Source organism: Vicinamibacterales bacterium (assembly GCA_036496585.1).
GTDB lineage: Bacteria > Acidobacteriota > Vicinamibacteria > Vicinamibacterales > 2-12-FULL-66-21 > JAICSD01.
This window is the reverse complement of record DASXLB010000060.1, coordinates 1-56,931: the sequence shown is the minus strand read 5'-3', so window position 1 is coordinate 56,931 and position 56,931 is coordinate 1. Positions and strand designations below refer to the sequence as shown.

The following is a 56,931-nucleotide window of genomic DNA, read 5'->3' as shown; positions in this document are numbered from 1 at the left end:
TGCTCCACGACAGCATCGCCTACGCGCTATCGCACCGGCAGGAAGCCGTGGAGTACGCGCAGCAGTTCGGCCGCGGCCTCGACAAGGACCGGACCGACACGTTCGTCGGCATGTACGTGAACGATCTGACGCTCGGCTACGGCGAGCGCGGGCGGCAGGGAGTCGAGCGGCTGATGCAGGAGGCCTTCGAGAAGGGCCTGATCCCGAAGCGCGTGCCGGTGGAGTTCGCCGTCTGAGCGTGGCGTTCGCGGCGCGGGCTGATCAGGCTGTCGGCTTCGCGCCGCGCGCCCTGGCCTGACGATCCTCGGCCGGCCCGCCGCGGCCGCTCCACACGTTGCGCGCCGCGTTCACCAGCGACACGTGCGAGAACGCCTGCGGGAAGTTGCCGATCAGGCGGCGTGCGCCGGTGTCGTATTCCTCGGCCAGCAGCCCGACATCGTTCGCCAGGCGCGCCACCCGCTCGAAGGTACGGCGGGCCTCGTCGAACCTCCCCTGGAGCGCGTAGGTGTCGGCGAGCCAGAACGTGCACGCCAGGAACGCGCCTTCGCCCGGCGGCAGTCCGTCGACCTGCCGGCTGTTCTCGTGGTGCGGGTAACGCAGGACCAGGCCGTCGTGCAGCAGGTCGCGCTCGATCGCGGCGACCGTCGCCTGCACCCGCCCGTCGTCGGCCGGCAGGAAACCGACGAGCGGCACCATCAGCAGACTGGCGTCCATGTCACGCGATCCGTAGTACTGCGTGAACACGCCCAGCTCGTGGTTGAACCCGTGCTCGCACACCTGGGCATGAATGCGGTCGCGGACCGCCCGCCAGCGCTCGAGCGGCGCCTGCTCGCCGAACTGTTCCGCGATCTTGATCGCCCGATCGAAGGCGACCCAGGCCATGACCTTGGAATGCGTGAAGTGGCGGCGCGGCCCGCGCACTTCCCAGATACCCTCGTCGGGCTGCTCCCAGATCTGCTCGAGGTGCTCGATCAGCATCCGTTCCAGCTCCCACGCCGCCGGGTCCGGTTCCACACCCGACTGCAGCGCCAGGTGCATCGCGTCCATGATCTCGCCGTAGACGTCGAACTGCAGCTGTCCCGACGCCGCGTTGCCGATGCGGACCGGCTTCGATCCCTCGTAGCCGGGCAGCCACGGCAGCTCGGTCTCGGTCAGCCGCCGCTCGCCCGCCGGACCGTACATGATCTGGATGTCGGCCGGATCGCCCGCCACGGTGCGGAGCAGCCAATCCCGCCAGGCGACGGCCTCCTCGGTGTAGCCGCCGACGAGCAGCGAGTAGAGCGTAAACGTCGCGTCGCGCAGCCAGCAGTAGCGATAGTCCCAGTTCCGCACGCCGCCGATCCGCTCGGGCAGCGAAGTGGTCGGCGCCGCGACGATACCGCCGGTCGGTTCGAAGGTGAGCGCCTTCAGGGTGATGAGCGAGCGCACCACGAGGTCGCGCCACTCGCCTTCATAGCGGCAGTGGCTCGACCACTCCTCCCACCACCGCGCCGTGTCGGCGACCGCCTGTTCGGGATCGGTCCAGCGCGGAGACTCGTGCGACGGGTGCCAGACGATCAGGAACGGGTGCCGCTCTCCGGCGCGCACCGTGAACGACGCCTGCGTCGTGAGATCGACCCCGCGGAGCTCGGCCGGCGACCACAGCGACAGCGCGTCGGGGCCGCCGATCGCGCGCCAGACTCCGTCGATGCGCCGCACCCACGGCACGATCGATCCGTAATCGAAGCGGACGATGAGCTCGAGCTCCATCCGCACGTCTCCCTCGATCCCTTCGACGATCCGCACGAGATTCGGCGACTGGTCTCGCGGCGGCATGCAGTCGATGAGGCGGACGGCCCCGTCGGCCGTCCGGAACTCGGTCTCGAGCACAAGCGTGTGCCCGCGATAGCGGCGTGTCGAGCTGACGACCGGATCCGCCGGACCGATGCGCCAGCGGCCGTGCGCCGGCTCGCCGAGCAGCGCCGCGAAACAGGCCGGCGAATCGAAACGCGGCATGCACAGCCAGTCGATCGAGCCGTCGCGGCCGACCAGCGCCGCCGTCTGCGTGTCACCGATGAGCGCATAGTCTTCGAGGGGGAGGGCCATAGGATCCGTCTGGCGGGGCCGCCGACGCCTCAGTATACGCAGCCGACCGGCTGCTTGTTATCGCCCGCGCTCGGCCGCCGCCGTGAACGCATCGGGATGCAACGCTTTCGCCAACTCGCGGGTGCCATCCGCCACGCGTGGGCCAGGCACGACGATGCGATCGTCGAACAGGAAGATGACGCGGCCGTTCTTCACCGCCGGCACCGACCCGAGCCCGTTCCAGGCGCGCCGCTCGGCATCGCGATCGCCGCTGGGAAACGCCTCGTTCTGGGCGCGCACTTCGATAATGGCGTCGGGATGGCGGCTGATGATCTGCTCGGTGTCCGCCTGTACCGATTCGCTCTTGACGTCGGCGAAGACGTTGTCGGCGCCAGCGGCGGTCAGCATGTCCTGCAGGAAGCCGACTCCGCCGCTGACGTAGATGCCGCGCAGCGCCAGGCGCTCGCGTCCGAACACCAGCAGCGTGCGCACGCGGGGCCGTCCCGCGACGCGCCGGTGTACCTCGTCGATCTCTGCGGTAATCCGTCCCGCCACCACGCCAGCCTCGGCGGCTGTGCCAAGTCTTTCCCCGAGTTCCCGGATGGTCGCCGTCACCGCGTCCAATCCGCCGTGCCGGTAGCCGAAGGTGTCGATGCCCGCCCGGGCGAGCTGCGCCTTGAGGTCGTTCTGGCTGCCGTAGACGATGACGAGATCGGGCCGCAGCGTCAGGATCCGCTCGAGATCAGGATCGAGCAGCGCGCCGACCTTCGGGAGCGACCGGACTTCGGGCGGATAGTCGTCGTAGCTGCTGACGGCGACCACGCGGCTGCCGGCGCCGATCGCGTAGATCATCTCGGTGACGTTCGGCACCAGGGAGACGATCCGCCTGGGCGGCGCCACCGCCAGTGCGACGGCAAGAGAGCCACAGATGCACGCGGCTGAGCACAGCGACGTGAGCCACCACGTGCGTCCGCGCCCGGCGGGGTTCATCCCTGCCGTCGGATGAGCAGCCATAGGAAAAACGGTCCTCCAATCATGGCGGTGACGATGCCGACCGGAAGTTCGATCGGCGCCAATAGGGTGCGCGCGACCAGATCGCAGGCGACCAGAAATGCCGCGCCGAAGAGCGCCGCGGCCGGCAGGACGAGCCGATGGTCAGGCCCGACCATCAACCGGACCAGGTGCGGGATGACGATGCCGACGAAGCCGATGGGACCGCCGATCGAGACGGCGGCGCCGGTCGCGAGCGACGCGCTGAAGAAGGCGACGCGCTGCGCCCGGGCCACGTCGAGGCCGCGCGATTCCGCGCCGTCGGCGCCGAGCGCCAGCAGGTTGAGGGGACGCGCCAGCCAGGCGAAACCGGCAAACGAGGCAATCATCGCCGGCAGCGCCGCCAGAATCGGCTGGTAGCTGCTGACGTCGAGATCGCCCATCAGCCAGCGCAGCGTGCGATAGGTGTCGGCGAAGCTGGCGAAGTACTGCACGAACAGGATGATCGCCGAGAAGAACGCGTTCATCGTGACGCCGGCCAGCAGCAGCACGGTGGTCGACAGTCCGCGGTGCCGCGCCTGCGCGAGGACGTAGACGATCGCGACGGCGACGAGCGAGCCTGCGAACGCCGCCACCGGCACCCCCGAGATCCCGGCGATCGCAATCGTCCAGTTGAAGGCGATCGCGATCACGGCGCCGAGCGCGGCGCCGGTCGAGACGCCGAGGGTGAACGGCGTGGCGAGCGGATTGCGCAGCAGGCCTTGAAAGACGACGCCCGCTGCGGCGAACAGCGCGCCGACGCAGGCGCCGGCCAGCGTGCGCGGCAGCCGCGCGATGAAGAAGATCTGCGCGTCGGGGTTGTCGGCAAACGGGATCGCGAAATCGAAGGCGCGCCGCAGGCTGATGCTGGTCGAGCCGACGAGCGGTGCGGCGACGATCGCGGCGACGGCGAGCGCACCGAAGCCGAGCACCGTCCGCAGGAAGCGTCGCTGCAGCGTCATCGCGCGCGCCTGGACGATCCGCGCCCTTTCATGCCTGGCCGCGGCGAATCGGAATGACGACCCGGGCGGTGACGTCGGGACGGACGATCACCGCCTCGACGCCGTAGACGGCGCGGATGTTCTCGGTGGTCAGGATGTCGTCGGTCGGCCCCGACGCCATCACCGAACCGTCGCGGATCAGCACGAGACGATCACAGAGGGCCCCGGCGAGCGCGAGGTCGTGCGTCGACACGACGATCGAGACACCGCGCCGGCGGTGCAGATCGCGCAGCAGATCGGCGATCTCGATCTGGTAGCGCAGGTCGAGCGAGGCGGTCGGCTCGTCGAGCAGGAGCACGCCGTCCCCCTCGAGCTGCGCGAGCGCCGACGCGATGATCACGCGCTGCTTCTCGCCGCCGCTGAGCGTGGCGAAGAGCCGATCCTTCAGGCGTCTGGTCCCGGTGGACTCGAGCGCCCGGTCGATCGCCGCCATATCGGCCGGCCCTTCGATTTCGAACGCGCCCAGGTGCGCGTAGCGCCCCATCATCGCCACGTCGCCGGCGGTGTAGTCGAAGGCCAGCTGCGTTTCCTGCGGCACGACCGCCATCCGGCGCGCGAGCGCGGCGCGCGAGAAGGTCGCCAGCGGCATACCGTCGAACGCCACGCCCCCGCGCTGCGGCTGTCGCGTGCCGGCCATCAGTCTCAGCAGCGTGGTCTTGCCCGAGCCGTTCGGCCCGAGGATCCCGACAATCGCGTCCTGCGGGACGTCAAGGGTGATGCCCCGCAGGACCGTCTGCGTGCGGTCGTAGCCGAACCAGGCGTCTTTCACCTCGAGCATACCGGCGCCCCGTTTCGGCCTGGCCTGCACAGCCGCGTCAATCAGAAGTGCAGCCGCAACCCGCCCCTGAACGCCCGCGGCAGCACGGGGTATCCGAGCGGCTCCATGTAATGGCTGTCGGTGAGATTGTCGATCGCGCCGGTCAGCGACACGTTGCGGGTCACGGCGAACGACGCGCGCGCCCCCCACGTCGCGTATCCCTCGTTGAAAAGCAGCGGCGGTTCGAGCGCCGAGAGATCGCTGTCGGAGCGTTGACCGACGAAGACGCCGTTGAGGCTGGCCGCGGCGCGGCCTCCCGTCCAGGCGAGTTCGACGGAGCCGGCGTGACGCGGACGCCGGAAGGCCGAACGTCCCTCGGCGAAGGCCGGGCTGCTCGAGGTGCTCTCGAGGATCTCCGAGTCGGTCAGCGTGTAGGCGGCGCCGGCGCGCAGCCCTCTGGCGAGCACCACGTCGCCGCTCAACTCGGCGCCGCGCGCGCGGGTCAGGCCGATGTTGAAATACTGCGAGGCGAACGTCACGGGATCCGGATCGCCGAGCGAGATGATGTCGCGATAGCGGTTGTCGAACCAGGTGGCGTCGACCCTTACCCGATCGCCCGCGAAACGCTGCTCGACGCCGAAATCAACGGTGCGCGCGCGCTCGGGTTCCAGGTTCGGATTGCCCATGAAGTAGGGATTCGGGCTGAACGATTGCAGCACCGTCGGCTCCTTGATGCCCGTACCGGCCGTGCCGTGGATTCGCGTCACGCCGACGGCGCCGTTGCCGGCGTGCGCGTACCAGGCGGCGGCGATGCGCGGCACGGTCGCGTCGCCGAAGCTCGCGTTGTGCTCGAACCGCACGCCGGCGGTGACGAACACCCGCGACCACAGCGCCTGATGCTGGAACGAGAGGCCGACGTTGTTGCGCGACACGGCCTGCGAGGTGCCGGCCATCGCGTCTGCGAGCGTCGCCCGCTCGCCATCCCAGTCGACGAGCGCGGTCTCGACGTGTGTGCCGGCGCGCGCCGTCGCGATCGTGCCGTCGATCTGATAGCTGGCGCGGTGGCGAGTCAGGTCGGTCCGGCTGTCATAGGTGAAGTCCGAGAACGGGAACGGCGCGGTGTGTCCCTGGTACGACGGCGTGTAGTCCGGATCGACGATCAAGTCCGTCGATGCCTGGTGCGAGACCGCCAGGCCGTAGTTGGCGCTCTGGTGCAGAGCGCCGCGCGTCTGATCGAAGCTGACCCCCCATTGCCCGTCGTGCCGCTCGAACAAGGCATCGAGGTCGGGGCGGCCGAACGCGGTCTGCCCCGGCGTGCCGGTCGTGCCGCGCTCGAGCCGGAAGACGCTGCGCAGCGTCGTTCCCGGCGCCAGGGTGGCGCCTCCGGAGGCGGAGACCGTCAGATTGTCGAACGCACTGTTCGGCACCTCGTTGTCGGTCGTCAAGCCCGCGACGGCGACCGAGTAATCGGCGCGGGGAGTTCCTCCGGAAACCGTCGCGGAGACGCGTCCTGTCGAGAAGGTACCCCCTTCGGCGCCGATCTGCACATCGGGTTTCGCCGTGGAGCCGCGCCGTGTGAAGAGCTGCACGACGCCGGTCATCGCGTCCGATCCGTAAAGTGCGGAATTGGCGCCGCGCACCATCTCGACCCGATCCAGGTTGTCGGTGGTGACGTTGCTCAGGTTGAAGGCGCCGCCAGGCTCGTTGAGCGGGATGCCGTCGAGCAGCACCTTCGTATAGTTGCTCTCGCCGCCCCGCACGAACATCGAGGTGACCGATCCCGGCGATCCCGTCGTGACCACCATCGTGCCTGGGGCGTCGCGTAGCAGATCGGCGAGCAGCGGCTGCTGCCGCCGCGCGATGTCGGCGGCGTCGAATACGGTGATCGCGGCGGCGACCTGTCCGGCTGGGGCTTCCGTCCGCGTCGCCGACACGACGATGTTGTCGGCGATCGGCGCGAGCTGCAGGGTCAGCCGCAGCGGTGCGCTGGTGTCGCAGGCGGCGGTCGCACTGGTGAAGCCAGGCAGCGAGGCTTCGACCTGACACTGCGCGGGCGCGCTGGCGACGTGAAACGTACCGTCGACCGCCGTGAGGGTGTCGGCGTACACGACGCCGGCGTCGACGACGGTCACGTGGGCGCGCGGCACAGGGCGCCCCGACGCGTCGACTACGCTGCCGGTGATGTCGGGAGAGTTGGACACGGCGACGAACAGGGAGAGAACGGAGACGAGGACTGGCAACACTGCGGGCTCCTTCCGGCGTGCTAACGCGCCGTGGAAGTAGGGCGGCCACCGTCGCGCACGGGCGCGCTGGATGGTCGCCGTTCATCGGCCCGGGCGGCCAGGTATCCTGGCTCGCGGATCGCTGCGTGTTTCTCGCCTTCCCGCGGCGGGTCTGAAGACCCGCCCTACGTGTATCGACTGACAGATCCGACGACCTGCCCTTCGTTCGTCGACCGGCGGATCCGACGACCCGCCCTTCGTTCGACGACCGGCGGATCCGATGACCCGCGTTGTCGATTCCCGATCAATCGTAGGCCGGGCCTTCAGGCCCGGCGTCGCAGTGGCTGCCTTGCGGCTTTGAAAAAAACGCTCCCCGCTTACAGTGGCGGCACCGCGTGGGCATCGCACCCACTTCGCGTGACCGCCCGGAGTCCGGCCGTACCAACACGGCCGCGACGGGCGAATTATACTAGAAGGTCAGTGCAGCAGCGACTGACGGCCGCCGGCCTCGACGACATCGCGGCGAAGCTCGACGCCGGCGCCCGGCTGACGTTCGAGGATGGCGTCCAGCTGTTCGCCTGCCCGGACACGCTCGCGCTCGGCTGGCTGGCCAACCGCGAGCGCGAGAAACGGCACGGCGCGCGCACCTACTACAACTTCAACATCCGCCTCGAGGCGACCAACGTCTGCGTGGCGAGTTGTCTCTTCTGCTCGTTCGCGCGCCTGCGTCCCGGCGACGAGGGCTCCTACACGATGTCGCTCGAGCAGGCCTGGGAGAAGCTGCGACAGCGCGAAGGGCAGCCGCTCACCGAAATCCACGTCGTCAACGGACTGCACCCGGAGCTGCCGTTCTCCTACTACACGGATCTGCTGCGCGGCTTCAAGCGCCTTCGTCCAGACGTCCACCTGAAATGTTTTACCGCTGTGGAGATCGCCTTCTTCGCCGATCTCTACGGCAAGACCGATGACCAGGTGCTTCGCGAGCTGCAAGAGGCGGGTCTGGACTCTCTGCCGGGCGGCGGCGCCGAGATCTTCGCCGAGCGGGTGCGCCAAAAAATCTGCCACGACAAGTGCGGTGCCGATCGCTATCTCGCCATCCACCAGCTCGCGCACGGGCTCGGCATGCGCACCAACGTGACGATGCTCTACGGGCATATCGAGACGACGGAAGAGCGGGTCGATCACCTGCTGCGCACGCGCCGCCTGCAGGACGAGAGCGGCGGGCTGCAGGCGTTCATCCCGCTGGCCTTCCACCCCGACAACAACCAGATGCGCAAGCTGCCGGCGCCGGGCGCCGTCGAGACGCTGCGCGTGCACGCCGTGGCGCGGCTGATGCTCGACAACGTCCCGCACATCAAGGCCTTCTGGATCGCCAGCGGCGTCGAGACGGCGCAGCTCGCCCTGTGGTTCGGCGCCGACGATCTCGACGGCACCGTGCAGGAAGAGCACATCTATCACATGGCGGGATCGCGCACGCCGGAAGGCATGACGACGGCGGCGATCCGGCGGCTCATCCGCGCGGCCGGCCGTGAGCCGTACGAGCGCGACACGCTCTACAACGTGATCACCGGCCCCGACGCGTCCGACGACCTCCGCACGCGCGTCCTGACCCGCCAGTAGCCGCTGAGGTTCGGGGAGGGCGGTCGGACGTACAATTGCAGGCTGCGTCTGCAGCCATGGACGCAGGCTTGACATTCACTGAGGAGACCGCAGATGCCGCACTCACTTCCGCCACTGCCGTACGACTACAACGCGCTGGAGCCGCACATCGACGAACAGACGATGCGCATCCACCACGACAAGCATCACGCGGCCTACGTCAATAACCTCAACGCCGCGCTCGAGAAGCACCCGGAGCTCCAGAACAAGAGCATCGACGACCTGATCAAGGGGATCAACACCGTCCCCGAAGACATCCGGACCGCGGTGCGCAACAACGGCGGCGGCCACATCAACCACACGATGTTCTGGGAGATCATGGGCCCGGGCGGCGGCGGCGCGCCGAGCGGCGCGGTGGCCGAGGCGATCACCTCCACCTTCGGCGACTTCGAGAAGTTCAAGACGCAGATCAACGACGCCGGCGCGAAGCGCTTCGGCTCCGGCTGGGCGTGGCTGCTCGAGGCCGGCGGCAAGCTGGTGGTCGAGAGCACCGCGAACCAGGACTCGCCGCTCATGGAAGGCAAGAAGCCTATCCTCGGCGTCGACGTCTGGGAACACGCCTACTACCTGAAATATCAGAACCGCCGCCCCGACTACCTCGCGGCGTGGTGGAGCGTCGTCAACTGGGGCGCGGTCAACAAGCGCTTCAAATAGATCGCAGACCGACGAAGGCCGAAGGATGAATGGCATGCCCTTCGGCCTTCCTCTGCCACACGCATCAATCCACCCGTAACTACGAAGGGACTACTTGCCGGTCGCGGCGAGAATCTCGTCGCGGCTGGGAAACTGCGCCTGGTGTGATCCAATCCACGATGCCCGGATCGAGGCATCCGGGTCGATCAGGAACGCCGCCGGCCGCGCCACGCTGCGGACGATGAAGCCGAAGCGGTGCCGGACGCCGTAGGCGCGGATCGTGTCCTGGCGCTCGTCGATGAGGACGTCGAACGGCAGGCCGGTCTCCTCGATATAGCGGCGGATCTTGTCGCGACGGTCGGCGATGATCGCCGTGACCTGCAGGCCGCGGTCCCGGTAGGCGGGAAAATCCGATGCGAGCTCACCGAACCGGTGGCGGCAGTTCGGTCAGGTGGTGCCGCGGTGAAAGGCCAGCAGCAGCGGGCCGCGCGACAGGAACTCGACGAGCGACCGCGCGCGCCCCTTCTGATCCGGCAGCAGGAAACCCGGCGCGCGCGTGAGAGTCGATTCCCGCATTACCGCTCGATCAAAACAGCTTCACTTCCACGAGCTGCCCTGCCTCGACGATGTCGACCTGTGCCGGGATCTCGATGTAGCCGTCGGCGTGCGCCATGCTGGTGATGTCGCCCGAGGCCTTGAACGCGGGCGTGGCCGCGCCGTCGACGATCCGCACCGTGTAGAACTGGTGCCGTCCGGTGGTGGACACGACGCGCCGCGACAGCGGCGCCGTCACGGTGCGCGGCTGATGAACGGGCAGCCGCGCCATCCGCCGGAGCATCGGGATGAGGAGCATGTAGCCATTCGACAGGCATGACGTCGGGTATCCCGGCATGCCGAGCACCGGCATCGCGCCGATGCGGCCGAACACCGTGGGCTTGCCAGGCTTCACGGCAACGCCGTGGAACAGCACCTCGCCGCGCGCCGCGATCACGTCGAGAATCAGGTCGCGCTCGCCGACCGAACTGCCGCCGGAGAAGACGAGCACGTCCTCGCCGAGAGCCGCATCCACCGCCGCCGACAGCGCCTCGATCGTGTCGGGAGTGAGCGGCCGCGGCACGGCGGCGCCGCCGTGCGCTTCGATGATCGACGCGAGGGTGAAGCGGTTGATGTCGTAGACCTGCCCCGGCCCGAGCGGCACGCCCGGCTCGACGATCTCGTTGCCGGTCGAGAGGATGGCGACGCGCGGCCTCGCGACAACCTCGACGTCGACCGCGCCGGTCGCCGCGAGCGCGCCAATCCGTCCTGGCGTCAGCACATCGCCAGGTGCGAGGACTGCCTGGTTGGCCTTGATATCGGCGCCGCGCCGGCCGACGTGCTGTCCGGGATAGACCGGCGTCAGGATCCGGATCTCGCGCGTGCCGGCCACGCGCTCGGTCTCCTCGACCATGACGACGGCGCTGGCACCGACGGGCATGGGCGCGCCGGTCGCGATCTCGATGCACTCGCCGGCGCCGAGCTGGCGCGCCGGCAGGTCTCCGGTGAAGATCTTGTCGGTGCACGTGAGGACCTTTGGACTCTGGCGGCCGGCGCCGAACGTATCCTCGGCGCGTACCGCAAAGCCGTCCATGGCGGCGCGATCGAACCCCGGCACGTCGACGCTCGACGCGACCGCCGCGGCGACGACGCGTCCGCTCGCCTGCTCGAGGCGAATCCGCTCGGTGCGAGCGATTGGCGTCGATGCCTCGAGGATGATCGCGCGCGCCTCGTCCAGCGCGATCGTCTCGCGAATCGGCCGCATCGTCTGGCTCACACCTGCATGATAATGCGGATGACATGGCTGCCCTGACCGGCTCGACGCTCGGCCCGTGCCGGGTCCTCGAGCTGAACATGCGCAGGCCGTATGCTCCGCAATCATGCGGCGCGCCACAGATGCGAGGAACCCTATGACTGGACGAGTACCACCGCGGCGGTCGTTTCTCACACATCTGGGTGTCTCCGCCGCCGGTATCGGCGCGATGACCGCGCTCGTCGAGGCCCAGACGCCGGCCGCCGCCGCGCCGTTCCAGGCCGCGCGGCACCAGGCGGACGACTGGATGGACCGGATCCCGGGCAAGCACCGCGTCGTGCTCGATGCGGTGTCGGCCGATGGCGCCGGCAGCGCGCTGCTCTACGCCAACAACCTCTACGACGCCAGCCAGAAAAGCTACGCGCTCGGCGACGGCGACCTCGCCATCATCGTCGTGCTGCGCCACTTCGCCACCGCGTTCGCCTTCACCGACGCGATCTGGGCGAAGTACGGCAAGGCGATGGGCGAGCTGCTGAAGTTCAACGATCCGAACACCAAGCAGCCGCCTGTCGTGAACGTCTTCAACGGGACCGGCTACGGGATGGCGCTCACGAATTTCGGCACGACGATCGACGCGCTCGTGAAGCATGGGACCCGGTTCGCCATCTGCGACGCCGCCACTCACTTCGTCGCCGGTCAGCTGGCCGGCCAGGCGGGCAACGCCGACGCCATCTACAAGGAACTCGTCGCGAGTGCGATTCCCAACAGCACGTTCGTCTCAGCCGGCGTCGTCGGCGTGACCCATGCCCAGGAACGCGGCTACGCGCTGATCTACGCCGGCTGACGCGACGCCGCGCGCGAGACTCGGACGTGTGAGCGGTGCCGTTGCGGAGCAGCGGGCGCGCATGCGTTGGGATGCGGCGCCGCCGGCGGGTCTGCCGGCCCCGCCTCAGCGCCGCAGCTCGCGGACGACGTGACCCAACTCGGGAAGAATGAGCTTCGTCATGCCGAGTCGCACCGCGTTCTCGGCGCCCGGCAGGATGAAGATCGCCGTCCCGCGGGCCACGCCGGCGGTGGCGCGCGACAGCATCGCGGCGCTCCCGATCTCCTGGTAGCTCAGCGCCCGGAACAGCTCGCCGAAGCCGTCGAGGCGCTTGTCGAACAGGCCGACGATCGCTTCGTAGGTGCTGTCGCGCGACGTGATGCCGGTGCCGCCGGTCGTGATCATCGCCTCGACGTCGCCCAGATGCGCCACGACCGCGTCGTGCACCTCGCTCGGGTCGTCGCGCAGGATCTGCCGCCGGGCGACAACGTGGCCCGCGTCTTCCAGCATTTCGACGATGGCGCGGCCGCTGACGTCTGTTTCGAGCGCCCGCGTATCGCTGACCGTGAGCACGGCGCAGCGCACGCCGGTCGCCGCCGTATTGCGGTGTTCAGAGACGCTCACAGCAGCATTATATGGAGGACGGAGGACGCCGGGCGGAACCGGGAAGGGACCGGGAGGGCGGCGGTAGACCGGGCGCGCGGAGTTGATATAATCGGAGTTTCGCCGCGCCCTTAGCTCAGTTGGATAGAGCGTCTGGCTACGAACCAGGAGGTCGCAAGTTCGAGTCTTGCAGGGCGCACCATTTTTCTCAGAAGATCGGTCGATTTTGGGTCGCGCGGCGCCGAGGCTCCGCGCCGACTGACAAATGACCGACAATTCGTAGCGGCCTGAGGCGGCCGGCGGTGGTCCCTGGTTGACCGCCTCGAGCTGCCGGCGTTCCCAGCCCCCGGTCAGCACCTTTCGCAACTCCACGTCGTGATGTCGAGGCAGCGCTGCGTCGCCTTGATGGATCACGACGTTCCCGCCGAGATGATCTTCGAGCCATCGAGACAGGCGCGCCGATCGCCCTGAACAGATCCGCCGGACCTTTCAACCCCAGGCCGCTCCTGGTTGTTGCGATCGATGAACGTGTCGAGTCGGGCCCGCTCACTGGTGTGAAACGGGTAAGACGTGCCCACGCCACGGGCTAATACTGATTCCACTCGATCACTGCCGGTTACAGGTACGTGAGTAATCTTGACAGTATCAAGACTGAAAGACTAAACGCTACCCTCAGGCAACGTCTGCGGTAGAGCGGACGCGCCGGATGGCGCGCGTCGTTGCGCATCAGGATGAATCAGTAGTTGGTATCAACCTACGCCGCAATGCGCGGTGTGAAGGGAGTCTCTATGGGATGTTCATGTTCGAGCCACGTCGGACACCTGCAGAGTCGGGACACTCTGAAGGCTCAGGAGCTTGTTGCCTCGCTGGGGCTTCACGCGATTGTCGAGCAAGGCAGAGAGGCCATTCTGGAGGCGGGGCGGGCGCTCGACGAATTGAATCGGGCCGACCGAGCGACCGCGCTTGGTTTTGAACGTGCTGTCGCTGACGTGTACCGTGACTCTGCCAAGCGCTTCAACCAACGCGCACAGGAGCAGGTACGGACCGTCCTGGCTCGTATGGACAATCGAGTCACCGAAGCAGACTGGAAAGGCACCGTCGACAGAGTTCGCAATGCCTTCAATGAGCGCGGGGGCGCGGCGAAACTCGCCGATCTGAGAGCCGACGTACGGCGCCATCTGCTCGACGCTGAGGCCGGCGTCAGCGCAGCGACTGCGCGGCTCGTGCTGACGACGCTTGACGGTGCGATCAAGGCGGCGTCCAAGGGAGACCTCAATGAGATTGTGGCGTACGCGCGCGGGATCATGGCGCACGGTCTCAAGGGCTTTCAATCGGCGGAAATGGGACGCCAGCCAGTTGGCCTGAGCTTGCTTCCCGACCCTAAGACAGGGAAGACCAAGCGGCCGCGAGTGCGCGGCGGTGCAAATGAGGGCTGGTGCATCGCAGCCGCCGTGTGCACGGGCTGGAACGTTTCGTCGGTGATCTTCTGCCTGATTGCGTGCTTCGTCACCCCCTTCTGCTGGTGCTGCTACTTCATGGCGTGTCTCGGGACGTTCGCACTCGTCAATCTCGGGTGCGCCGGGCTCATTCAGAAGTGCGCGTTTGGTTAGGCGCCGGTCGCCGTGGTGTTGAGTCGTCGCTCGCGTTCGTGATCGAAAGCAGATAGGTGGGTGCTCGGCATGAATCGACTGCCGCACGGAGTCTCGTTCGCTGTCATCGTGCTGAGCGCCTACAACGTGACCGGCTGACCATGGGTATTCAGATGTAGGTGCGGACCTCTGTGTAGGTTCGCTGCCTGGCGTCCCACGCGAATTGCTTTGCGCTGCACATTCCGTCGGCTCTGACGTCGACGACGACATACTCAACGGGGAATGAAGGCTCTCCCTCGAACAAGGCGCCTTCCTGGTCGGCGACGCTGAAATAGGCGCCTTCTTCGATGTGTGAGTGGTAGAGGATCTTGGCCGGCGTCTCCCCGCGCAAGCTCTTCCCGAAGGCTCGCATCGCCCGATCGTCGAAGCTATAGGCTCGACGCGCGTCGCGCAAGTATCGTGCAGGATCCGCGGCATGCAGGCGATTCTGGATATTCTTGCAACGGACTGCGCGATTCGCCACCCGCTGACGCCGGGGTCCGTACACGATTCCGCAACACTCGTTCGGATAATCCCGCCGCGCGTGAGCGTATATCGCGTCGAGTGCAATCCCCGACAAGACCGGGTGAGGAGCGGATCGCCTTGGCATGCTCGATGTTGTCCGTGACCTTCATGCAGTAATCTGACTAGATAGTACCGCGGTCGAGGCTGATCGCCGGCGACACGATCCGCTTCGGCCAAACGGCGCCGCTGCATAGAATGAACTGGTGACCGACGAGCAGTGGATGCGCTATGCCCTGAACCGCGCCAGGCAGGCCGGTGAGCAGGGCGAAGTGCCGGTCGGCGCCGTCGTCGTCATCAACGGCGACATCGTCGCCGAAGGGCTCAACGAGCCGATCGGCACCGGCGATCCCACCGCGCACGCGGAGATCGTCGCGCTGCGAAGGGCCGCCACCCAGATTGGCAACTACCGCGTCGCGGGCGCGTCGCTCTACGTGACGATCGAGCCCTGCCTGATGTGCGTCGGCGCAATGGTGCACGCCCGGATCGCGCGGCTCGTCTACGGCGCGGTCGAGCCGAAGGCTGGCGCCATTGAGTCCGCCTTCCGCGCCCTCGAACACCCGACGCTCAACCACCGCTTCGAGGTCACCGGCGGCCTCCTTGCCGACGAGGCGCGCGCGGTGATGCAGGCGTTCTTCCGACGCCGCCGCGCGATCGAGCCCGCGCCGTGACGGAGCGGCAGGCGCCTCGGCTCTTCGCGTGGCTGCTGTGGCTGGCGCTGGCGGGTCTCTGCGTCGCGGCGCTCGGTCCGTCCTACATCAACCACGATGCGGCGTGGTACCTCTACATGGTCGAGCGCTGGCGCGACGGGGCGACGCTCTATCGGGACGTCATCGACACCAATCCCCCTCTCATCATCTGGCTGTCGGCTCCGCCGGTGCTTGCCGCGCGCGCCCTTGGCGTTCCGCATCCCGCGCTGTTCAAGGTGTACGTGCTGCTGCTCGCGGCGTGGAGCTGCGCGATCGCCCTCCGCGCCATCCGCCGGTCATGGCCGGCGCTGACCTTCCCCGTATTCAGCGCGGTCGTGTTCGCGGCGCTGCCGTTCGTCAAGCAGGATTTCGGCCAGCGCGAGCACCTGGCGCTGCTGCTGACGCTGCCGTATCTGTTCATGGCAGCGAGCGACGCCCGTGCGCCCGCATGGGAGCGACTGACGACGGGCGTTGGCGCCGGTCTTGGCTTCGCCATCAAGCCGCACTTCCTCGCGGCGTGGCTGGTGGTGGAAGTGGCCGCGCTGGTTGCCAGAGGCGCGCGCAGCTGGATCAGGATGGAACTCGTCGCTGCGGCGGCGACGATCGCTGCGTATGGCGTTGCGGTGCTGGTGTTCGTGCCGCAGTATCTCCCTGTCCTGGCCGAGGTCCGCGAGGTGTACGGAGGTCTGAATGCACCGGTGTCGGCGCTCATCCGGCTCCCGGAAGTGCAGATCTGGATCGGCGCCGCGGCGCTCGCGGCGAGCTTCCGGTGGGGGCGGGACGGCCGGCTGCCCTTGATGCTGTTCGCCGCGGCGACCGGGTTCGTGCTGGCCGCGCTGCTGCAGATGAAGGGGTGGAGCTACCACCTGTATCCGGCGCGCGCGCTGCTGCTGCTCTTCTTCGTGGCGGCGACCTCGGTGATCCTGGATCGTGCGCCGCAGTTCGTCGCCCTGCTGAGGGGAGGCCTGACCGGCCTGGCGACGGTGTTCGCCGCCGTGCTCGCCGTGTCGTCGGCGCGCTACGTCCTCGAGGCGCGGCATCCGGCGGCGCCCGATCTGGTGACGCCGCTCGTCGACGCGATCCGGCGAGACGCGCCGGAAGGGCCGCTCGCCGTGCTCAGTACCGCGACCTTTGTCTATCCGGCGTTTCCCGCGGTGAACTACACGCACGCGAGATGGGGACTCCGCCAGAACTCCGTGCTGTTTCTGGAAGCACTCTACGCCGGAGAAGAGGGTCCGGGCGGCGTCGCGCCGCCGCATCCCGTCGCCGCGATGCGCCCGACGGAGCGGGCGCTCTTCCATGAGCTGACCGACGACCTGTGCCGGACGCCGCCGCGCCTGCTGCTCGTCGATGCCGTCGATCCCCGTTCGCGATCGACGCGGCGCACCTTTGACGTCGTGGCCTACGTGCGCCAGGACGCGCGCGTCGCTGCGCTGCTCGAGCACTATCGCGCCCAGGAGACCATCGGCCGGTTCAGCGTGCTCGTGCCCGACGGACCGCTGGAGTGCCGGTGAAATCACGTGCCGCGCTGGCGGTCGCCCTCCTCGTCGCCTGGCTGAACTTCCTGCTGACGATGAAGTGGGCCGCGTATGACGGCGCGCTAAACGGGTGGAAGCGGCCCTGGTACGCCGCCGCGCTTCTGGCCGCCACCGTGCTGGTTGCGATCGGCAAGGACATGGGTCGGGCGGTGCGCGCGCCGTGGGCCCGCTGGCTGTTCGCCGGCGGCTGGGTCTGGCTGACCGTCGTGCTCTTCGTGACGCTCCCGCCGGCCACATGGCGGCTGATTCCGTTTGCCGACGACTGGGTGCCGCGCTTTCAGGGAACGGCCGACGGCGTGGCATTGCTCCGCCATGGCGCCGTGGTTGGCTGGCAATGGGCGTTCCTGGGCGGCTACTGGACGTCGGGCGACCTGGGGCAGACGCTGACGCTGATCGGTGCGATCCCGATGACGCTGTTCGGTGATCGAGTCGGGTATCACCTGCTGCACGCCCTGCTCGTCTTCGGCATCCCGTTGATCGTCTATCTCGACATCCGGGCCGACGGCCGCCGCGATGTCGCATGGCTGGCCGGCTTCTTCACGCTGCTGTGCGTGGTCGGCATGTTCGGCACGCTGATGCCGAACGGCGACACGAACTCGATCGCCGGCGTGTTCTGCGCGATGGTGGCGCTTGGCGGCCGCCGCCTGGCGCGGCTCGGCTGGCGCGGCGGCGACGCGGTGACGCTCGTTGGCCTTACCCTCGCGCTCTACACGCACACGGCGTTCTTCGGCTACGCGCTGGTGTATCTGGCCGTCGACGCCGCGTTCTACCGCGACTGGCGGAGCGGCGTCCGGATCGCGGTGATTGCCGCAGTGGCGCTGATCGCGGCGGCGCCGCAATTCGTCGAGCTGGTCCTCTACCCGCGGTTCTACCTGACCAACAACGTCATCTACGCGCCAGGACCGATCGGCTTGTCGAGCGTCGCGCACCAGGTCTATTACAACGTCGAGATCCTGCTGCACCCGCACCGCTGGTTCAACGACTACATGTCGCTGACCAACGTATTCCTCGTCGTGATCGCGTGGACGGCCTTCCGCGGCGACGGCTCCAGGCCGCATTTCTACGCGTGGGCGGCGCTCGCCACCATGGCGATGCTGCGCCTGAACGTGCGCGAAGCCGGATACCTCTTCGCGCGCGAGATGCACATGCTCGCGGCGCTGACGCCGGCGCCGCTCGCCTGGTTCGTGTGCACGCAGTCCGGCTCGCGGCGCCTGGCGCTCGCTCTCACCGCCATTGTCGGCTTGTATCCGCAGACGACGCTGGCGCCGCTGGCCCACGTCGACAGCATCCGTGAGTTCGACGCAGCGCTGGTCGATCGCCTGTCGGCGCTCGACGGCCACCTGGTACTGCTCGAGGCCAGCCCGCACCTCGATCTCAACGCGGAGCCTGGACGGCAGTCGGAGCGTACGCCCTTCGCCGCTCACTTCGAAGCGCTCCTGCCCGCCGCGACCGGCCGCCGCTTCTACGGCCAGCAGTGGGACACCTGGCACTGGACGCCGCTTCGGGGGCAGGTGATCGCGGCGGGTGCATTCCGCGGGACCTTCCTGTCACGGACGCCGCCCGAGGCGCTCCAGGCCGAACTACGACGCTGGGGCGTGCGGCATCTCGTGGTGTGGTCGGTGGCGACGAAGGCCTACCTCGATGCCGCGCCGCTCGTGTTCACCAGGAAGTGGAGCAGCGGACGCTGGATCCAGTACGAGCTCGCCGACGCCGACGAGCGGTCGGTCGCCGTCGAAACGGGAGCGGGCCGCCTCGTCAGCTCGACTCCGCTCGACGCGCGCGTCGCCCTGTCGGGGGTGCGGCGCGACGAAACCGTGGTGGTTCGCACGAACTATTTTCCGGCCTGGCGGGCGGACGCGGCGGGGGCGGATGTGTCGCTGTTCCCGCTAGACGGTCAGCTCGCATTCCGGGCGCCGCGGGACGGCGACTATGCCGTCGACTTCCACTACCCGCGCCGCACCGGCCTCCTGCTCTTCGCGATGGGAACGTTCGTCGCTGGTGCGGTGCTGCTGTCGGTGGGGAAGTCGCAGCGACGGCACCCGGCGGCGGCTTGAGGCGTTCATCCGGCTCTCACCGCCACGCGTGGCGGGCCCTCTATTCCATCTGCATGCCGTTCGATCCGTACCCCTGATAGTCGCCGCGCCGCTTCCACGGCGGCACCCACGCCGTGGCCTTCGCCAGCTTCGGCATGTGTGGAATTTCGAATCGGGATTCGGCGATCAGGCGCCGCGAGATTCCGATCACCGGCTGGATCCGCTTCGTCAGCTTCTCGACGCTGTCCATCCAGGAATCCGTGCCGATGTCGTACACCATCCTGTTCACGACATCCGAGGTGTCCACGCAGACGAGGTAGTAGCAGCCGAGGAGCGCATACTCGTCGAACACCGTGTAGGTGATCGGCTCCGTGCCGGCCATCACGTCGTTGGCGTGGGCCTTTTCCTGAAAGTCGCGGCCGATGACGTACACCTGATACGTGAGCTTGGCGATGCCCATCAGGCCCGCCGCGATCGTCTCGGCGGCCGGACCGGCGGCGGCGGTCGCGGCGCCGCGGGCAATCGCCTCGAATGCCGACATCGTGCCCTGGGTGGCGCGCCTGGCGACGTCGCGCGACAGGACTTGCTCGATCGCCAGCACGGCGTTGTACGGGTCGCCCATGCGGACCGCCGTCCGGCAGGCCTTCACGACCGAGCGCCCGTAATAGGCCTGCGCCAGCTTGCCGAACTGAAAGACCGCGTTGACTCCCGAGGTGAGGATGCCGGCGTATGGCGCCATGTTCTTCACCAGGTCCCCGAGAACCTCCGTGCCGAGATAGTTGGCGACCTCGACCTCGAGACTGACGTGGGCGGAGCCCGCGCCGAAGAAGCCGCGGAACAGCGAGGTGATCGTGCCCTGGAACGCGGGGCTCGGCGCCCCGAGCGCCGCGGCGCCGCGGCGGATGTTCTCGAGACTGCCGGCCGCGCTCACCCCGGGAATGATCATCTTCGACCGCCGGGTCACCAGGGTGCGTCCGCGGAACATCGTGTCGATGAGGCGTTGCCGCTGCTCGATCATGTAGTCCATCGGCGTCAGGTCGGCCGACGGACCGCGCAGCATCGTGTCGAGATCGGTGACGCCCCCCTTGTGATTGCGGTCGCTCTTCGCCCAGTCGGCCTTCTGGCTTTTCCACTGAGAGAACGCGCCGCTGAGCTTGCGCAGGTGGGCAGCGGTGGGGAAGGCGTCGTAGTTCTTCATCGCGGCGTCGACGCCCTTGAGCGACTGGCTTCGCACCGACAGCATCCCGAGATTGGTCCGCTGCATCCACTGGTCGTAGGTCATGTGCACGCCGGCACTCCTCTCGCAGTTCGGGGATTTCAGGCAGAGCTTACTCGAAACGGCCAGAGCCCCGTCACGCGAAACGCGACCGACCGCCCGAGTCAAACTGCTGAATCGACTGCGCGGTGGGCAGGCGCGTGAAGGAATGGCGGAGAGGGAGGGATTCGAACCCCCGTGCCGGTTACCCGGCAAGACGCTTTCGAGGCGCCCCCGTTACGACCACTTCGGTACCTCTCCGCGAACTCCGTATTTTACTACGATTGCCCTCGCCTCGAGTCCGCCAGCCAGTTCTTCGGGAAGTGCGGGGCTGGTTCACGCGGCGAGTACACTGACGCGCGTGCCTCAGCTCACCGGACAGCAGGAGCGGCTGCGCCAGGACCTCGGCCTCGGCGGCCGCATGTCGGAGCGGGCGCGCGCCCGGCTCCTCAATCACGACGGCAGCTTCAACATCCGTCGCAACGAGCTGAGCCCGTTGCATCCCTACAACGCGTACCACACGGTGCTGTCGCTGACCATCCCGCGCCTACTCGGATTGCTGTGCGCGGGCTACGCGGTGACGAACGGGTTCTTCGCGGTTCTCTACTGGCTCTGCGGCGCCGGCGCGCTCGATGGCGCGCCACGAACCCCGCTCGGCCGGTTCGAAGCCTGCCTGTTCTTCAGTGTGCAGACGCTCGCCACGATCGGCTACGGGCGAATCGTCCCGGTGACGCGCGCCGCCAACGTGCTCGTCGCCTTCGAGGCGCTCTTCGGCCTCCTCGGCTTCGCCATCGTCAGCGGTCTGCTGTTCGCGCGCTTCACGCGGCCCACCGCGAAGATCAGCTTCAGCAACAACGCGCTCATCGCCCCCTACGAAGGCGGGTGGGCGTTGATGTTCCGGCTCGTCAATCTGCGCAACCACGATCTGACCGACGTCCACACCGTGGTGTCGTTCGCGCGGTGGGAAACCGGACCGGACGGCGAGCGGACCCGCGAGTTCGATCAGCTCCGGCTCGAGCGCGACTCGATCATCTTCATGCCGCTGCACTGGGTGATCGTCCATCCGATCGATGAGGCCAGCCCGATGCGCGGCCTGACGCAGGAATCGTTCGCCGCGGCCGCCCCCGAGATCGTGTGCCTGATCACGGCAGACGACGAGACGTTCGCGCAGACGGTCCACGCGCGCACGAGCTATGCCGCCGAAGACCTGATCTGGGGAGCCCGCTTCGGGGACATGTACCTGGCCGACTCCAGTCGAGTGGCGATCGACATGGGACGCCTGCACGACCACGCGCGCCTGGAGAAGCCGCCCACCCGGCTCTGAGCACTTCGGCGTCGGCTGGTCGTGGTGACGACGCGACGGCTGGCGCCGCCGCTGCGGGCTCGAAAATCGCGTTCCGATACCAAAAACGCAATCGGTGTGCTGTTTCTGTACGCGTCCCTGGAGCACGCTATTGGGCCTGTCGTGACGATCTTCGCAGGGGCGTGCAGCGGCCGGCCAAACGATGCAGCTCGCCCATGGCACGCCTCGTGCCATGAGGCAGGTCACTCCATGTCAGCGCCCTTCGATCGTACTGGCCGTTCGGAATCAGCGTCATCGGCTTTTCTCGTTTCGGTCCCGTCTGATATCCGCCCCTCTGGTCTCACTTACGAGCCGTTCTACGGCCTCAAGGAAAAGCCCTTCAGTCTGACCTCGGACTCGCGCTTCTTCTATCAGAGCCGAGCGCACGCGCCGGCGTTCGACGATCTGCTGAATGCGATCCGCCGCCGCGAGAGCCTGAACGCGCTGACCGGCGACGTCGGCACCGGCAAGACGACGCTGTGCCGGGCGGTGCTCGAGAGCCTCGATCGAAAGACGTTCAGCGCGTTCGTCCGCGACCCGTTTGCGTCGCGCGAAGAGCTGCTCAAGGTGCTGCTCGCCGATTTCGGCGTCGCGTCGACCGAGGACATCGCCAGCGGCCGGCTGCGTGGCGCCACACGCACCGAGCTGCACTATGTGCTGCAGGAGTTCCTGGCCACGCTGGCGCCGCTACAGGCCTTCGCGGTCGTGATCATCGACGAGGCGCAGAACCTGTCGCCGCAGCTCCTCGAGGAAGTGCGCATCCTCTCCGACGCGGAAGGGCTGCTCCAGGTGGTGCTGGTCGGGCAGCTCGAGCTGCGCGGGCAGCTGGCCCGGGCCGAGATGCGCCAGCTCGATCAGCGCGTCTCCGTGCACTGCCAGCTGCAGGCGCTGGATGTGGCGGGCGTCGCCGGCTACATCTCGCACCGGCTGCACGTGGCCGGCGGCAGCTCCGACCGCGTGCGGTTCACCGGCGACGCGGTCGAGGCGATCTACGCCCGCTCGGGCGGCGTGCCGCGTGTGATCAACCGGCTCTGCGATCGTGCGCTGCATTGCGGCTATTCGCGGCGCGACGCGTCCATCGACGCCGAGATCGTGGCGCAGGCGAACCCGTTGTCTGCCGACGGCGCCCGTGCGGCCGCCGCGCTATTGACGGCGGCTGCACCGATCGCTGTAGCGCCGCTACCGGCGCCGCCTTTGGCGGCCGCACCGATCCAGACGCCGCCGCCTCCGGCCGTCATCGCAGCGCTGGCGCCGTTTGCGCCGGATCCGCCGCCGCCTCATGCCGCCGTCCTGTCGTTGGCACCCTCTGCGCCGGCCCAGCCCCAGGCGGCAGCGGCCGTCGCGGCGCCGCGGGCGACGTCGATGCCAGCCGATGTTCCGCCGCCGCTCGAAGCGCTCGCGTCGATCGCGGCGCAGCCGGCGGCGACAGCTACCGCGCCAGCGACGGATGCCGCGGTCGATTCCGGAGCCGCACGACAGGCGCTGCCGGCGCAGCTCGAGTCGTGGCTGGCCGAGCTCGATGGCCAGCCAGCGATCGAGTCCGGTTGGAGCGAGCACTCGACGCCGAGAACGCCCGTCGCGCCGCAACCGGTCGGACGCCGCGCGGGCCTCAAGGTTCGCATTCCCGCCGGCACGAATCCATATCGTCACACGCACGCCGATCGGATGCGGCGCCGCTGGACGCGGCGGTTCGTCGGCAGCGCAGTCGCCCTGATCCTGCTGCTCGCCGCCATCGTCGCCGGACCGGCCGCGGTCGCGGCGTCGGTCGACATCCTGTCGTCGGTGGAGGAGCAGTTCACGCCGCCGGCGTATCCGTTGCTGCCGGTCTCGCCCGCGACGCCGGTGGGCGCTCCCGCCCGAATCGCCACGGCCGCCGGTCCCCTCGACTCGATCGAGCCGGGCCAGTAACCCGTCTGTCCGCCGTGTTACGCGCACAGTGGATCGGGCCGGAGCGCAGGAAACGGCTCACCTTGCCCTGGCCTCCACAGCGACGGTAAGGTGGGCGCGACGATGCCTGTGCGCATTCTTTGTCCGCAGCTCATCGACGCCACTGCGCGCGCGCGGCTGCATGCAGCGGTGGAATCGGCCATCCGCCGCTGGCGTCCAGGCTTCGAGCGGTGGCAACTGAGCCTGTTCCGCTCGCAAACCGGCGATGGATGGGATCTCGCCATTCGCGGGCCCAGGTTTCGCAAGGTCCTCACCCTGTACGGTCCGCTCGACGACCTGCCGGGCTTGGTCACCGCCTACGTCGACGCCGTCCTGGCGAACGCCTGAGACGGTTCGAGGACATAATCTGACCGTGCATGTCAGCGAGGCATACGGCGCCCTGGCCGCGGCGCGTCACGCCGATCCGTTTTCGATTCTCGGCCCGCACCTCACCGACGGCGGGCTGACGATCCGCGCCTTTCACCCGTCACGCCAGGCGATCGACGTGGTCCACGCGCAGGGAACGACGCCGATGACCCGCGTCGACGAAAGCGGCGTGTTCGAAGCGGTGTTTCGCGGCGCCGGCGCCGCGTTCGACTACCGGCTGCGGCTGCGCGACGCCGGCGGGCACGCCGCCGAGATCGACGATCCCTACCGCTTCGGGCGCGTCATCACCGAATACGATCTCTACCTGTTCGCACAGGGAAAACACACCCGCATCTACGAGAGGCTCGGCGCGCACCCGATGACCCTGGAAGGCGCCGCCGGCGTCCACTTCGCCGTGTGGGCGCCCAACGCCGAGCGGGTCAGCATCGTCGGCGACTTCAACGCGTGGGACGGCCGCCTGCATCCGATGCGGCGGCTCGGCGCGAGCGGCGTCTGGGAGATCTTCATCCCCGCGATCGGCGAAGGGCAGCGCTACAAGTTTGAGATCCGGTCGAGGCGCCACGGCGAGATTCTGCTCAAGACCGATCCGTTTGGCTTCCGGTTCGAGCAGCCGCCGATGACGGCGTCGATCGTCGCGCGCCGCGGGCATGACTGGAACGACGCGCAGTGGTTCGTGGATCGTGCGGGACGCAACGCCTGGTTCAACCGCCCGATGACGATCTACGAGGTGCACCTCGGCTCGTGGGCCTGCGTCCCCGAGGAGCACGGCCGGCCGCTGACCTACCGGGAGCTCGCGGAACGGCTGATCCCCTACGTGCAGGAGATGGGCTACACACACATCGAGCTGCTGCCGGTGATGGAGCACCCCTACGCGCCGTCGTGGGGCTACCAGGTGACCGGCTTCTTCGCGCCGACCAGCCGCTTCGGCAGCGCGGAGGACTTCAAGGGCTTCGTCGAGCGCTGCCACCAGGCCGGCATCGGCGTGATCCTCGACTGGGTGCCTGGACACTTCCCGAAGGACGCGCACGGGCTGGCCCGCTTCGACGGCACTGCGCTCTACGAGCACGCCGATCCGCGGCAGGGCGAGCACCGCGAGTGGGGAACGTTGATCTTCAACTACGGCCGCAACGAAGTGCGCAACTTCCTGTTGGCCAACGCGCTCTTCTGGCTCGAGGAATATCACGTCGACGGCCTTCGCGTCGACGCCGTCGCGTCGATGCTCTACCTGGATTACTCGCGTCCGGAAGGCCAGTGGGTGCCCAACCGGTTCGGCGGCCGCGAAAATCTCGACGCGATCGAGTTCCTGCGCGAGCTGAACGCTCTGACGCACGGCGAGCACCCCGGATCGATCACCGTGGCGGAGGAGTCGACGGCCTTTCCGTCGGTATCCCGGCCGACCTACCTGGGGGGCCTCGGTTTCACCTACAAGTGGAACATGGGCTGGATGAACGACACGCTCGAGTACCTCAAGAAGGATCCGGTGCACCGGCGCTATCACCAGCAGCTGCTCACCTTCTCGCTGCTCTACGCGTTCTCCGAGAATTTCATCCTGCCGTTCTCGCACGACGAGGTCGTGCACATGAAGGGCTCGATGTGGGCCAAGGCGCCGGGCGACGACTGGCAGAAGGCCGCCAGCCTGCGCACCCTTTACGGCTACATGTACGCGCACCCCGGCAAGAAGCTGATGTTCATGGGGTGCGAGTTCGGCCAGACCCGCGAATGGAGCCACGACCGCAGCCTCGACTGGCATCTGCTCGAGCAGCCGCTGCATGCCGGGCTGCGCGCGTTCGTTCGCGATCTGAACCGCATCTACGCGGCGGAGCCGGCGCTGCACCAGTGCGACTTCGAATCGTCAGGCTTCCAGTGGCTCGACTGCAACGACACCGACAACTCGGTCGTGTCGCTCGTCCGGCGTGGGACGAACCCCGACGACTTCCTCGTCGCCGTCTTCAATTTCACGCCGGTGTCGCGGCAGGGCTACACCGTCGGCGTGCCCGCCGCGGCGAGCTACGACGAGCTGCTCAACAGCGATGCGGCCACCTTCGGCGGCAGCAACACCGGCAACGGCGGCACGGTTGTCCCCGACGCGACTCCGTCGCACGGCTTCGCTCAGTCGCTGCGTCTGACGCTGCCGCCTCTGGGATTCCTGCTGCTGAAGCCACGGCCCGCCGCCGGCCGTCAGGGATGACCGCGGGTCGCGCCGTGTTCGTCCGCCGCTATCCTTGACTCATCTTGACGATCGCATCCCAGGTCTCGGGCGGTACCGGCATCACCGACAGGCGTGGCAGGCGGGTGAGCTCGAACGACGCGAAGCGCCGGTCGGCCTTGATCGCCGCCAGGGTCACCGGCGACGCCAGCTTCTTCACCGGCTCCATGTCTACCGCGTAGAGCTTGCCGGTCTTGTCTTTCGGATCGGCGTAGGCGTCGCCGGCCGCGCGGCAGATCCCGATCACCGCCTTCTCGTTACCCGTGTGATAGAAGAAGACCCGGTCGCCCTTCTTCACGCCGCGCAGGTGCCGCTGCGCCACCGGATTTTTCACGCCGGTCCACGAGGTGCCGCCGTCGCGCATGAGATCGTCGAAGCTGTAATTGGCGGGCTCTTCCTTGAACAGGTAGTTCATGATCGGACAGGATACCCGAGTGACGGACTGGGACGCGCCCAGGACTCTCGTGCGCCTCGAGCACCTGCGCTGACTGCCGATGGCGAAGCGTAAAACGCCCGACTACGAGCACCTCCGTCTGACCGACGCCATCGAACCCGGCGTGCGGGTCATCCTGGTCGGCATCAATCCCGGCGTCCTGTCGGCGTTGAGCGGTCACCATTTCGCGGGACCGACCAACCGCTTCTGGGGTCTGCTCTACGAGGCAGGGATCGTGCCCGAGCCGGTGACGCACGAAGACGACGTGCGTCTGCCGCAATGGGGCATCGGCATGACCAATCTGATCGCGCGGCCGAGTCCTGGCATCGACGTGCTCACGCCTCAGGAGTACGTGGAGGGCTGGCGCATCCTCGAAGCCAAGATCGCACGCTATCGCCCGCGCATCGTCGCGTTCGTCGGCGTGACGATGTACCGGGCGCTGTGGAGGGTGCTCGGGCACGCCAGGGCGCCGGCGGTCGAACCGGGATTCCAGCGCGCGACCGCGCACGGCGCGCGGATCTTCGTGCTGCCGAACCCGAGCGGACGCAACGCGCACTTCAGCTACGACGAGATGCTGGCGTCGTTCACGGCGCTGGCGCGCGCGTTGGCGCGCCTGCCGGGAAAGCCGCCACGAAGAAAACGCGTGGCCGTGTAGGGGAGTCCGAGGGCGGCGCCCTCGGATATCAATGTGCGCCGATCGAGCCGCCGCCGCCGCGCGGACGTTGCATGAGCAGGATGAGCGGCAGCAGCGCCAGGAACATCACGCCGAGGATCCGGAAGAGCAGCACGAACGACACCATGTAGGCCTGCTGCTGCACCATGCCGAACAGCGCCGCGTAGGCGCGCTGGGTTGCGGTCGTGATGTCGGCGCCAGCCGCGATGAAACCGGCGCGGGCCGCCTCGAACGCACGCTGCGTCTGCGGCGAATACGCGTCGACGTTGGCGCCGAACACGTTGATATACGCCTGCTGCTGCCGCAACAGCATCGTGCCGGTGACGGCGATGCCGATGCTGCCGCCGAGGTTGCGCATCAGGTTGAAGAGCGAGGTCGCGTTACCCATCCGCTCGCGCGGAATCAGGTCCATGCTGATCGTCGTGAGCGGCACGAACACCGCCGACAGTCCGAGTCCCTGGAAGAACTGCGGCCAGAAGATGTCCCAGTAGCCGGCGCTCATATTCAGCTCGCCCAGCCAGAACAGCGTCACCGCGCCAAGCAGCAGCCCGACCCCGACCATCTTGCGCGCATCGATCTTGCCGATCAGCAGGCCGACCATCGGCATGCCGATCAGCGATCCCATGCCGCGCGGCGCCATCGCGATGCCGGCCTGCATCGACGGATAGCCGAGCAGCGTCTGCAGCATGATCGGCAGCAGCACCGTACTCCCGTAGAGCACGAAGCCGAGCGTCGTCATCAGCGTGACCCCGGCGCTGTAGGTGCGGTTCTTGAACACGTGGAGATCGACGATCGGCTCCTTCGCCATCCACTCGCGGATCACGAACGCGATGACGCCGCCGATCGCGACGTAGACCAGCCCCGAGATGAACGGCGACGTCATCCAGTCGTGTTCTTGTCCGAGATCGAGCGCAACCTGTAGGGACCCGATCCACAGCGCCAGCAGGCCGATGCCCCAATAGTCGATCTTCGACGCCTCCTGCCGGAGGTACGAGGGATCGAAGATGTAGAGCTGCGTCATGACGAGCGACGCGATACCGACCGGCAGGTTGATGTAGAACACCCACCGCCAGCTGTAGGTGTCGGTCAGCCAGCCGCCGAGCACCGGCCCCAGAATCGGCGCGACGACGATGCCGAGGCCCCAGAAGCCCATCGCCTTGCCGCGCTGGTCGGGCGGAAAGGCCTCGAGCAGGATCGCCTGCGACAGCGGTTGCATGGCGCCGCCGGTGGCCCCCTGGATCAGCCGGAAGGCGACAAGCAGCGGCAGGTTCGGGGCGAGGCCGCAGAGCAGCGACGCCAGCGTGAAGCCGGACACCGACATCATCAGCAGGCGCTTGCGCCCGAAGTTGCGGGCCAGCCAGCCGGTCATCGGCAGGATGATGGCGTTGGCGACGAGATACGACGTCAGCACCCATGTCGATTCGTCGATCGTCGCGGACAGGTTGCCGGCGATGTGCGGCAGCGACACGTTGACGACGGTGGTGTCGAGCACCTCCATGAACGTCGCGAACATGACCGCGATCGCCACGATCCATGGGTTGACGTGCTTGTGTTCGCTCACAACGATCCTTCTCGGGTCCTTCGACGTCCTTCGCGTCTACCGGACGAACACGGTCGGCGTGACGCTCATGCCAGGACGGAGCAGGTGGTTCGGATCTTCGCCAGGCTCGAGATACAGCTTCACCGGAATCCGCTGCACGACTTTCACGAAGTTGCCGGTCGCGTTCTCCGGCGGCAGCAGGCTGAACTTGGCGCCGGTCGCGGCGGCGATGCTGTCGACGTGCGCCTTGAAGGTGCGTCCGCCGAGCCCGTCGACGTCGATCTCCGCCTTCTGCCCCGGCCGCATGTCCCTGAGCTGCGTCTCCTTGAAGTTGGCGGTGATCCACGTGTCGGTGAGATTCACCAGTGCCATCAAGGGCTGTCCAGGCTGGATGACCTGTCCGATTTCCACGGCCTTGCGGCTGACGACGCCCGCGGTGGGCGCTTTGATCGTCGTGTACTGCAGGTTCAGTTCCGCCTGCGCGAGCGTCGCCTGTGCCTGCTTCACCCTGGCCTCTGCCGAGGCGGCCTTGGCCTGCGACACCTGCAGTTGCTGTGGCGCGGTCCGCGCCGTGTCGAGGTTGGCCTGTGCCTGCGCCGCGCCGGCCCGGGCCTGCGCGACCCGCTGCTGCGACACGGTGATGCCCCCTTGCGCGGCGATGACGTCCGACTTGGCGGCATCAGCCGCGGCCCGCGACGAATCAGCCTGCGCGACCGCGGCGTCGAGCTGCTGCTGGGGGATCTCGTCCTTCTGGGCGAGCGGCCTCAGGCGATCGACGTCGCGGGCTGCCTTCACCGCCGACGCCTCGCGCTCACGCTGGTGCGCCTGCGCGGCGGCGAGATTCGCCTCGGCGACCTGCACCTGGTGCTCGGTCTCGGAGACCGAGGCTTGCGCCGACTGCACACCGCCCGACGCGGTCGTCACCCCGGCGCCGGTCTCGATGCGCGCGATCGGCACGCTCGTCGTCGCCGCGATGGCGTTGGCCTGCGCGTCGGCGAGCTCGGCGCGGGCGCGATCGACGGCGACCTGGTAGTCGCTCGGATCGATCTGCACCAGCAGGACGCCGGCCTCGACCGCCAGGTTGTTGTCGACCGCGACCTTGATCACCGTGCCGCCGACCCGCGGCGCGATCTGCGTGATCCGTCCATCCACCTGCGCGTCGTCGGTCGATTCGCGCCCGCGCGAACGCCACCAGAAGATTGTGGCCACCGCGAGCAACACGACCAGAACGAGTGCGCCAATCCGCCACCGAGCCATTACTGCCGTCCTCCTTCACGAGGGCTACGGAGGACAGGTCCTCCGAGATATTGAGTCACCGCTGCTTCGCCGATGCCGAGCGCCTCCGCCAGCGACGCTTTCGCGACGTTGTGCGCGTAGAGCGCGGAGATGTAGGCGTCCGACGCGGCCGCCACCGCTTCCTGGGCCTGCGTCAGTTCGAGGTTGTCCGCCACGCCCGCCCCGAAGCGATCGCGCGCCTGCTGCAGCTGCTGCCCGGCCAGATCCGTGTTGGTGCGGGCCGCCTGCACCTGCTGGTCGGCGGCGGTCAAGTCGAGCAGCGCGCTGCGCACCTCGTACTCGATGCGGCCGTGCATGTCGGCGAGCTCCGCTTCACGCTGTCGCAGCGCCGAGTCCGATTCGATCCGGCGGGCGGTGATCCGCCCGGAGTCGAAGATTGGCACGCGCACGGTGGCCGCGATCGAGTAGGTATTGGCGGCGGCGGCCACGGTCTGACCGATGGCCCCCCAGTCGCCGTCGAGCCGGAGCGAGGGGAGCAGCGCCATGCGCGCCGCCTGGCGCGTTGCCTGTGCCGCCTCGAGCTGGCTCTTCGCCGCGAGGTAGTCGGGACGCTGATCCAGGGCGCTCTGCACGGCCGCCTCGAGCGCCGGCGGCGGCAGCGGCGCGTAGGGCATCGCATCGGTCAGCGTAATCGTCTGGCCGACCGGAATGCCGACCGCGCGCTTCAGCTGCAGCTTCAGCTTCTCGTATTCGTTCTCGGCCGCGATGGCGCGCTGCCGCTGCGTCTGGGTCTGCACCTGCGCCCGCAGCACGTCGATGCCGGCGACCAGACCGGCGCTCTTCAGATCCTGCGCCTGCGTCAGCAGCGTCTCCGACGTCTGCTGCTGGGCGTGCACCGACTCGACGCGGCTGGCCGCCGAGACCGTCTCGAGATACAGGTTGACCGCGACGAGCACGACCAGATCGCGCGCCGAGCGCACGCCGTACTTGGCGGCCTGCTGCCGTGCGTCGGCAGCGCGCTTCTCGTTGAGCGCCGACAGGTCGATGACCGGCTGCGACACCGCGATGCGCGCGTCGAAGACGTTGAAAGGGCCGACGATCGGGTCGGCCGCGGGGAACCCGTAGGCCTCGAGGTTGATCACCTGCCGGCTCCCGCGCATCGAAGCGGCGACGTTGGGCAGCAGATCGGCCAGCGCCCGCCAGCGCGCCCCATGCGCGCCGGCCTCAGTTTCTTCCTGCAGCAGCAGGCCGAGGTTCGCCTGCAGCGCGCGCTGCACCGCATCGGCCGCCGACAGGTTGAGGGCCTCGGCCGTCACCGTACCTTTGGGCACGCTCCCGAAAAACGGGTTCGACGATTGCTGCAGCGGCTGCGCCTGCTGCGCGAGAAGGCCTGCCACGAGCGTGGCAGCCACCATGCCGGCGATCATTGTCCGAAACGTCCTTTCATTCTCACCTGGCGGCTTCGCCCCGCCGGACCCCCGTCTCGCGTCGCTCGCTCGCTGGGGTCACGCCGAGCGGGTAGATCGACGCGGACAATTCCGCGGGATCCCGATACGCGGAACGGCGCCGGGAAGCCGGCGCCGTCGGGCATCCGCATCCGTGTGAATCTTCCGGTCCTCTATGTGGAGTCCCGCTTCATGCAGGACACGCTGCCACGCCAGCGTGTGTCCGTAGACCGTGTCGACGAGCGTGCCGTCAAGGTCGAAGATGACCGCTCGCCCTCGCCGGCCGCCGGACGGCCCGGCACCGATGCCGGCTGCCGAATCACCAATGTCAATTGGGCCTTTCTACCGCCGGCCGCGCGACGCGACGGCACCCGCCTGCCGCGGCGACGCCTTCGTCACATGGTCCTCGCCGCCCGGGGGCGCATCGACCCATCGCTCGGCCCACCGGCCAACCGCGCACAGGGCCTGCTCGAGCGCGCGTCCTTTCTCGGTGAGCTGGTACTCGACGCGGACCGGCGTCTCCGGGACGACAATGCGCGCCACGATCCCCTCGCTTTCCAGCTCGCGCAGACGCTCCGAGAGCATGCGGTCGCTGATGTCGGGGATGGAACTGCGCAGCTCCGCGAACCGCATCCGGTCGGTCAGAAGCAAACGGATGACCGCGCCCGTCCAGCGGCCGCCGATGAGCTCGACGGCCCGATGAAACTTTGCGCAGAGATGCGGTTTCACGCCCACAGCCGACAGTCTATCAGAAAGAAACTACTTGACACAATCTACTTACAAAAATATAGTAACGGAACTGTTGATTAGTTGTGAACATTGCGTAAGCATGGAGGAACGATGAGCACCGCCGCCGCCACCACTCCCGTCACGTCCACCTGGAAGATCGACCCGGCGCACAGCCACGTCGAGTTCGCCGTCAAACACCTCATGATTTCGACGGTGCGCGGCCGCTTCGCCGGAGTCGAGGGCACCGTGCGTCTCGACGACAGCACCCCGGCCGCGGCCGGCGTCGACGTCACGATCGACGTCGCCTCGATCGACACCCGCGAGCCGAGGCGCGACGAGCACCTGCGCTCGTCCGACTTCTTCGACGCCGAGCGCTTTCCGCGCATCACCTTCAGCGCGCAGCGCATCGCCGATCGCCACGCCGAGACGTTCAAGTTGCCGGGCGACCTGACGATCCACGGCGTCACCAGGCCGATCGTACTCGACGTGGTCGGGGCCGGAAGCGTCAAGGATCCGTGGGGCGGCGAGCGCCGCGGGTTCAGCGCCACCGCAGCCGTCCGGCGCAGCGACTTCGGGTTGACCTGGAACCAGGCGCTCGAGGCCGGCGGCGTCCTGGTCGGCGACGAGGTGAAGATCCTGCTGGAATTGGAGCTGCTGCGCGGCTGAGCGGCGCGGGCAGCGCACCCGGAGCGGTTCGGCGCCCTGCCTCAGGGGCGCTTCGCCGCCGGGTAGTCGGTCGTGATCGCGTCGGTGGCGATCCAGACAGGCCCGTTCTGCACGTTGTGGCAGGCGCGCTTTTCCGCCCATCGCCACATCGCGTCGAGTACGACCACTTCGCTCATTGCACCGGCGCGCCGAAGCTCGTTCACCGGCGTGCCGGCACGCATCACGTCTTTGACGCCGCACGCTTCCGTCGCGCGCTGCGGGTCGACGTAGATCTGGACATCTGATTGCGCGACGACGGGCCGGTAGAACGCCCGGTCGTCGTCGATGGCGCTGAAGAAGTCCGTGGCATAGCGGCGCGCCAGGCCGCGCCCTTCTTCGTCCACCGGCGCGTCGCGGATCGCCGCCTCGATTTCCGGTCGGCGCCCGAGGAAGTGGCGCCGCAGCCCGTCGAGCTCGTCCCTGGGCAACAGCGATCGCGTGCGCTGCACCTGGCTCAGGACCTCGATCTCGATCGGCGACTTCGCCGGCACGAACCCCCGGTTCCACACCGTGTCGAACCAGGCGTGACGGCCGACGACCGCGCCGGCGAGATCGAAGTCCTTCATCACCAGAGCGGTGCCGTTGCCGCGGGCGAACGCCAGGAGATTCCAGAGCGGCTTGGAATCGTCGCAGCGATAGGTGTCGTCCGCCGCGTACTTCAGGCACCAGTCGAAGTTGCCGATCATCGCTTCGCCGAAGGCGATCAGTCCGGCGTCGGCGCCGGCATGGCGGGAGGCGACGTTGCCAAACTGCTCCATCGTGATCTCGGAGCCGCCCGTCCGTGTCATTACGTCGCCGTCGTCCTCGATGAGCAGCGCGTTGCGGGTGAGCGGGGCCCGGCCGGCAACGTCGTCGCGATAGGTGATTCGCGCCGGACGCGTCCGCATTGTGGGCACGCCGGCCGCCTGCAGCATGCGGTAGACGAGCGCTTCGCGGAGCGGGGATTTCTCGTTGGCGAGCCGGCCATACTTGGCGGAGAGCTGGTTGTCGGGGGCGTCGCCGCAGTGTGTGCCGATACGGATGCTGCCGCCCCCCCGGAGCTTCAGCTTGAGCTTCGGGAACGTGCACTCGGTCTCGCGCCGGCTCGTGTGCCCGCGAACCGACACGGCCAGATCGCGAAAGACAACCGTGTCGCCGCCGCCTGAATCCCCGTAACTGAGCGTCCCGGTTACGGTTGCATCCTGGTCTCCGCTGCCCGCTTCGAACAGGTGCTTCAGAGGCGCTTCGAGTTCGAGCTCTGCCACGCCGGCGCCGTCAAGGAGCGCCGGCAGCCGCGGCGCCGGCTGAGCTCGCACGAGCGCCGTCGCGAACACGGCGCTGAGAACGGCGGCACCGACAGCACGAGCGGGCATTCCGCCGCGGGACTATGCGAGCGGGATGCCAGCGCCGGCGTGCCTACTGGGCGCGCAGCGCAACCATTGGGTCCACCGTCGCGGCGCGCCGCGCCGGCAGCGCGCACGCCGCCAGTGCGACCAGGATCAGCGTCGCTCCGACTCCGATATAGGTGACCATGTCGGTCGGCGGGATTCCGACCAGCAGCGGGCCGTTCGCCTGCGGGTTCGCGGTGACGAGGACCTGTCCGACGAACCGTGTCAGGATGCCGGCGGCCGCCGCCCCGAGGCCCAGGCCGGTCACGACGAGGAGCAGCCCTTCGCGCAACACCAGCGAGAGCAGGCCGCCGCGTTGCGCCCCGAGCGCCATCCGGATCCCGAATTCCTGCGTGCGCTGGTTGACCGAGAATGCCACCACGCCGGCGATGCCGGCTGCCGTGATCACCAGTGCCAGCAAGCCGAACATCCCGATCAGCGCGACGACGACTCGCCGAGGCGTCAGCGTGGTTGAGCGGACGTCCTCGAGCATGCGGAAACTCGAGACCGGCAGATCGGCGTCGTGGGCGTGAGCCGCCGCGCGGATCGACTGCTCCAGCTCGCGCGCCGGCAGATCGGTCTTCAGGATCCAGGTCGACTGGAGCAGCGGCGACTGGAAGAGCGGCAGATAGACCTCGGCGCCCGGCGCGCGATCGAGCTGCTGCCGCACGTCGGCGACGACGCCGACGATGGTGATGAGTGTGTCGTTGCCGGAGTCGATGCGCGTGCCGACCGGATTTTCGCCGGGCCAGTACATCCTGGCTGCCGTCCGGTTGACGATCGCCACCTCCGGGCCGGCGGCGCTGTCGGCGGCGCGGAAGACGCGGCCGGCAAGCAGCGGCTGTCCGAGGGTAGTGAAATAGCCGGGGGTTGCGATGCGCACGCTGATCGCCGGCGGCTGCACGCCCGGCGGCAATGGACGCGCCTCGCGCACGATCCTGCCGTTGAACGGCGGCGCTTCGTTGAGCGGGAACGTGCCGGCGGCGCCGACCGTGGCGACTCCCGGCAGCGCCCGCAGCCGCTCCTCCAGCGCCCGCCAGTATTCGCTCTGCTTGGCGCGGCGATCGGCGGCCTTGAGCGTCAGCGGAAAACGGTCGAAGGCCATGTCGGCGCTGAAGGTGAGCAGCTGCTCGGTGCGGAAGCCGGGATCGAGATTCTGCACTTGCATCAGGCTGCGCAGCGTCAGGCCGGCGGCGATGAGCAGCATGAACGAGGCGCCGATCTGCGCGACGATCAGCACGCGCCGCAGCCGCTGGCCCGCCGGGCTCGTCCGGCGGCCGTCGCGGAGCGCCGGTGCGGCGCTGATCCGCTGAGAAAAAGCCGGAATCGAGCCGAAGACGAGCCCGGTCAGCACCGACAGCCCGAACGTGAACGCCAGGACGGTGAGATCAATCGTGATCTCGCCGGCGCGCGGCGTGAAGCGTCCGGCGAACGCCACGAGGAGCCGCATCGCCAGGGCCGAGAGTCCGAGCCCGATCAGACCGCCGGCGAAGGCGAGCAGCAGGCTTTCGGTCAGCAGCTGCCGCAGAAGACGGGCGCGGGTCGCCCCGAGCGCGGCGCGCACCGACAGCTCCTGCTCGCGCCGCGCCATGCGTGCGAGCAGCAGGTTGGCGATCGAGGCGCAGACGATCAGCAGCACGAAACCGGCCGTGCCGAGCAGCGTCCACAGCGTCGGCTTGAAGCTGTCGATCATCTCGTCCTTCAGCGGCAGGCCGACGGCGCGGAAGTCGCGCTGGGGATAGTCCTTCGGGTAGTCCTTCGTGAGCCGGGCGGCCGTGATGTCGAGATCCGCCGCCGACTTCAGCAGCGTCGCCTCGGGGCGCACCCGCGCGACCACGCTCATCATCCGAGCCGAGCGGCTGTCGACGAAGCTCTGGCGCGAACGGAATGGACAGGCCGACGTCGGCATGAAGACGTCCACGGCGGCGCTCCCCTGCGGGTTGTAGAGCGGCACCGGCGGGAGCACGCCGACCACGGTGTGCGGCCGGTCGTTCAGCCGGAACACCTTGCCGACGATCAGCGGGTCCTCGTCGAACTGCCGGACCCACGAGTCGTAGGTCAGCACCAGCACCGCCGGCGCGCCGGGCCGATCGTCCGCCTCGACGAACGTCCGCCCGTGCAACGCCTGGACGCCGAGGACGTCGAAATAGTTGGCTGAGACGACGCCGGTCGAGACGCGCAGCGGCTCGGCTCGCCCGAGCAGCGTGAAGAGCATGCTGTGGAACTCGACCACGTCGCTGAACGAGCGCGACAGGCGGTAGTCGGCGATGTCCTTCACCGAGAAGCCGAGGTCGTTGGCCGGGTCGGTTGGATCCCCCGCCCCCTGGTGCAGTTCGACCAGCCGCTCGCCGCCCTTGTAGGGCAGCGGGCGCAGCAGCACGCCGTTGACGACGCTGAAGATTGCGGTGTTGGCGCCGATGCCGAGCGCCATCGTCAGGATGACGACCAACGAGAGGCCCGGGCTGCGGCGCAGGCTGCGCAACCCGTAGCGCACATCCTGCGCGGCAACCTCGAGGAAGCGCGACAGCCAGGTGTCGCGAACGTCGTCTTTCACCGTCTCGATCGGACCGAAGAGGCGCATCGCTTCGCGGCGGGCCAGCTCGCGCGGCATGCCCCGCTGCACGTGCTGCTCGGTGAGCATGTCGATGTGGTAGCGGAGCTCGGCGTCGAGCTCGCGCTCCTGCTGTTCGCGTCCGAACAGCGATCCCAGTCGGACGGCCAGATTGCGGATCATTTGCGGCGCCTCCAGATGTCCTGCCGTGGGTCAGGCGGACATCACAGTCCGGCAAGTACGCGCGCGACCGCGGTCGAGAGACGCTCCCAGCTCTTCGTCTCTTCCGCGAGCTGCTTCCGCCCGTCGCGCGTCAGCTGGTAGAACTTGGCCTGCCGGTTGTTTTCCGAGTTGCCCCACTCCGCCTCGATCAGCCCCTGCTGCTCGAGCCGGTGCAGCGCGGGATAGAGCGATCCCTGGTTCACCTGCAGCACGTCCCGCGACAGCTGCTGGATGCGTTGCGAGATTCCCCACCCGTGCATCGTCCCTTCCGAGAGCGTGCGAAGAATGAGCAGATCCAGGGTTCCCTGCAGCAGGTCCGACTTCGGCGCCATCCGTCCCCCCACGTCGCGTGTTCCTGTCGTTTATCGACAAGAGCGTAGACCGGTCTCTTGTAGATTGTCAAGGGGAGAGGACGGCCGCGTTGAGGTCGTCACGGTTTCGTCTCGACCGGTCGTCCGGGCGGCGAACCGCTGTCAGGAATGCGTTCCGCGCCGGCTCGACGAGTGGTACGCTCGCTCGAACCGCTGCCGCATGCCCGAGAACCCGTTCGATAGCGCAGATCCCTCGTTGCTCGACGTGGCGAGCCAGGCGGAGGGTCCCTCCGGCTCGCTGCCGTTCACGCCGGAGATGCTGCTGACGCGCCCCTCGGGCGATTTGTTTGGCTGGAGCCAGAACGCCGGGATGGGGTGGAATCCGGCGGCGCTGGGCGGCGGCGATTTCCTGATTCTCTCGACGCATGGCGGCGTGCGCGCGCCCGACGGTACGCCGATCGCGCTCGGCTACCACACCGGCCATTGGGAAGTCGGCCTGCTCGTCGAGGAAGCGGCGAAGACGCTGAAGGCCGGCGGTGCCGTGCCGTTCGCCGGCGCCTGCACCGATCCCTGCGACGGACGGTCGCAGGGCACGGCGGCGATGTTCGACAGCCTGCCTTTCCGGAACGACGCCGCGATGATCTTCGGCCGGCTGATTCGATCGCTGCCGACCGGGCGCGGCGTGCTCGGCATCGCGACCTGCGACAAGGGCTTGCCGGCGATGATGATGGCGCTGGCCGCGGCGCGCGATCTGGCCACGGTACTCGTGCCCGGCGGCGTCACGCTGCCACCGGCCAACGGGGAAGACGCCGCGCGCATCCAGTCGATCGGCGCGCGTTACGCGCACGGCGAGCTGACGCTCGAAGCCGCCGCCGATCTCGGATGCCGTACCTGCGCGTCTCCAGGCGGCGGCTGCCAGTTTCTCGGCACTGCCGCGACGTCGCAGGTCGTCGGCGAAGCCCTCGGCCTGTCGCTCGGCCACACCGCGCTCGCCCCCTCGGGTCAGCCGATCTGGCTCGACATGGCGCGCCGTTCGGCGCTGGCGTTGCAGGCGCTCGAGCGGCGCGGACTTGCGACGAGGAGCATCCTGACCGATCGCGCCCTGAGAAACGCGATGATCACCCACGCGGCGTTCGGAGGCTCCACCAACCTGTTGCTGCACGTGCCGGCGATCGCGCACGCCGCCGGGTTGACGCGGCCGAGCGCGCGCGACTGGAGCGAGGTCAACCGCCTGGTGCCGCGGCTCGTCGACGCGCTCCCTAACGGACCCCGCAATCATCCGACCGTGCAGGTGTTCATGGCCGGCGGTGTGCCGGAGGTGATGCTGCACCTGCGGCGCGCGCAGCTGCTCGATACCGGCGTGACGACCGCCGGCGGCGGCACGCTCGACGCGCAGCTCGACGCCTGGGAGGATTCCGCGCGGCGCCATCGGCTTCGTGCGCTGCTCCGCGAGCGCGACGGCGTCGATCCGGATGACGTGATCGCGTCGCCGGACGTGGCGAAGCGGCGAGGTATGGTCTCCACGATCTGCTTCCCGCACGGTAACCTCGCGCCGCAGGGCTCGGTGATCAAGAGCACCGCCATCGATCCCTCGGTGGTTGGCGCCGACGGCGTCTTCCGGATGACCGGGCCCGCCAAGGTCTTCGTCACCGAGCCCGCGGCCATCGCCGCGATCAAGGAAAGGCGCATCGCGGCGGGCGACGTGCTGGTGCTGATGGGCCGCGGTCCGATGGGGGCCGGGATGGAAGAGACCTATCAGCTGACCGGCGCGCTCAAGTACCTGCCGCACGGCAAGCACGTCGCCGTCGTTACCGACGCGCGGTTCAGCGGCGTGTCGACCGGCGCCTGTATCGGGCACGTCTCGCCCGAGGCGCTCGCCGGCGGTCCGCTCGGCCGGCTCCGCGACGGCGATCCCGTCGAGATCGTCGTCGACCGCAACGCGCTCACCGGCACCCTGAACTACGTCGGCGGCGACGACCTGGCCGCGCGTCTGCCGCACCCGGACCTCGCTCCCGATCCACGCCTGCCCGATCACACCCGGCTGTGGGCCGCGCTGCAGGACGTCAGCGGCGGCACGTGGGGCGGCGCTGTCTACGATGTCGACGCCATTCTAAGAACGCTGGACGCTGGCCGCCGGAAGCCGGAAGCGGGGAGCTGACGATGCGAGCAGAGCTGGTGGTGGACGCGCGATGCGAGCTCGGTGAAGGTCCGGTGTGGGATCCGGGAGCCCGGTGCCTGTGGTGGACCGACATCGACGGCCGCGCCATCTGGCGCTTCGATCCTTTGTCGGAAGGGACCGAGCGGTTCACGCCCCCGGATCGCGTCGGTTTCATCGCGGTTGCGACGGGCGGGCGGCTGTTGCTCGGCGGCGCGAAGGCGCTCTACATGGCCGTCCCAGGCTTGGGCGGCGCACTGGCCGCGACGAAGCTCGTCGACGTCGAAGCCGATCTCGCGACCACGCGTGCCAACGACGGACGCGCCGATCGTGTCGGCAACGTCGTGTTCGGCACGTTGGACGAACAGAAGCCGCGCCAGACGATCGCGAGCTTCTATCAGTATTCGTCGGCGCACGGCCTGCGCCGCCTCGACGATCTTCCGCACTGCGCCGTCTCGAACAGCCTGGCCTTCAGCCCCGACGGCCGCGCACTCTACTTCACAGACACGCCGACTGGCGTGATCCGCTGCGGCGACTACGACGCCGACAGCGCGCGGGTGACCAACATCCGCGCGTTCGCGACGCTCGGTCCTGGCGAAGGACATCCCGACGGCGCCATCGTCGATGCCGACGGCTGCCTGTGGAGCTCCGCGTGGGGCGGCGCCGTCGTCCGGCGGTTCACGCCCGACGGGCGCGTTGATCGCGTGCTCGAGATTCCGACGAAGAACCCGACGTGCCCGGCGTTTGGCGGGGCTCAGCTCGCGACGATCTTCGTGACGTCATCGCGGCAGCAGCACACGGCGGAAGAGCTATCCGGCGCCCCGCAGGCCGGCGGCGTATTCGCGTTGCGGATGCCCGGCATCGCCGGCATTGCGGACACCGCATTCATCCAGCGTTCATCTTAGAGCCACAATTTTACGTTCTCCGTCCGCCGCGGATGACCACAGTTGTCCTGTCGAGATGACCCATCAAGCCGATCGTGCACGGATCGCGGGAATTCGCGTGGCAGCCCATTTGCTTCCCGAATAGAGATGCGCACAGTGCTTGCCATAGCGGTCGCGTGCCTGATCGTTCCCGCACACCGCGCGGCCGCGCAGGCGGACGGTCCGCTCCACGCCGCGATCGCGGTCACCGCGGCGGAGGCACCGCTGGCCGACGACGACCCGCAGTCGCCGGCGCCGCGGAAGATCGCCTTCGAGTACAGCGACGGCTACAAGACACGGGCGAAGATCCACAAATACGCGGCTTTCGCCACGCTGCCGCTGTTTGCGACCGAGTTCGCGCTCGGTCAGTCGCTCTACAACAATCCCTCGGACAGCAAGAAGGGCGCGCACGTCGCGGTCGGCACCGCGATCGTCGGTCTCTACGGCCTGCAGGCGGTGACGGGTGTGATGAACCTGCTGGAGGCGAAGAAGGATCCCAACGGGCACACGCGCCGGACGGTCCACGCGATCCTCATGCTCGCGTCCGGCGCCGGCTTCGCGATTACGCCGGCGTTCGCTCCCAACGGGCGGACCGAGCTCGAGTCCGGTCCGAGCAGTGCGAGCACGCACCGCGCCGTCGCGTTCACGTCGATCGGCATCGGCACGGTCGGATATCTGATGATGTTGTTTGGAGGCAAGTAAGATCATGCCGCCGTTTGTTTCGCATCTGACGTCGAGCTGGGCCGCGCTCTACAGCGGCTCGTCCGTCCTGCGCACGCTCGTCTCGTTTGTGCACGTCGCCGGGCTCGTCGGCGGCGGCGGCGCCGCGGTTGCGGCCGATCGCGCGACGCTGAAGGCGACGCGCCGCGGCCTCGCCGTAACCCGTCAGGAGCTCGTCGCCATCCACAACACCCACCGCGTCGTCATCGTCGGCCTGACCTGCGTGATCGCGAGCGGCGTGCTGCTGTTCGCCGCCGACGCCGCTACCTACGCCGTGTCGAAGCTGTTCTGGCTGAAGATGGGCATGGTCGCGCTGCTGATGATCAACGGGGCGATCCTCGTCCGGGTCGGCAGCGGCGTGCCGGAGCCGGACGATCGCACACGGCGGACGCTCCGCTGGACCGCCGGGCTCAGTCTGGCGCTCTGGTTTCTCACGACGCTGGCGGGAGCAGGCCTGCCGAACATTTGACGCGGATGAAAACCCCCGACGACGAGTCCCGTCGGGCGTTCGTCCAGACGATCGGCTGCTTCGCCGGCGCGCTGGCGGCGCTCGGGATATCACGCGAGGTGCTTGCCGCACCGGTGACCCTCGTCGATGGCGTCCAGGCCGGCGACGACCGCATGTATCCGATCCCTGCCGCCGACGGTGTCACCGTCGATCGCGGCGCGCAGGTCATCCTGGTCCGCGCCGGCGGCCATGTTTATGCGTTTGCCCTCTCGTGTCCGCATCAGAACGCGGCGGTCAAGTGGGTGCCGCAGCACAACCAGTTCGAGTGCACCAAGCACGACTCGCACTACACCGCCGACGGGACCCACGTCAGCGGCCGCGCGACGCGCAACATGGATCGGATGCCGATCCGCAAGGACGGCAACGTGGTCCACGTCGACACCGCGCATGTCTTCCAATCGGACAAGGACTCGCACGGCTGGAGCGCGGCCGAGGTCACGCTGTAGCGGCGTCGAGCGCGACCGGCACGGCAGCCGGCATCAACACAAAAGGCGACCACGTGACCGTGGTCGCCTTTCGTGTCAGCGCTGTCGGCCTGTTTCAGCCGCGCCGGGTACGAACGCTACTTCGTCGCGCCGGCGAGGTCGGTGACTGACGCGGTGAGCGTCTTCACCTTCGCCGGGTCGCCCGCCGAGGCGGCCGAAGCGGTCAGCTTCGTCGCCAGGTCGGTCAACGCCGTCTTGCGCGGGGCCCCCTTGGCGCGCTCGGCGCGATCGAGAGCGGTGCGGGTGGACGCGATCGTGTCGGTCGCGAGTCCCTTCGAGCGTTCGAGCTGATCGAGGTAGGCGCGCGACAGCGCGAAGCTGGGCGGCCAGACGAACTTCTGCTGGTCCTGGGGATTCCAGGTCGTCATCTTGACCGTCTTGGCGGCGTCGAGCTCGTTCTTCGAGATGAGCGGGCTCGGCAGCAGCTCGTAGATGTCGAGGCCGCGGGCGATCTCTGAGCTGACGATGACCCCGTTGTACCAGTAGGCCGACCAGGTGCCGCCGCTGATCATCCGATCGGCCGCGAGCGGACCACGATCGTAGAACGCGACTTCTTTCGGATGATCGACGTCCGTCCAGTCGAAGACCGAGACGCCGCCCTGGTACCAGGACTGCACCATCACTTCGCGGCCCGGGATCGGAATCAGCGATCCGTTGTGCGCGACGCAGTTCTCCTGATCGGTCTGCGCGGCCGGCATCTTGTAATAGCTGTGGAACTTCAGCTTGCCGTTCTCGATGGTGAAGAGCGCGTCGGCACCCCACTCGAGCTTGTCGGTCGCGCGGCACCGCGGTGCGCCGCCGCCGCCCCACTCGTCGCTGAACAGGACCTTGCTGCCGTCGTTGCTGAACGTCGCCGAATGCCAGAAGGACATGTTGGCGTCGGCCGCGAAGTCGAGCCGCTTCGGATTGATGACGTCGCGGATGTCGAGCAGCAGCCCAAGGCCGGCGCAGGCGCCGCCCGCGAGACCGATCTCCGGATACACCGTGATGTCATGGCACTGGTTCGGCCCAGTGGGCGGTCCCTGATTGCCGCGTCCGCGTCCACCAGCGGCTGCGCCAGCCGCCGCCGGCGCGCCGGGGGCACCGGCAGGGGGCGCTGCAGCGACCGGGGCACCGGCCGGAGGGGCAGCAGCGGCGCCTGGGGCACCGGCCGCAGGGGGCGCGCCGGCACGGCCGCTTACTAGGTCACGCTCCGGATTGCGGGGCGGCACCGGCAGCATGTTGAAGATGCGTGGCGAGCTGGCAATCGCCGCGTTCTGCGGCGCGGCCAGCGGCACTTTGATCACTTCGAGCCGGAACCGCGCGGTGTTGGGATCGTCGATGCCGCCGTCGGAGCAGCCCGGCAGCTCGTCCGGCGAGCGCACGCCGGCCGTCCCCGACACGTAGATGTAGACGTTGTCGTTGTCCCCCGGCTGCGTCACGACCGTGTGCGTGTGCGAGCCGCGGCACGTCTGGACCGTCGTCACCAGCTTCGGGATCTTCATGTTCGAGATGTCGAAGATCCGGATGCCGCGGACGCGTTCCTTGCTCACCGGTTCCGGGACGCCGCCGAAGGCGCAGTCGGCGCGGCTGCCGGTCGCTTCCGACGACATGAAGAGCAGGTTCTTGTAGACGGAGACGTCGTTCTGCGAGGCGGGGCAGGAGAAGACCTGCGCCAGCGCCGGCTCCTCGGGATTGGAGATGTCGTAGATGTCGAAGCCGTTGTAGTGCCCCTGCACCGTGTACTTGCCGGTGAAGGCAAGGTCCGAGTGCGTGGCGGGACGGGCGTTCGGATCCCCCCACTTGATCGGCTTTCCGTCGGGCGTCCTGCCCAGCGAGTTCTCGCTCGGCGGCGTCGACGAGATCATGTTCATGTTCCAGGCGGCCTGCCCGGCGTCCCACCAGCCGGCCTTGAGGCCGACGCGCGGATCGGGCGTGGGGACTGTGGCCGACACGATCGGAGTCACAGGTTTCGGCATCACCTTGGGCGGTGCGGGCGGCGGCGGCGGCGGAGTGCCGCGTCCGCCTCGGCCGGCCGGAGCGGCGGCGGCGTCCGCCGGTGCGGCGGCTGGCTGGCCCGCCGCTGGTGCGGCGGCCGGCTGCGCAGCGGCTGGCGCCGGCTGCTGTGCGGCAGGCGCGGCCGCCGGTTTCGCCGGCGCCGTCGCCGGCGGTTTGCTCGTGGTCGACGAACTGCCGCACGCGGCGATCACCATCGCCAGAGCGCCGGCCGTGAGTGTCCCTGTGATCCGTGACATCTCTTTACCTTTCTCCTGCTTCCGCTGTTGAACCGTTCGGTCTCCGCGCCCAGCGCTCCGCTACTCGCGCTGGAGCATGTCTTTCATGACGCTGATCTCGACGGCCTGATCGGCCTGGACGTCGTTGGCGAATTTGAAGACGGTCTCGTCCTGCGCCGCGCCGTAGCCCTTGAAGAGCACGTCGACCATGTCGATGGCGCCCTGATGGTGGCCGATCATGCCTTCGAGGAAGAGCCGATCGAACTCGGGGCCGCGCGCGCGATCGAGCGCCGCCATCTGTTCGTCGGTCAGCATGCCGGGCATGAGCATGTCGTGCTCCATGCCATTGGGCATTTTCATGTGATGCTTCGTCGACGTGCCGTCGGGCACCGCCTGGCCGCGATCGGACAGCCACTGCTGCATCAGCTTGATCTCATCGCGCTGCGCCACGACGATCCGGCCGCAGAGCGTCGCGACATCCTTGCGCGCGCCGTGAGAATCGCACCAACCGGCCATGATCACCGCCTGGGCATGATGCGGAATCATGCCTGACATGAAATCGATGTCCGCGTCGCTGAAGGGATATTGACCGAGGCTTGGCGGGGTCGCGTGCAGCCCTGGGCCGAGCGTTGCCTGTGGGCCTGGCGCGGCCGGCCCGGCCTGAACGGGTTTCGCGGGCGGCGCACTGCCGCAGGCCGCCGACAGAGCCGAGGCGAGCAAGCCTGCGGCAGCTACGGCCCGTGTTAGAGCCATCCATCCTCCTCGGTGTGCATGTTATGCGATCGAAGGAGCGAAGGATAGAGAAGTTCACGAAGGATCGCGAAGTTCACGAAGGATCGCGGAGTTCACGAAGGATCGCGGAGGTTCACGAAGGATCGCGGCGCGTCGAGCGTGGGCGCCTTGCAGTCGCTCCGCGGACCCAGTCCGACGCCGGATCTTCGTCGGGGTCGAGCGGTTCCTGCGGTGGGCGAAGCTCATCGGGTACGTGCTGCAGGTTGAGGCGGACGCGCGTCCACGTACGGTAGCGGCCTCGTTCGCGGTCGACGAGCACGTCGGCCGGCTGCAGGTGCGCCGCCGCCTCCGGGTGGCGCGCCTGCCAGCGCTCGAAACCCGCCATCGCGTCGGTCCTGTCGCGCGCGCGGCCGATGCTGATCAACGGAAACTTCGGCTCGCGCCGCCGCGACGGCGCGACGCGCGGCGCTTCGCCGGGCTGCTTGCGGTAATGCGGCGGCCACGGCGCGTCGCCGAGCCCCTCGCGCTCGTGCCGCGCCGACAGATCCAGCAACGCCTCGAGCGAACCGGCGTGGCGATCGATGTCCGCGTGACGATCGCCGAGCGTCGCGTAGCGCGCCGGCATCGTCGCCAGCGTGAAGTCACGCGGATCGCAGGCGGCGATCTCGTCCCACGCGAGCGGCGCTGACACGCGTGCGTCCCGCGTCGGCCGCACGGAATAGGCGCTGCACACCGTGCGGTCTTTCGCGTTCTGGTTGTAGTCCAGGAACACGCCGTGGCGTTCTTCCTTCCACCACTTGCTGGTCGCGAGCGCCGGGGCGCGCCGCTCCACCTCGCGGGCCAGCGCCAGCGCGGCCCGGCGGACTTCGCCGAACGTCCACCGCCGTTCGATCCGCACGAACACGTGCATGCCGCGCGAGCCCGACGTCTTCGGCCAGCCGGTCAGCCCCACATCGTCGAGCGCTGCCTTCACGACCGCCGCGACGTCTCTGATCTGCGGCCACTCGACGCCCGGCACCGGATCGAGATCGACGCGCAGTTCGTCAGGATGATCGAGATCGTCGTCACGCACGGGATGCGGATGGAGCTCGACGCAGGCGAGATTCGCCATCCACACGAGCGCCGCGGCGTCGCGAGGGACGACTTCCTCGGCGGTGCGTCCGGAGGGAAACGACAGCGACACGACGTCGATCCAGTCCGGCCGCGACGTCGGCGCGCGCTTCTGGTAGAAGTACTCCCCGCCGATGCCGTTGGGATACCGCACCAGTACGTTCGGCCGGTTCCCCGCCCCGCGCAGCGCGCCATCCGCCACGGCCAGGTAGTAGCGCGCCAGATCCAGCTTGCTGTGTCCGGCATCGGGGAAGAGTACCTTCTCCGGATTGCTGATCGCGATCTCGCGTCCGGCCGCGGTGAGGGTGACGGACTCGGGCACGTCAACAGCATACCGGCGCCGTTGCCCAGCCGCGTCAGCCCCTCGCTCCGAACACCCGCTCCAGCTCGAACGGCGTCGTCACCTCCAGCTGAGCGTAGGTACAGTCGGACGGTGGCTTGTCGGCGCGCCAGCGCTGGAAGAAGGCGGCGTGGCGGAAGCGGTCGCCCTGCATGTGGTCGTACTTCACTTCGCACACCAGTTCGACGCGGATCGGTTCCCACGACAGGTCCTTGCCGGCGCTCCACCGGCTCTGGCCGCCGGGCATGCGGGACGATCCGTCCTGTGCGGCCCATTCCCTCCATGGGTGATTCTTCAGCGCATCTGTTCGAAACGGCTCGAGCAGGGCGACCAGATCCTGACGTGTCTTCGTGCTGAACGCCGATGCGACGCCGACATGGTGCAGCGTGCCGGTGGTGTCGTAGAGCCCGAGCAGCAGCGAGCCGACGCGCGTCCCCTCGCTGTCCTTGTGCCAGCGGAAGCCGGCGACGACGCAGTCGGCGGTCCTGGCGTGTTTGATCTTGAACATGGCGCGCTTGCCGGGTTCGTAGCTGCCGCTCGCCGGCTTCGCCATCACGCCATCGAGCCCCGCGCCTTCGAACCGCTGCAGCCAGTCGATCGCGACCTCGCGGTCGCGTGTCATCGGTGTCAGATGCACCGGCGCCTTCACTTTCACGAGCATCTGTTCCAGTCGGGCGCGCCGCCGTTCGAATGGCAGCGTGCGCAGATCATCGCTGCCTGCCGCCAGCAGGTCGAACGCGACGAATGCCGACGGCGTCTCTTTCGCGAGCTTCGCGGCGCGCGAGGCTGCCGGATGCAGCCGCATCTGCAGCAGGTCGAAGTCGAGACCGTGCGGCGTCGCGATCACGATCTCGCCATCGACGACGCAACCGTCGGGAAGCGCGGCGATCAAGCCGTCGTGAAGCTCGGGGAAGTAGCGATCGAGCGGTTTCAGATCGCGGCTCTGGATGTAGACGCCGCCGCCGCCGCGGAAGACGAGGGAGCGGAAGCCGTCCCACTTCGGCTCGTAGAGAAACGCGCCGGCGGGAATCTCCTCCGCGGCTTTCGAGAGCATCGGCTCGATCGGCGGGGCGATGGGGAAGTCGGGCACGCTCCGATGATGCGTCCGGTACGGCCGGCTGGCAAGCGCCGCCCGATCCCGCGTTACTATAGGCCGTTCGATCGCGGAAGGATTCAGTCATGCGCACCTGTCCGACGTGTCAGCGTCCGGTCGCGGACGGCGACAACTTCTGCGCCGCCGACGGCACACGCCTCGCCGGCGCGCCTCCGCCGCCCGCGGCGGCGCCGCTCGAGCGGATCACCTGCGAGTGGTGCCGGAGCACGAACGAAGCCACCGCGCTCTCGTGCCACACCTGCGGTGCGCCGCTCACCCTCCGCAATCTGGTGAGCGAGTCGGGCTGGCGTGAGGCGCCTCGCCTGAAAGACATGACCGAATTCCAGTTCGGCGACAGCGTCTGCCAGATCGAGGGCGACATCGTCCCGGTCGCCGAGGTCAACCTCGCGGCGGGCGATTCCCTCTACTTCGAGCACCACGTCCTGCTGTGGAAGGACGCCGCGACGCCGCTCGGCACGCTGGCGCTCGACGGCGGGTTCAAGCGCGTGCTCGCCGGTATGCCGTTCATCATCAGCGTGGCGCAGGGCCCCGGGCGGGTCGCCTTCTCACGCGACGCCACCGGCGAGATCGTCGTGTTGCCGCTCCATCCCGGCATGGAGCTCGACGTGCGCGAACACGCGTTCCTGGTCGCCTCGCACCACATCAGCTATTCCTTCGTACGCGTCAAAGGACTGCGCAACATCCTCTTCGGCGGCCAGGGGATGTTCATGGATCGCTTCGTCACCGGCACGACACCCGGCATGCTCATCCTGCACGGCTACGGCAACGTGTTCGAGCGGATGCTCAAGGCTGGCGAGAGCATCCTCGTCGAGCCGGGAGCCTTTCTCTACAAGGATTCGAGCGTCACGATGGACGTCGAGCTGCAGCCGCTCACGAGCGGCTGGTTCGGCGGCACCTCGATGAGCCTGGCGCGGATGACCGGACCCGGCCGCGTCGGCATCCAGTCGATGTACGTCCACCACAACACGGAGTAGCGCGCGATGCCGACCGAACGCTCCTACACGTGCATTTGGTGCGGCACCACGAACGACGGCACCGCGCTCAGCTGTCCCGGCTGCGGCGTCGCCGTCGATGTCGCGCGCATCGTCACCCGCTCGGGCTGGGTCGAACTGCCCGGCCGCAAGGACATGGCGAAGATCCAGCTGGGGCAGTCGTCGCTCCAGATCGAAGGGGAGTACGTCCCGGTCGCCGACTTCGACCTCGCGGCTGATGGCGGCGTGTATTTCACGCATCACGTGCTCCTCTGGAAAGACACCAGCGTCCGGCTGGCGACGATGTCGCTGGCGGGCGGCTGGAAGCGCCTTCTCGCCGGGCTCCCGCTTGTGATGATGGAAGCGCACGGCCCCGGACACGTCGCGTTCTCGCGCGACGCGCCCGGCGAACTGATTGCGCTGCCGATCCAGCCGGGCCAGGCAATCGACGTCCGCGAACACATCTTCCTCGCCGCGACCCACAGCGTGTCCTACGAATGGTTCGACCCGCAGGTGTGGTTCACGACGCGCGAGGACAAGAACACCATCACGCACTATCCGACCGGACGGTTCATGGATCGCTTTGCCGCGCAGCAGGCGCCCGGCCTGCTGCTGCTGCACGCGGCGGGGAACGCCTTCATTCGGCAGCTCGGCGAAGGGGAGTCGATTCTCATCAAGCCGACGGCACTCCTCTTCAAGGACCCGACGGTCTCCATGCGGCTGCATCTCGAGTACCCGGCGGCGTCCGGCTCGAGCGGGTTCTTCGGGTCCGCGTGGCGAAGCCGCCACCTGTGGCTCACCCTGATCGGACCGGGCCGGGTGGCGATGCACTCCGCGTACGATCCGTCGGGCGACGAGGGGCACGCGATTCGGAGCATGTCGACGTCGACCGAGCAACAGTGGTAAACCATCGCGGCGGCCAGCCCGTCAAAGCGTCATGTCCACGCTCCCGGGCGATCTGCGCTACACCCTGCGCGCGTTCCGTCGCGACCCCGGTTTTGCCGCTTTCGCCATTCTGATCGCCGGCCTCGGGATCGGAGCCAGCGTCACCGTGTTCAGTGTCGTCAACACGATGCTGCTGCGGCCGCTGCCGTTCGATCGGCCCGGGCGGCTCGTCTGGATCGCGAACCACCAGTCGGCGGGGCTGTCGGGGCAGACGACGCAGGTGGGGCACATGCTCGATCTACGCGAGCGCAGCCAGTCGCTCGAGGCGGTCTCGGGCTACTTCGCCTTCTACGGCGTCGGCGACACGATGCTCACCGGCCGCGGCGAGCCGGAGCGGTTGAACGCGGTACCGGTCTCCGACAACTTCTTCCAGCTGCTCGGCGTCCGTCCGGAAATCGGACGAACGTTCACGGCCGACGAGGTGAAGGTCAACGGGCCGAAGGCGGTGATCCTCAGCCACGGGTTGTGGGCGCGCCGTTTCGCGTCCGATCCGGCGATCGTCGGATCGTTGCTGACGCTGAACGACGAGGCGGTGACGGTCATCGGCGTGATGCCCGCGTCGTTCGACTTCGGATCGGTGTTCGCGCCTGGTACGCACTTCGACATGTATTCCCCCTTCCCGCTGGCGCCCGAGACGAACCGGTGGGGAAACACCATGGCCATGATCGGCCGGCTGAAGCCCGGCGTCACCGTGGCGCACGCGGAAGCGGAAACGAAGACCATCGCGGCTCAGCTCATGCGCGAACACCCCGAGCGCAATTCCTTCGAGGGTTTCCTCACACCGCTCGCGGATCACGTCAACGGCCGCATGCGGCTCGCCGTGTGGGTGCTGGCCGGCGCCGTCGCCGCCGTCATGCTCATCGTCTGCGCCAACCTGTCGAATCTGCTGCTGGCGCGGACCGCGGCGCGGCAGAAGGAAATTGCGATCCGGACGGCACTCGGCGCCGGACGGCGGCGGCTGCTGGCGCAGATGCTGACCGAAGGCCTCGTTCTCTCCTGCAGCGGCGCGGCGCTCGGGACGGCGATCGCGCTGGCAGGCACGCGGGCGCTGGCGCACCTCGACGCGGTCAACGTGCCGCTGCTCGCCAGCGTCGGCGTCGATGTCCGGGTACTGGCGTTCGCGCTGACGCTGGCGCTGACGGCGGGGGTGGTCTTCGGACTGGCACCGGCGTTCGCGACGCCGGAATCGGCGTTGCACGACGCGCTGAAGGATGCGAGCCGCGGCTCGACCGTCCGCCGCACGTGGGTGCGGCACGCGCTGGTCGTCGCCGAAGTGGCGTTTGCGTGCGTCCTCGTCGTCGGCGCCGGCCTGCTGCTGCGCAGCTTCGTGCGCGTGCTCGACGTCGATCTCGGGTTCCGGCCCTTGCAGGCTGTGACGGTGCGCGTCGATCCCGACAGCGCCTATCCGACCCGCGATCAGAAGCTCGCCTATTTCAGTGACGTCCTGCGCCGCGTGCGCGAGATCCCCGGTGTCGAGGGGGCCGGCATCACCGACGCGCTGCCGCTCGGCAAGAACCGCACGTGGGGCGCGCGGGCGAAAGGCGTGACCTATCCGAACGGCCGCGGGCCGTCGGCATTCCCCCGCATGATCAGCGACGGGTATTTCGCCGCCATGGGCATTCCGATCAAGGCCGGGCGCGACGTCGCCGCCGACGACGGTCCGACGAGCGATCCCGTCATGGTGGTCAACGAAACCATGGCCCGAACCGTGTGGCCCGGCCAGGATCCGATCGGCAAGGTCGTGCTCGGGGCCTGCGCGCCCGAGCGGCGGGTGGTGGGCGTCGTCGCCGACGTCAAGCACCTCGCGCTCGAGCTCGGCTCCGGCAACGAGATGTACATTCCGCTGCGGCAGTGCGGCGATCTGCCGTCGAGCGATCTCGTCGTGCGCGCCACACTCGGGGAGGCGCAGTCGGTGGCCGCGATCCGGGCGGCGCTGGCACCGATCGTCCACAACATCGGCGGCAACGAGTTCCGGCCGCTGCAGACGCTCGTCGACCGCTCGGTGTCGCCGCGGCGGTTCACGCTGCTGATGCTGGGCGGCTTCGCCGTGTTCGCGCTCGTGCTCGCCTCGCTCGGCATCTACGCGTTGATCTCGTACTCGGTCAGCCAGCGCACGCAGGAGATCGGCATCCGGATGGCGCTCGGCGCGTCGGCAGGCGATCTCCAGGCGCAGATCGTGGCGCAGACGCTGACGCTCGCCGTCATCGGGATCGCGCTGGGCGGCGCCGCGTCGTGGCTGCTCGGCCGCTCGGCCAGCGGCCTGCTTTACGGGGTCACGCCCGCGGACCCGGTGACGTTCGGCGCGATGGTGGTGGTGCTGACGGTCGTCGCCGCCGTCGCCGGCTGGCTGCCCGCCCGCCGCGCGTCGCGCATCGATCCGCTCGTGGCGCTGCGCGCCGAGTAGCGTCCGCCTGCAGGGCGGCTACTCCTGCGTTTTCCAGTGAATCTGCTCGAACGGGATGCGCTCGACGGCCTCGCCGGCGATGTGTTCGGCGATCTGGCGGGCGTGGAAACGGCCGTTCTCGATGAACCAGCGGCCGGTCTGGTAGCCGCCGCACACCGTGCCGGCGATATAGACGCCCGGGCGCTGCGTCTCGAACGTCGTGTCGTCGTAGATCGGCGTCCGCCAGGCGTCGCCGGCGAAGGTGACGCCGAAGCGCTGCAGCAGATCGAAGTCCGGGTGATAGCCGGTCATGGCGAGCAGCCACTGGTTGGCGATCTCCAGCGGGCCGTCCGGCGTCGCGAGGCGCAGCGAGTCCGGCCGGATCTCCTGCACCGTCGTGTCGAAGAAGGCCTTGATGCTGCCTTCTTTGATCCGGTTCTCGAGATCGGGCTTGATCCAGTACTTCACCTTGTCCGAGATCGCCGCGGCGCGCACCACGAGCGTCACGCGCGCGCCGTGCCGATAGCAGTCGAGCGCCGCCTTCGCCGCCGAGTTCTTCGCGCCGATGATGGCGACATCCTGCGAGACGTACGGGTACGGCTCCTTGTAGTAGTGCAGGACCTTGGGCAGGTCCTCGCCGGGGACGCCGAGCCGGTTCGCGAGGTCGAAGAAGCCGGTGGAGAGCACGACGAACCGCGCGGCGTGCTCGCCGCTCGTCGAGCGCAAAGTGAAGCCGCCGCGCGCGCCGTCGATGCGTTCGACGCGATCGTAGAGCGATACCGGGATCTGTTCGCGGGCCGCGACGCCGCGGTAGTACTCGAGCGCGTCCTCGCGGGTCGGCTTGTAGTGCTGCACCGGGAACGGATAGCCGCCGATTTCGATGAGATCCGGCGTCGAGAAGAACTCCATGTTCGTCGGGTAGCCGAAGATGGAGTTGACAAGCGTGCCTTTGTCGAAGACGCGGGCGCTCAGGCCGCGGCGGCGGACTTCGATGGCGCAGGCGAGGCCGACCGGTCCCGCCCCGATGACCGCGACGTCGTACGGCAGCTCGGACATCCGCCTATTCTATCGGCTCGGAATTGCGCCGGTGTCTTCGTCGTGCTCGGCGGCCGATCGCCGCGCTACACTCGCGGGCGATGGCCCATGTCGATCCGGCGCCGCCGCGGCTGACGTTCGTAATGACGATCGACGTCCGCGTCGACAGCCCGGTCGACATCGGCGCGGTGCCGGGCGGACGGCGGCGGATCGTACCGATCCGCGGCGGCACGTTCGCCGGGCCCGATCTGCGCGGCACGGTGCCCGACGGCGGCGCAGACTGGCAGATCGTGCGCGAGGACGGACAGTCCGAGCTCGAGGCCCGCTATACGCTCCGGACGGATCGCGGCGACTTGATCTACGTCCGCAACACGGGCCTCCGGCATGCGCCGCCGGCAGTGACCGCCAGACTGCTGGCCGGCGAGCCCGTCGATCCCTCGCTCGTCTATTTTCGGACCGTGCCGGTGTTCGAAACTGCCGCCGCGGGCCTGCACTGGCTGACCCGGGCGATTTTCATCGGCGACGGCGAACGCCACCCCGATCACGTGGTGATCCGCGTCTGGAGGATCGAGTAGCGCAGCCGATGATAGGATCCGCGCTTGCCCGAATCGCCCGCCGGTCCGACTGAGCTCGAACGCCGGACGATCGGCCGAGTCTCGGCGCGGCTCGTCCCGTTTCTCGTCGCCTGCTACTTCGTCGCCTACCTGGATCGGGTCAACGTCGGCTTCGCGGCGTTGACGATGAACCAGGACCTGGGACTGTCGGCGTCGGCGTTCGGGTTCGGCGCGGGCGTCTTCTTCATCGCCTATTTCTTCTTCGAGGTTCCGTCGAACCTGCTGCTCGAGCGCGTCGGCGCCCGCCGCTGGATCGCGCGGATCATGTTCACGTGGGGCATCGTCTCGGGCGCGACGGCGTTCGTGCACGGAGAGACGAGCTTCTACGCCGTTCGGGTGCTGCTCGGGCTCGCCGAGGCGGGATTCTTTCCGGGCATCATCTTTTTCCTGACGCTGTGGTTCCCGGCGGTCTATCGCGCCCGCATCATCGGCGCCTTCATGGCGGCGATTCCGCTGTCGACGGTGATTGGCGCGCCAATCTCGGGACTGCTCCTCGGCCTGAACGGGGCGCTGGGCCTGAAGGGCTGGCAGTGGCTGTTCGTCCTCGAGGCGGTGCCCGCGCTGCTGCTGTCGTTCGTCGTCTTCGCCTATCTCACGGATCGTCCATCGGACGCGGCATGGCTGCAGCCCGACGAGCGCGACTGGCTGGTGGCGCGTCTGCAGGCGGAAGCGGCGACCCGCCAGGCCGCGCGCCACTACAGCGTCGCGGAGGCGCTCCGCGACCCGAAAGTGCTCGCGCTCAGCCTCGTCTATTTCGGCGCGACCGCCACGAACTACGGCCTGAGCTTCTTCCTGCCCCAGATCGTCAAGGCGTTTGGCGTGTCGAACGTGCAGGCGGGCCTGATTACGGCGCTGCCGTACGTGGCCGGCACGGTCGCGATCGTCTGGTGGCCGCGCCACTCCGACCGCACGCTCGAACGCCGCTTCCATGTCGCTGGCGCGCTGGTCATCGCGTCAGCGGGCATCGCGGTGTCGACGGCGCTCGGCGATCCGGCGCTGAAGATGATCGCACTGACGATGGCCGGCGCCGGGATCTTTTCCTGCCTGCCGATTTTCTGGACGCTGCCGACCGCCTTCCTCTCCGGGGCGGCGGCGGCCGGCGGGATCGCGCTCATCAACTCGATCGGCAACCTGGCCGGTTTCGCCGGTCCGTACGTGGTCGGCGTGCTGAAGGATAGAACCGGCAGCTATGCGCCGGGTCTACTCTCGCTGGCCGCCGCCGGCCTCGCCGCCGCCATCATCGTGCTCGTCCTGCCGCACGATCCGTCGCTCGAGCACGCGCCGCGCGAGGTTCGGTTGCGCAAAGGGCCGCAGCAATTGAGGATCCGGTGATCTCCGATCGGGTGAGCTGCAGAATCATCGTCATCGCGCCGTCCTGAAGTAGGCGGCGATGTCCTTCGCGACCGCGGCGTTTCCCGCGCCGAGATGGATGCCGTCGATGTGGTCCGCGCAGGCATGCGCCTCGAACCTGGGTGCCACGCTCACCAGATCCGGATACGCGGCGGCGACTTTCGCAAAGGCCGCGTCCACGTAGTCGGGAACATGACTGTCCTGGAGCGTCGCGTCATGATCGGTGCCGGAGCCCAGCGCCGGTCGCAATGGCGGCGTCGTCGTATGGCACCAGCCGTTCTGCGGGCTGCGGACGATCGTCATCAGATCGATGCGCCTGGCGCTGGGCCGCTTGGCCTGAATCGTCTTGATGGCGGCGGTGAGGTTGTCGACCCAGTCCTTCTCGGTCGTCAATTGCCAGCTCCACGCCTGATAGACGATGCGATCCGGCGCATCGCTGCCTGCCGCGCACTTCGCGATCTGCACGTTGTTGACGCCGCCGACAGGCGCGGGTGTCCAGACGTAGCTCTCGGGGTTCGCGTACTCGTAGACGTAGCCGTAGTGGGCGAATCGCCCGCCCCACTTGGGGGCGACGTCCGGTCCCAGCGCATCGAGGAACCCGGCTTTGAACCACTCGCCGGTCGTCATGAGCCCCATCACTTCGGTGCACGCGAACGGGCCGGTGGGCGGTCCGTTTCGGTCAACAACCGTGACGACGGGTTTCGTGACGTCCCTCTTGGAGGCCCAGAGCAGGCCCACACTGGCGGCCACGCAAAAAGCCAACGCGCCAATATGTCGGGTCATCTGATCACTCCTTCCACTTCGCGTCACTTCCAGAGCCACTCGAGCGCCTCGGGCAGCGTCTGCATTTTGGCGGCGCGATCGCCGTGTCCGGCGTTCTTCACGAAGAGGAACTGGTAGCGATATCCCTTCGCGGCCAGTACCTTCGCCATGTTCTGGTTGGCCACCACCCAGTCGTGCATGTCGTCGCGCATGGAGTTCGGGTTGTAGAGATCGTGATCCCCGACGTGCATCCAGATACGAATGGGCTTCGGCGGAGTGTTGGGGATCAGCTTCTCGTGGAACTGCCACGCGCCGTGCGGGGTGTCGGGGTTCGGCGGCCACTGCTGGTTGACGTACGTCCCTGAGTACGACAGCACCCGGTGGTACCACTCCGGGTGATACCACGCCATGATGAGCGCCGCCGCCGCACCCGAGCTCCCGCCCATCGTCGCCCGGCCTTCGGGATCCCTCGTCAGCTTCACATTGCACTGCTGCTCGACAAACGGAATCACCTCGGTCTCGACGAACTCCGCGTAGCGTCCGGACATCGTGTCGTATTCGAGCCCGCGCTGGCTGCCCTGCGCGTCGCCGCTGCCGTTGCCGATCGAGATCGCCACCATTGCCGGGACACGCTTCTGGAAGATCAGGTTGTCGAGCGTCCCGAAAAGCAGCGGATCCGGTCCGTCCGCCCCGATGATGAACGGCGCGGCGGTGCCGGCGACGTATTGCTTCGGCACGTAGACGGCGACCTTGCGCGTGTACGGTGCCGGATGGCTCGTCGTCACGATCAGCTTTGCCGGATCGTTCGGATCGGGCGTGCCGAACGTCCCCGGATCGCGCGCGATGCCGGGATAGATCTTGCTGTCCGTCGAGTTCATCGTGAGGTTGCAGACCGTGCCGGCCGGGACGCCTTCGGTCGGCTGCGTCTCGGGCGCGGGCACGTGGGTCGGCCCTACGATGAAGTTGCCGTCGGCGTCAGGCGGCGGCAGGGTGCCATCCGGCAGCTCGGTCGCGGTGACGTAGCCTGGCGTGTGCGGGTCGCGCGTCGGCGGTACGGGACGCGGCGGAGCCGGCGCGGTCGTCGTGGCGGGCGCGGACTGCTGGGCCGGGGCCGCTGGGGCCGCTGGCGCTTGCGCCAGAGTCAGCACAGGAAGGCCAATCGCGGCACAGACGAGACTCAGAAACAGGACGCGCTTCATGTTCATAACTGGTGCACTGTATCCCAGCGCGGCCGAGGGCCGGGCGGGCGGAGCCTC

At 68.3% G+C, this 56,931-nt stretch carries 49 protein-coding genes, 2 tRNA genes, 1 pseudogene and 1 riboswitch (1 of these 53 only partly in view); of the genes and pseudogenes, 25 read left to right on the top strand and 27 right to left on the bottom strand.

Annotated elements, in window-relative coordinates:
• Positions 1 to 236, top strand: the 3' portion of a protein-coding gene (locus VGI12_17680) for an MqnA/MqnD/SBP family protein (protein HEY2434507.1). 592 nt of this gene lie to the left of the window's left edge; the window shows 236 of its 828 coding nt (coding positions 593–828); its start codon lies beyond the left edge, outside the window; it ends in the stop codon at positions 234 to 236.
• Between the two features lie 25 nt (positions 237 to 261).
• On the opposite strand, the gene VGI12_17675 is transcribed toward VGI12_17680, so the two are convergent.
• Genes VGI12_17675 through VGI12_17655 form a run of 5 tightly spaced genes read right to left on the bottom strand, consistent with a single transcriptional unit; the run spans position 262 to position 7,094 of the window.
• On the bottom strand, positions 262 to 2,085 hold the full coding sequence (locus tag VGI12_17675) for a glycoside hydrolase family 15 protein (protein ID HEY2434506.1): 1,824 nt from the start codon (positions 2,083 to 2,085) through the stop codon (positions 262 to 264).
• Between the two features lie 57 nt (positions 2,086 to 2,142).
• A complete protein-coding gene (locus VGI12_17670; GenBank protein ID HEY2434505.1) occupies positions 2,143 to 3,078 on the bottom strand; it encodes a helical backbone metal receptor in 936 nt (311 codons plus the stop codon).
• Positions 3,051 to 4,055, bottom strand: a complete 1,005-nt coding sequence (locus VGI12_17665) for an iron ABC transporter permease (protein ID HEY2434504.1) — start codon at positions 4,053 to 4,055, stop codon at positions 3,051 to 3,053. The genes VGI12_17670 and VGI12_17665 overlap by 28 nt, the downstream gene beginning before the upstream one ends.
• Before the next feature lie 28 nt (positions 4,056 to 4,083).
• The gene (locus tag VGI12_17660) at positions 4,084 to 4,872 is read right to left on the bottom strand and encodes an ABC transporter ATP-binding protein (GenBank protein ID HEY2434503.1); all 789 of its coding nucleotides are present in this window, start codon (positions 4,870 to 4,872) and stop codon (positions 4,084 to 4,086) included.
• 41 nt (positions 4,873 to 4,913) lie between these two features.
• Positions 4,914 to 7,094, bottom strand: coding sequence for a TonB-dependent receptor (locus VGI12_17655; protein HEY2434502.1), 2,181 nt, complete (start codon positions 7,092 to 7,094; stop codon positions 4,914 to 4,916).
• A gap of 102 nt (positions 7,095 to 7,196) precedes the next feature.
• Positions 7,197 to 7,488, bottom strand: a riboswitch (cobalamin riboswitch).
• 65 nt (positions 7,489 to 7,553) lie between these two features.
• Between VGI12_17655 and mqnE the strand changes: the two genes are divergently transcribed.
• Together mqnE and VGI12_17645 are read left to right on the top strand one after the other, a co-directional pair.
• Positions 7,554 to 8,693 carry an aminofutalosine synthase MqnE gene (gene mqnE / locus VGI12_17650; protein ID HEY2434501.1) on the top strand — a complete coding sequence of 380 codons (1,140 nt, stop codon included), beginning with the start codon at positions 7,554 to 7,556 and terminating at the stop codon, positions 8,691 to 8,693.
• Positions 8,694 to 8,786: 93 nt separating this feature from the next.
• Complete coding sequence (locus tag VGI12_17645) at positions 8,787 to 9,386, top strand: superoxide dismutase (GenBank protein HEY2434500.1); 600 nt, start codon at positions 8,787 to 8,789, stop codon at positions 9,384 to 9,386.
• Between the two features lie 90 nt (positions 9,387 to 9,476).
• On the opposite strand, the pseudogene VGI12_17640 reads toward VGI12_17645, so the two are convergent.
• From VGI12_17640 to glp, 3 genes and pseudogenes are all read right to left on the bottom strand, one after another.
• Positions 9,477 to 9,800, bottom strand: a pseudogene (locus VGI12_17640) (redoxin domain-containing protein).
• 12 nt (positions 9,801 to 9,812) lie between these two features.
• Positions 9,813 to 9,941, bottom strand: coding sequence for a hypothetical protein (locus VGI12_17635; protein ID HEY2434499.1), 129 nt, complete (start codon positions 9,939 to 9,941; stop codon positions 9,813 to 9,815).
• Positions 9,942 to 9,951: 10 nt separating this feature from the next.
• The gene (glp, locus tag VGI12_17630) at positions 9,952 to 11,175 is read right to left on the bottom strand and encodes a gephyrin-like molybdotransferase Glp (GenBank protein HEY2434498.1); all 1,224 of its coding nucleotides are present in this window, start codon (positions 11,173 to 11,175) and stop codon (positions 9,952 to 9,954) included.
• A gap of 133 nt (positions 11,176 to 11,308) precedes the next feature.
• On the opposite strand from glp, the gene VGI12_17625 reads away from it, so the two are divergent.
• Entirely contained in the window at positions 11,309 to 11,995 is a 687-nt protein-coding gene (locus VGI12_17625) for a hypothetical protein (GenBank protein HEY2434497.1), read from the top strand.
• Between the two features lie 105 nt (positions 11,996 to 12,100).
• Here the strand turns inward: VGI12_17625 and VGI12_17620 are convergent, their stop codons facing one another.
• Positions 12,101 to 12,598, bottom strand: coding sequence for a molybdenum cofactor biosynthesis protein B (locus VGI12_17620; protein HEY2434496.1), 498 nt, complete (start codon positions 12,596 to 12,598; stop codon positions 12,101 to 12,103).
• Between the two features lie 104 nt (positions 12,599 to 12,702).
• Here VGI12_17620 and VGI12_17615 point away from each other — a divergent pair.
• Together VGI12_17615 and VGI12_17610 are read left to right on the top strand one after the other, a co-directional pair.
• Positions 12,703 to 12,779: transfer RNA gene (locus VGI12_17615), tRNA-Arg, on the top strand.
• Positions 12,780 to 13,320: 541 nt separating this feature from the next.
• A complete protein-coding gene (locus VGI12_17610) occupies positions 13,321 to 14,187 on the top strand; it encodes a hypothetical protein (protein ID HEY2434495.1) in 867 nt (288 codons plus the stop codon).
• 148 nt (positions 14,188 to 14,335) lie between these two features.
• On the opposite strand, the gene VGI12_17605 is transcribed toward VGI12_17610, so the two are convergent.
• Positions 14,336 to 14,815 carry a Mov34/MPN/PAD-1 family protein gene (locus VGI12_17605; GenBank protein ID HEY2434494.1) on the bottom strand — a complete coding sequence of 160 codons (480 nt, stop codon included), beginning with the start codon at positions 14,813 to 14,815 and terminating at the stop codon, positions 14,336 to 14,338.
• A 118-nt stretch (positions 14,816 to 14,933) separates the two neighbouring features.
• Between VGI12_17605 and tadA the strand changes: the two genes are divergently transcribed.
• Genes tadA through VGI12_17590 form a run of 3 tightly spaced genes read left to right on the top strand, consistent with a single transcriptional unit; the run spans position 14,934 to position 19,008 of the window.
• Entirely contained in the window at positions 14,934 to 15,398 is a 465-nt protein-coding gene (gene tadA / locus VGI12_17600) for a tRNA adenosine(34) deaminase TadA (protein ID HEY2434493.1), read from the top strand.
• A complete protein-coding gene (locus VGI12_17595; protein HEY2434492.1) occupies positions 15,395 to 16,930 on the top strand; it encodes a hypothetical protein in 1,536 nt (511 codons plus the stop codon). The genes tadA and VGI12_17595 overlap by 4 nt, the downstream gene beginning before the upstream one ends.
• Positions 16,927 to 19,008 (top strand): hypothetical protein, encoded by a 2,082-nt coding sequence (locus VGI12_17590; GenBank protein HEY2434491.1) that lies wholly within the window; start codon positions 16,927 to 16,929, stop codon positions 19,006 to 19,008. The genes VGI12_17595 and VGI12_17590 overlap by 4 nt, the downstream gene beginning before the upstream one ends.
• A gap of 40 nt (positions 19,009 to 19,048) precedes the next feature.
• Here VGI12_17590 and VGI12_17585 read toward each other — a convergent pair whose 3' ends face one another.
• Positions 19,049 to 20,275 carry a hypothetical protein gene (locus VGI12_17585; GenBank protein HEY2434490.1) on the bottom strand — a complete coding sequence of 409 codons (1,227 nt, stop codon included), beginning with the start codon at positions 20,273 to 20,275 and terminating at the stop codon, positions 19,049 to 19,051.
• 137 nt (positions 20,276 to 20,412) lie between these two features.
• Positions 20,413 to 20,503 (bottom strand) — tRNA-Ser (locus tag VGI12_17580).
• A 100-nt stretch (positions 20,504 to 20,603) separates the two neighbouring features.
• Between VGI12_17580 and VGI12_17575 the strand changes: the two genes are divergently transcribed.
• The 4 genes from VGI12_17575 (at position 20,604) to glgB (ending at position 26,085) form a co-directional block, all read left to right on the top strand.
• A complete protein-coding gene (locus tag VGI12_17575) occupies positions 20,604 to 21,566 on the top strand; it encodes an ion channel (GenBank protein ID HEY2434489.1) in 963 nt (320 codons plus the stop codon).
• A 228-nt stretch (positions 21,567 to 21,794) separates the two neighbouring features.
• The gene (locus VGI12_17570; protein ID HEY2434488.1) at positions 21,795 to 23,492 is read left to right on the top strand and encodes an AAA family ATPase; all 1,698 of its coding nucleotides are present in this window, start codon (positions 21,795 to 21,797) and stop codon (positions 23,490 to 23,492) included.
• A 102-nt stretch (positions 23,493 to 23,594) separates the two neighbouring features.
• Positions 23,595 to 23,858 carry a hypothetical protein gene (locus VGI12_17565; protein HEY2434487.1) on the top strand — a complete coding sequence of 88 codons (264 nt, stop codon included), beginning with the start codon at positions 23,595 to 23,597 and terminating at the stop codon, positions 23,856 to 23,858.
• 25 nt (positions 23,859 to 23,883) lie between these two features.
• On the top strand, positions 23,884 to 26,085 hold the full coding sequence (gene glgB, locus VGI12_17560) for a 1,4-alpha-glucan branching protein GlgB (protein HEY2434486.1): 2,202 nt from the start codon (positions 23,884 to 23,886) through the stop codon (positions 26,083 to 26,085).
• A 28-nt stretch (positions 26,086 to 26,113) separates the two neighbouring features.
• Here the strand turns inward: glgB and VGI12_17555 are convergent, their stop codons facing one another.
• A complete protein-coding gene (locus VGI12_17555; GenBank protein HEY2434485.1) occupies positions 26,114 to 26,518 on the bottom strand; it encodes an EVE domain-containing protein in 405 nt (134 codons plus the stop codon).
• Between the two features lie 79 nt (positions 26,519 to 26,597).
• Here VGI12_17555 and VGI12_17550 point away from each other — a divergent pair, with 79 nt between their 5' ends.
• A complete protein-coding gene (locus tag VGI12_17550; GenBank protein ID HEY2434484.1) occupies positions 26,598 to 27,191 on the top strand; it encodes a mismatch-specific DNA-glycosylase in 594 nt (197 codons plus the stop codon).
• A 28-nt stretch (positions 27,192 to 27,219) separates the two neighbouring features.
• Here VGI12_17550 and VGI12_17545 read toward each other — a convergent pair whose 3' ends face one another.
• From VGI12_17545 to VGI12_17530, 4 genes are all read right to left on the bottom strand, one after another.
• Entirely contained in the window at positions 27,220 to 28,770 is a 1,551-nt protein-coding gene (locus VGI12_17545) for a DHA2 family efflux MFS transporter permease subunit (GenBank protein HEY2434483.1), read from the bottom strand.
• A 36-nt stretch (positions 28,771 to 28,806) separates the two neighbouring features.
• Positions 28,807 to 30,006, bottom strand: coding sequence for an HlyD family secretion protein (locus VGI12_17540; GenBank protein ID HEY2434482.1), 1,200 nt, complete (start codon positions 30,004 to 30,006; stop codon positions 28,807 to 28,809).
• Positions 30,006 to 31,400, bottom strand: a complete 1,395-nt coding sequence (locus tag VGI12_17535) for a TolC family protein (protein HEY2434481.1) — start codon at positions 31,398 to 31,400, stop codon at positions 30,006 to 30,008. Before VGI12_17535 ends, VGI12_17540 begins: the two co-directional genes overlap by 1 nt.
• Before the next feature lie 372 nt (positions 31,401 to 31,772).
• On the bottom strand, positions 31,773 to 32,159 hold the full coding sequence (locus VGI12_17530; protein ID HEY2434480.1) for a helix-turn-helix domain-containing protein: 387 nt from the start codon (positions 32,157 to 32,159) through the stop codon (positions 31,773 to 31,775).
• A gap of 111 nt (positions 32,160 to 32,270) precedes the next feature.
• Here VGI12_17530 and VGI12_17525 point away from each other — a divergent pair, with 111 nt between their 5' ends.
• Positions 32,271 to 32,825, top strand: a complete 555-nt coding sequence (locus tag VGI12_17525) for a YceI family protein (protein HEY2434479.1) — start codon at positions 32,271 to 32,273, stop codon at positions 32,823 to 32,825.
• A gap of 41 nt (positions 32,826 to 32,866) precedes the next feature.
• Here the strand turns inward: VGI12_17525 and VGI12_17520 are convergent, their stop codons facing one another.
• From VGI12_17520 to VGI12_17510, 3 genes are read right to left on the bottom strand one after another with little or no spacing between them, the layout of a single operon-like run.
• A complete protein-coding gene (locus tag VGI12_17520; GenBank protein ID HEY2434478.1) occupies positions 32,867 to 34,216 on the bottom strand; it encodes a hypothetical protein in 1,350 nt (449 codons plus the stop codon).
• Between the two features lie 43 nt (positions 34,217 to 34,259).
• Positions 34,260 to 36,965 carry an ABC transporter permease gene (locus VGI12_17515; protein ID HEY2434477.1) on the bottom strand — a complete coding sequence of 902 codons (2,706 nt, stop codon included), beginning with the start codon at positions 36,963 to 36,965 and terminating at the stop codon, positions 34,260 to 34,262.
• A gap of 41 nt (positions 36,966 to 37,006) precedes the next feature.
• On the bottom strand, positions 37,007 to 37,336 hold the full coding sequence (locus tag VGI12_17510) for a PadR family transcriptional regulator (protein HEY2434476.1): 330 nt from the start codon (positions 37,334 to 37,336) through the stop codon (positions 37,007 to 37,009).
• Positions 37,337 to 37,535: 199 nt separating this feature from the next.
• Between VGI12_17510 and VGI12_17505 the strand changes: the two genes are divergently transcribed.
• The 5 genes from VGI12_17505 to VGI12_17485 all read left to right on the top strand — a co-directional run bounded on the left by VGI12_17505 (position 37,536) and on the right by VGI12_17485 (position 42,067).
• The gene (locus tag VGI12_17505; GenBank protein HEY2434475.1) at positions 37,536 to 39,473 is read left to right on the top strand and encodes a YjhG/YagF family D-xylonate dehydratase; all 1,938 of its coding nucleotides are present in this window, start codon (positions 37,536 to 37,538) and stop codon (positions 39,471 to 39,473) included.
• A gap of 2 nt (positions 39,474 to 39,475) precedes the next feature.
• Positions 39,476 to 40,375, top strand: coding sequence for an SMP-30/gluconolactonase/LRE family protein (locus VGI12_17500; GenBank protein HEY2434474.1), 900 nt, complete (start codon positions 39,476 to 39,478; stop codon positions 40,373 to 40,375).
• A gap of 126 nt (positions 40,376 to 40,501) precedes the next feature.
• Complete coding sequence (locus VGI12_17495) at positions 40,502 to 41,095, top strand: hypothetical protein (GenBank protein HEY2434473.1); 594 nt, start codon at positions 40,502 to 40,504, stop codon at positions 41,093 to 41,095.
• A 4-nt stretch (positions 41,096 to 41,099) separates the two neighbouring features.
• Positions 41,100 to 41,582 (top strand): hypothetical protein, encoded by a 483-nt coding sequence (locus VGI12_17490; GenBank protein HEY2434472.1) that lies wholly within the window; start codon positions 41,100 to 41,102, stop codon positions 41,580 to 41,582.
• A 5-nt stretch (positions 41,583 to 41,587) separates the two neighbouring features.
• A complete protein-coding gene (locus VGI12_17485) occupies positions 41,588 to 42,067 on the top strand; it encodes a Rieske (2Fe-2S) protein (GenBank protein HEY2434471.1) in 480 nt (159 codons plus the stop codon).
• A 116-nt stretch (positions 42,068 to 42,183) separates the two neighbouring features.
• Here the strand turns inward: VGI12_17485 and VGI12_17480 are convergent, their stop codons facing one another.
• From VGI12_17480 to VGI12_17465, 4 genes are all read right to left on the bottom strand, one after another.
• Positions 42,184 to 44,340 (bottom strand): hypothetical protein, encoded by a 2,157-nt coding sequence (locus VGI12_17480; GenBank protein HEY2434470.1) that lies wholly within the window; start codon positions 44,338 to 44,340, stop codon positions 42,184 to 42,186.
• 60 nt (positions 44,341 to 44,400) lie between these two features.
• Positions 44,401 to 44,874 carry a DUF305 domain-containing protein gene (locus VGI12_17475; protein HEY2434469.1) on the bottom strand — a complete coding sequence of 158 codons (474 nt, stop codon included), beginning with the start codon at positions 44,872 to 44,874 and terminating at the stop codon, positions 44,401 to 44,403.
• A gap of 310 nt (positions 44,875 to 45,184) precedes the next feature.
• Complete coding sequence (gene ligD, locus VGI12_17470; protein HEY2434468.1) at positions 45,185 to 46,483, bottom strand: non-homologous end-joining DNA ligase; 1,299 nt, start codon at positions 46,481 to 46,483, stop codon at positions 45,185 to 45,187.
• Positions 46,484 to 46,517: 34 nt separating this feature from the next.
• Positions 46,518 to 47,591 (bottom strand): ATP-dependent DNA ligase, encoded by a 1,074-nt coding sequence (locus tag VGI12_17465; GenBank protein HEY2434467.1) that lies wholly within the window; start codon positions 47,589 to 47,591, stop codon positions 46,518 to 46,520.
• A gap of 89 nt (positions 47,592 to 47,680) precedes the next feature.
• Between VGI12_17465 and VGI12_17460 the strand changes: the two genes are divergently transcribed.
• Genes VGI12_17460 through VGI12_17450 form a run of 3 tightly spaced genes read left to right on the top strand, consistent with a single transcriptional unit; the run spans position 47,681 to position 51,935 of the window.
• Complete coding sequence (locus VGI12_17460; GenBank protein ID HEY2434466.1) at positions 47,681 to 48,589, top strand: AIM24 family protein; 909 nt, start codon at positions 47,681 to 47,683, stop codon at positions 48,587 to 48,589.
• Between the two features lie 6 nt (positions 48,590 to 48,595).
• The gene (locus VGI12_17455; GenBank protein ID HEY2434465.1) at positions 48,596 to 49,492 is read left to right on the top strand and encodes an AIM24 family protein; all 897 of its coding nucleotides are present in this window, start codon (positions 48,596 to 48,598) and stop codon (positions 49,490 to 49,492) included.
• A gap of 31 nt (positions 49,493 to 49,523) precedes the next feature.
• Positions 49,524 to 51,935: an ABC transporter permease gene (locus tag VGI12_17450; GenBank protein ID HEY2434464.1), complete on the top strand. Its 2,412-nt coding sequence runs from the start codon at positions 49,524 to 49,526 to the stop codon at positions 51,933 to 51,935.
• Between the two features lie 18 nt (positions 51,936 to 51,953).
• Here the strand turns inward: VGI12_17450 and VGI12_17445 are convergent, their stop codons facing one another.
• On the bottom strand, positions 51,954 to 52,970 hold the full coding sequence (locus VGI12_17445; GenBank protein HEY2434463.1) for a YpdA family putative bacillithiol disulfide reductase: 1,017 nt from the start codon (positions 52,968 to 52,970) through the stop codon (positions 51,954 to 51,956).
• An 80-nt stretch (positions 52,971 to 53,050) separates the two neighbouring features.
• Between VGI12_17445 and VGI12_17440 the strand changes: the two genes are divergently transcribed.
• Positions 53,051 to 53,524: a DUF3237 domain-containing protein gene (locus VGI12_17440; GenBank protein ID HEY2434462.1), complete on the top strand. Its 474-nt coding sequence runs from the start codon at positions 53,051 to 53,053 to the stop codon at positions 53,522 to 53,524.
• Between the two features lie 24 nt (positions 53,525 to 53,548).
• Positions 53,549 to 54,895, top strand: coding sequence for an MFS transporter (locus tag VGI12_17435; protein HEY2434461.1), 1,347 nt, complete (start codon positions 53,549 to 53,551; stop codon positions 54,893 to 54,895).
• A 30-nt stretch (positions 54,896 to 54,925) separates the two neighbouring features.
• Here the strand turns inward: VGI12_17435 and VGI12_17430 are convergent, their stop codons facing one another.
• Both VGI12_17430 and VGI12_17425 read right to left on the bottom strand, forming a co-directional pair.
• Complete coding sequence (locus tag VGI12_17430) at positions 54,926 to 55,696, bottom strand: hypothetical protein (protein ID HEY2434460.1); 771 nt, start codon at positions 55,694 to 55,696, stop codon at positions 54,926 to 54,928.
• Between the two features lie 23 nt (positions 55,697 to 55,719).
• Entirely contained in the window at positions 55,720 to 56,880 is a 1,161-nt protein-coding gene (locus tag VGI12_17425) for an alpha/beta hydrolase-fold protein (protein HEY2434459.1), read from the bottom strand.
• Between the last annotated feature and the right edge of the window lie 51 nt (positions 56,881 to 56,931).

What these genes read in the sequence shown, in the direction of transcription:
- VGI12_17525 (HEY2434479.1), top strand. Translation starts at nt 32,271, where the DNA reads ATGAGCACCGCCGCCGCCACCACTCCCGTCACGTCCACCTGGAAGATC.
- VGI12_17660 (HEY2434503.1), bottom strand. Translation starts at nt 4,872, where the DNA reads ATGCTCGAGGTGAAAGACGCCTGGTTCGGCTACGACCGCACGCAGACG.
- VGI12_17425 (HEY2434459.1), bottom strand. Translation starts at nt 56,880, where the DNA reads ATGAACATGAAGCGCGTCCTGTTTCTGAGTCTCGTCTGTGCCGCGATT.
- VGI12_17625 (HEY2434497.1), top strand. Translation starts at nt 11,309, where the DNA reads ATGACTGGACGAGTACCACCGCGGCGGTCGTTTCTCACACATCTGGGT.
- VGI12_17490 (HEY2434472.1), top strand. Translation starts at nt 41,100, where the DNA reads ATGCCGCCGTTTGTTTCGCATCTGACGTCGAGCTGGGCCGCGCTCTAC.
- VGI12_17670 (HEY2434505.1), bottom strand. Translation starts at nt 3,078, where the DNA reads ATGGCTGCTCATCCGACGGCAGGGATGAACCCCGCCGGGCGCGGACGC.
- VGI12_17565 (HEY2434487.1), top strand. Translation starts at nt 23,595, where the DNA reads ATGCCTGTGCGCATTCTTTGTCCGCAGCTCATCGACGCCACTGCGCGC.
- VGI12_17440 (HEY2434462.1), top strand. Translation starts at nt 53,051, where the DNA reads ATGGCCCATGTCGATCCGGCGCCGCCGCGGCTGACGTTCGTAATGACG.
- VGI12_17475 (HEY2434469.1), bottom strand. Translation starts at nt 44,874, where the DNA reads ATGTCAGGCATGATTCCGCATCATGCCCAGGCGGTGATCATGGCCGGT.
- VGI12_17495 (HEY2434473.1), top strand. Translation starts at nt 40,502, where the DNA reads ATGCGCACAGTGCTTGCCATAGCGGTCGCGTGCCTGATCGTTCCCGCA.
- VGI12_17675 (HEY2434506.1), bottom strand. Translation starts at nt 2,085, where the DNA reads ATGGCCCTCCCCCTCGAAGACTATGCGCTCATCGGTGACACGCAGACG.
- VGI12_17550 (HEY2434484.1), top strand. Translation starts at nt 26,598, where the DNA reads ATGGCGAAGCGTAAAACGCCCGACTACGAGCACCTCCGTCTGACCGAC.
- VGI12_17500 (HEY2434474.1), top strand. Translation starts at nt 39,476, where the DNA reads ATGCGAGCAGAGCTGGTGGTGGACGCGCGATGCGAGCTCGGTGAAGGT.
- VGI12_17665 (HEY2434504.1), bottom strand. Translation starts at nt 4,055, where the DNA reads ATGACGCTGCAGCGACGCTTCCTGCGGACGGTGCTCGGCTTCGGTGCG.
- VGI12_17505 (HEY2434475.1), top strand. Translation starts at nt 37,536, where the DNA reads ATGCCCGAGAACCCGTTCGATAGCGCAGATCCCTCGTTGCTCGACGTG.
- VGI12_17430 (HEY2434460.1), bottom strand. Translation starts at nt 55,696, where the DNA reads ATGACCCGACATATTGGCGCGTTGGCTTTTTGCGTGGCCGCCAGTGTG.
- VGI12_17635 (HEY2434499.1), bottom strand. Translation starts at nt 9,941, where the DNA reads ATGCGGGAATCGACTCTCACGCGCGCGCCGGGTTTCCTGCTGCCGGAT.
- VGI12_17555 (HEY2434485.1), bottom strand. Translation starts at nt 26,518, where the DNA reads ATGAACTACCTGTTCAAGGAAGAGCCCGCCAATTACAGCTTCGACGAT.
- VGI12_17450 (HEY2434464.1), top strand. Translation starts at nt 49,524, where the DNA reads ATGTCCACGCTCCCGGGCGATCTGCGCTACACCCTGCGCGCGTTCCGT.
- VGI12_17515 (HEY2434477.1), bottom strand. Translation starts at nt 36,965, where the DNA reads ATGATCCGCAATCTGGCCGTCCGACTGGGATCGCTGTTCGGACGCGAA.
- VGI12_17540 (HEY2434482.1), bottom strand. Translation starts at nt 30,006, where the DNA reads ATGGCTCGGTGGCGGATTGGCGCACTCGTTCTGGTCGTGTTGCTCGCG.
- VGI12_17455 (HEY2434465.1), top strand. Translation starts at nt 48,596, where the DNA reads ATGCCGACCGAACGCTCCTACACGTGCATTTGGTGCGGCACCACGAAC.
- VGI12_17485 (HEY2434471.1), top strand. Translation starts at nt 41,588, where the DNA reads ATGAAAACCCCCGACGACGAGTCCCGTCGGGCGTTCGTCCAGACGATC.
- VGI12_17570 (HEY2434488.1), top strand. Translation starts at nt 21,795, where the DNA reads ATGTCAGCGCCCTTCGATCGTACTGGCCGTTCGGAATCAGCGTCATCG.
- VGI12_17605 (HEY2434494.1), bottom strand. Translation starts at nt 14,815, where the DNA reads ATGCCAAGGCGATCCGCTCCTCACCCGGTCTTGTCGGGGATTGCACTC.
- VGI12_17480 (HEY2434470.1), bottom strand. Translation starts at nt 44,340, where the DNA reads ATGTCACGGATCACAGGGACACTCACGGCCGGCGCTCTGGCGATGGTG.
- VGI12_17460 (HEY2434466.1), top strand. Translation starts at nt 47,681, where the DNA reads ATGCGCACCTGTCCGACGTGTCAGCGTCCGGTCGCGGACGGCGACAAC.
- VGI12_17445 (HEY2434463.1), bottom strand. Translation starts at nt 52,970, where the DNA reads ATGTCCGAGCTGCCGTACGACGTCGCGGTCATCGGGGCGGGACCGGTC.
- VGI12_17645 (HEY2434500.1), top strand. Translation starts at nt 8,787, where the DNA reads ATGCCGCACTCACTTCCGCCACTGCCGTACGACTACAACGCGCTGGAG.
- VGI12_17510 (HEY2434476.1), bottom strand. Translation starts at nt 37,336, where the DNA reads ATGGCGCCGAAGTCGGACCTGCTGCAGGGAACCCTGGATCTGCTCATT.
- VGI12_17520 (HEY2434478.1), bottom strand. Translation starts at nt 34,216, where the DNA reads ATGCCCGCTCGTGCTGTCGGTGCCGCCGTTCTCAGCGCCGTGTTCGCG.
- VGI12_17535 (HEY2434481.1), bottom strand. Translation starts at nt 31,400, where the DNA reads ATGGTGGCTGCCACGCTCGTGGCAGGCCTTCTCGCGCAGCAGGCGCAG.